Annotated in this window: 52 protein-coding genes (2 of these 52 running past the window's edge); 30 read left to right on the top strand and 22 right to left on the bottom strand. The window is 65.0% G+C overall.

Going from position 1 to position 57406, the window contains the following annotated elements; translation table 11 throughout:
• The 3 genes from BN3266_RS01760 to BN3266_RS01750 all read right to left on the bottom strand — a co-directional run.
• Positions 1–160, bottom strand: partial view of a hypothetical protein gene (locus BN3266_RS01760; protein WP_059003300.1) — the beginning only. The gene continues 575 nt to the left of window position 1, outside the view; only the first 160 of its 735 coding nucleotides appear in the window; its start codon is at positions 158–160; its stop codon lies off the left edge, out of view.
• A 21-nt stretch (positions 161–181) separates the two neighbouring features.
• Positions 182–919 (bottom strand): DUF5058 family protein, encoded by a 738-nt coding sequence (locus BN3266_RS01755; RefSeq protein ID WP_059003298.1) that lies wholly within the window; start codon positions 917–919, stop codon positions 182–184.
• A 70-nt stretch (positions 920–989) separates the two neighbouring features.
• A complete protein-coding gene (locus BN3266_RS01750) occupies positions 990–2420 on the bottom strand; it encodes an amidohydrolase (protein WP_059003296.1) in 1431 nt (476 codons plus the stop codon).
• Positions 2421–2695: 275 nt separating this feature from the next.
• Between BN3266_RS01750 and BN3266_RS01745 the strand changes: the two genes are divergently transcribed.
• The 13 genes from BN3266_RS01745 (at position 2696) to BN3266_RS01685 (ending at position 16480) form a co-directional block, all read left to right on the top strand.
• Positions 2696–3358, top strand: a complete 663-nt coding sequence (locus BN3266_RS01745) for an HAD family hydrolase (RefSeq protein WP_059003294.1) — start codon at positions 2696–2698, stop codon at positions 3356–3358.
• A 59-nt stretch (positions 3359–3417) separates the two neighbouring features.
• On the top strand, positions 3418–4335 hold the full coding sequence (gene prmA, locus BN3266_RS01740; protein WP_059003292.1) for a 50S ribosomal protein L11 methyltransferase: 918 nt from the start codon (positions 3418–3420) through the stop codon (positions 4333–4335).
• Positions 4336–4383: 48 nt separating this feature from the next.
• The gene (locus tag BN3266_RS01735) at positions 4384–5121 is read left to right on the top strand and encodes a 16S rRNA (uracil(1498)-N(3))-methyltransferase (RefSeq protein ID WP_059003290.1); all 738 of its coding nucleotides are present in this window, start codon (positions 4384–4386) and stop codon (positions 5119–5121) included.
• Positions 5122–5594: 473 nt separating this feature from the next.
• Positions 5595–6761 carry a M20 metallopeptidase family protein gene (locus BN3266_RS01730; protein ID WP_075109660.1) on the top strand — a complete coding sequence of 389 codons (1167 nt, stop codon included), beginning with the start codon at positions 5595–5597 and terminating at the stop codon, positions 6759–6761.
• Between the two features lie 62 nt (positions 6762–6823).
• Positions 6824–7990, top strand: coding sequence for a M20 metallopeptidase family protein (locus BN3266_RS01725; RefSeq protein WP_059003286.1), 1167 nt, complete (start codon positions 6824–6826; stop codon positions 7988–7990).
• Between the two features lie 124 nt (positions 7991–8114).
• Positions 8115–9284: a M20 metallopeptidase family protein gene (locus BN3266_RS01720; RefSeq protein ID WP_021660743.1), complete on the top strand. Its 1170-nt coding sequence runs from the start codon at positions 8115–8117 to the stop codon at positions 9282–9284.
• Positions 9285–9475: 191 nt separating this feature from the next.
• Positions 9476–10615, top strand: coding sequence for an AI-2E family transporter (locus BN3266_RS01715; RefSeq protein WP_059003285.1), 1140 nt, complete (start codon positions 9476–9478; stop codon positions 10613–10615).
• Between the two features lie 324 nt (positions 10616–10939).
• A complete protein-coding gene (gene aroF / locus BN3266_RS01710) occupies positions 10940–11956 on the top strand; it encodes a 3-deoxy-7-phosphoheptulonate synthase (RefSeq protein ID WP_059003829.1) in 1017 nt (338 codons plus the stop codon).
• Positions 11953–12816: a prephenate dehydrogenase gene (locus tag BN3266_RS01705; RefSeq protein WP_059003282.1), complete on the top strand. Its 864-nt coding sequence runs from the start codon at positions 11953–11955 to the stop codon at positions 12814–12816. The genes aroF and BN3266_RS01705 overlap by 4 nt, the downstream gene beginning before the upstream one ends.
• Positions 12779–13837: a 3-dehydroquinate synthase gene (gene aroB / locus BN3266_RS01700; RefSeq protein WP_075109638.1), complete on the top strand. Its 1059-nt coding sequence runs from the start codon at positions 12779–12781 to the stop codon at positions 13835–13837. Before BN3266_RS01705 ends, aroB begins: the two co-directional genes overlap by 38 nt.
• A complete protein-coding gene (gene aroA, locus BN3266_RS01695; RefSeq protein WP_059003278.1) occupies positions 13834–15111 on the top strand; it encodes a 3-phosphoshikimate 1-carboxyvinyltransferase in 1278 nt (425 codons plus the stop codon). The genes aroB and aroA overlap by 4 nt, the downstream gene beginning before the upstream one ends.
• Positions 15101–16171 carry a chorismate synthase gene (gene aroC / locus BN3266_RS01690; RefSeq protein WP_059003276.1) on the top strand — a complete coding sequence of 357 codons (1071 nt, stop codon included), beginning with the start codon at positions 15101–15103 and terminating at the stop codon, positions 16169–16171. The genes aroA and aroC overlap by 11 nt, the downstream gene beginning before the upstream one ends.
• Positions 16172–16213: 42 nt before the next feature.
• Positions 16214–16480: a chorismate mutase gene (locus tag BN3266_RS01685; RefSeq protein ID WP_059003275.1), complete on the top strand. Its 267-nt coding sequence runs from the start codon at positions 16214–16216 to the stop codon at positions 16478–16480.
• 4 nt (positions 16481–16484) lie between these two features.
• Here BN3266_RS01685 and BN3266_RS01680 read toward each other — a convergent pair whose 3' ends face one another.
• A complete protein-coding gene (locus BN3266_RS01680; protein WP_059003272.1) occupies positions 16485–16715 on the bottom strand; it encodes a helix-turn-helix domain-containing protein in 231 nt (76 codons plus the stop codon).
• Positions 16716–16891: 176 nt separating this feature from the next.
• Here BN3266_RS01680 and BN3266_RS13065 point away from each other — a divergent pair, with 176 nt between their 5' ends.
• The 3 genes from BN3266_RS13065 (at position 16892) to BN3266_RS01665 (ending at position 18460) form a co-directional block, all read left to right on the top strand.
• Positions 16892–17137 (top strand): helix-turn-helix domain-containing protein, encoded by a 246-nt coding sequence (locus tag BN3266_RS13065; protein WP_021660731.1) that lies wholly within the window; start codon positions 16892–16894, stop codon positions 17135–17137.
• 764 nt (positions 17138–17901) lie between these two features.
• Positions 17902–18084 carry a hypothetical protein gene (locus tag BN3266_RS01670; protein ID WP_059003268.1) on the top strand — a complete coding sequence of 61 codons (183 nt, stop codon included), beginning with the start codon at positions 17902–17904 and terminating at the stop codon, positions 18082–18084.
• A 25-nt stretch (positions 18085–18109) separates the two neighbouring features.
• Positions 18110–18460 (top strand): helix-turn-helix domain-containing protein, encoded by a 351-nt coding sequence (locus tag BN3266_RS01665; RefSeq protein ID WP_059003267.1) that lies wholly within the window; start codon positions 18110–18112, stop codon positions 18458–18460.
• 77 nt (positions 18461–18537) lie between these two features.
• Here BN3266_RS01665 and sfsA read toward each other — a convergent pair whose 3' ends face one another.
• Entirely contained in the window at positions 18538–19236 is a 699-nt protein-coding gene (gene sfsA, locus BN3266_RS01660) for a DNA/RNA nuclease SfsA (RefSeq protein ID WP_059003265.1), read from the bottom strand.
• A gap of 282 nt (positions 19237–19518) precedes the next feature.
• Between sfsA and BN3266_RS01655 the strand changes: the two genes are divergently transcribed.
• The 4 genes from BN3266_RS01655 to BN3266_RS01640 all read left to right on the top strand — a co-directional run bounded on the left by BN3266_RS01655 (position 19519) and on the right by BN3266_RS01640 (position 25236).
• The gene (locus BN3266_RS01655; RefSeq protein WP_044993066.1) at positions 19519–20217 is read left to right on the top strand and encodes a response regulator transcription factor; all 699 of its coding nucleotides are present in this window, start codon (positions 19519–19521) and stop codon (positions 20215–20217) included.
• Positions 20192–22393 (top strand): sensor histidine kinase, encoded by a 2202-nt coding sequence (locus tag BN3266_RS01650; protein ID WP_059003263.1) that lies wholly within the window; start codon positions 20192–20194, stop codon positions 22391–22393. The genes BN3266_RS01655 and BN3266_RS01650 overlap by 26 nt, the downstream gene beginning before the upstream one ends.
• A 219-nt stretch (positions 22394–22612) precedes the next feature.
• A complete protein-coding gene (locus BN3266_RS01645) occupies positions 22613–24346 on the top strand; it encodes a proline--tRNA ligase (RefSeq protein WP_059003261.1) in 1734 nt (577 codons plus the stop codon).
• A 140-nt stretch (positions 24347–24486) separates the two neighbouring features.
• Positions 24487–25236 carry a BtpA/SgcQ family protein gene (locus BN3266_RS01640; RefSeq protein WP_059003259.1) on the top strand — a complete coding sequence of 250 codons (750 nt, stop codon included), beginning with the start codon at positions 24487–24489 and terminating at the stop codon, positions 25234–25236.
• A 97-nt stretch (positions 25237–25333) separates the two neighbouring features.
• On the opposite strand, the gene BN3266_RS01635 is transcribed toward BN3266_RS01640, so the two are convergent.
• The 5 genes from BN3266_RS01635 to BN3266_RS01615 form a co-directional block, all read right to left on the bottom strand.
• Complete coding sequence (locus tag BN3266_RS01635; RefSeq protein WP_059003257.1) at positions 25334–25756, bottom strand: DUF2871 domain-containing protein; 423 nt, start codon at positions 25754–25756, stop codon at positions 25334–25336.
• Between the two features lie 144 nt (positions 25757–25900).
• Positions 25901–26884 carry an ornithine cyclodeaminase family protein gene (locus tag BN3266_RS01630; protein ID WP_059003256.1) on the bottom strand — a complete coding sequence of 328 codons (984 nt, stop codon included), beginning with the start codon at positions 26882–26884 and terminating at the stop codon, positions 25901–25903.
• A 13-nt stretch (positions 26885–26897) separates the two neighbouring features.
• On the bottom strand, positions 26898–27863 hold the full coding sequence (locus BN3266_RS01625) for a nucleoside hydrolase (RefSeq protein ID WP_059003254.1): 966 nt from the start codon (positions 27861–27863) through the stop codon (positions 26898–26900).
• Positions 27864–28997: 1134 nt separating this feature from the next.
• The gene (locus tag BN3266_RS13060; protein ID WP_075109637.1) at positions 28998–29711 is read right to left on the bottom strand and encodes a M24 family metallopeptidase; all 714 of its coding nucleotides are present in this window, start codon (positions 29709–29711) and stop codon (positions 28998–29000) included.
• Positions 29711–30424, bottom strand: coding sequence for a M24 family metallopeptidase (locus BN3266_RS01615; RefSeq protein WP_021660612.1), 714 nt, complete (start codon positions 30422–30424; stop codon positions 29711–29713). The genes BN3266_RS13060 and BN3266_RS01615 overlap by 1 nt, the downstream gene beginning before the upstream one ends.
• A 212-nt stretch (positions 30425–30636) precedes the next feature.
• Between BN3266_RS01615 and BN3266_RS01610 the strand changes: the two genes are divergently transcribed.
• The 3 genes from BN3266_RS01610 to BN3266_RS01600 all read left to right on the top strand — a co-directional run bounded on the left by BN3266_RS01610 (position 30637) and on the right by BN3266_RS01600 (position 34201).
• Positions 30637–31449, top strand: coding sequence for a BtpA/SgcQ family protein (locus BN3266_RS01610; protein WP_059003251.1), 813 nt, complete (start codon positions 30637–30639; stop codon positions 31447–31449).
• A 110-nt stretch (positions 31450–31559) separates the two neighbouring features.
• Positions 31560–32918 carry an MATE family efflux transporter gene (locus BN3266_RS01605; RefSeq protein ID WP_075109636.1) on the top strand — a complete coding sequence of 453 codons (1359 nt, stop codon included), beginning with the start codon at positions 31560–31562 and terminating at the stop codon, positions 32916–32918.
• A gap of 92 nt (positions 32919–33010) precedes the next feature.
• Positions 33011–34201 carry a hypothetical protein gene (locus BN3266_RS01600; protein ID WP_059003249.1) on the top strand — a complete coding sequence of 397 codons (1191 nt, stop codon included), beginning with the start codon at positions 33011–33013 and terminating at the stop codon, positions 34199–34201.
• A 495-nt stretch (positions 34202–34696) separates the two neighbouring features.
• Here BN3266_RS01600 and recQ read toward each other — a convergent pair whose 3' ends face one another.
• The 3 genes from recQ to BN3266_RS01585 form a co-directional block, all read right to left on the bottom strand.
• On the bottom strand, positions 34697–36508 hold the full coding sequence (gene recQ, locus BN3266_RS01595) for a DNA helicase RecQ (RefSeq protein ID WP_059003247.1): 1812 nt from the start codon (positions 36506–36508) through the stop codon (positions 34697–34699).
• A gap of 178 nt (positions 36509–36686) precedes the next feature.
• Positions 36687–38144 carry a polysaccharide deacetylase family protein gene (locus BN3266_RS01590; protein WP_195891590.1) on the bottom strand — a complete coding sequence of 486 codons (1458 nt, stop codon included), beginning with the start codon at positions 38142–38144 and terminating at the stop codon, positions 36687–36689.
• A gap of 219 nt (positions 38145–38363) precedes the next feature.
• The gene (locus BN3266_RS01585) at positions 38364–39824 is read right to left on the bottom strand and encodes an amidohydrolase (protein ID WP_059003244.1); all 1461 of its coding nucleotides are present in this window, start codon (positions 39822–39824) and stop codon (positions 38364–38366) included.
• Positions 39825–39973: 149 nt separating this feature from the next.
• Between BN3266_RS01585 and BN3266_RS01580 the strand changes: the two genes are divergently transcribed.
• The gene (locus tag BN3266_RS01580; RefSeq protein ID WP_059003241.1) at positions 39974–40870 is read left to right on the top strand and encodes a LysR family transcriptional regulator; all 897 of its coding nucleotides are present in this window, start codon (positions 39974–39976) and stop codon (positions 40868–40870) included.
• 64 nt (positions 40871–40934) lie between these two features.
• Here the strand turns inward: BN3266_RS01580 and BN3266_RS01575 are convergent, their stop codons facing one another.
• Together BN3266_RS01575 and BN3266_RS01570 are read right to left on the bottom strand one after the other, a co-directional pair.
• Positions 40935–41141: a DUF896 domain-containing protein gene (locus BN3266_RS01575; protein WP_044993053.1), complete on the bottom strand. Its 207-nt coding sequence runs from the start codon at positions 41139–41141 to the stop codon at positions 40935–40937.
• A gap of 71 nt (positions 41142–41212) precedes the next feature.
• Positions 41213–42436: an MFS transporter gene (locus tag BN3266_RS01570; protein ID WP_059003239.1), complete on the bottom strand. Its 1224-nt coding sequence runs from the start codon at positions 42434–42436 to the stop codon at positions 41213–41215.
• Positions 42437–42567: 131 nt separating this feature from the next.
• On the opposite strand from BN3266_RS01570, the gene BN3266_RS01565 reads away from it, so the two are divergent.
• Both BN3266_RS01565 and BN3266_RS01560 read left to right on the top strand, forming a co-directional pair.
• Positions 42568–43305 (top strand): M48 family metallopeptidase, encoded by a 738-nt coding sequence (locus tag BN3266_RS01565; RefSeq protein WP_059003237.1) that lies wholly within the window; start codon positions 42568–42570, stop codon positions 43303–43305.
• A 270-nt stretch (positions 43306–43575) separates the two neighbouring features.
• Entirely contained in the window at positions 43576–44589 is a 1014-nt protein-coding gene (locus BN3266_RS01560) for a hypothetical protein (protein ID WP_242861698.1), read from the top strand.
• Between the two features lie 58 nt (positions 44590–44647).
• Here the strand turns inward: BN3266_RS01560 and BN3266_RS01555 are convergent, their stop codons facing one another.
• Positions 44648–45601 carry a CPBP family intramembrane glutamic endopeptidase gene (locus BN3266_RS01555; RefSeq protein ID WP_059003233.1) on the bottom strand — a complete coding sequence of 318 codons (954 nt, stop codon included), beginning with the start codon at positions 45599–45601 and terminating at the stop codon, positions 44648–44650.
• A gap of 313 nt (positions 45602–45914) precedes the next feature.
• On the opposite strand from BN3266_RS01555, the gene BN3266_RS01550 reads away from it, so the two are divergent.
• Both BN3266_RS01550 and BN3266_RS01545 read left to right on the top strand, forming a co-directional pair.
• Entirely contained in the window at positions 45915–47333 is a 1419-nt protein-coding gene (locus tag BN3266_RS01550) for an MATE family efflux transporter (RefSeq protein WP_059003231.1), read from the top strand.
• Positions 47334–47502: 169 nt separating this feature from the next.
• Positions 47503–48303, top strand: coding sequence for a nucleoside phosphorylase (locus tag BN3266_RS01545; protein WP_021660595.1), 801 nt, complete (start codon positions 47503–47505; stop codon positions 48301–48303).
• Positions 48304–48456: 153 nt separating this feature from the next.
• Here BN3266_RS01545 and BN3266_RS01540 read toward each other — a convergent pair whose 3' ends face one another.
• Together BN3266_RS01540 and BN3266_RS01535 are read right to left on the bottom strand one after the other, a co-directional pair.
• Positions 48457–49404: a nucleoside hydrolase gene (locus BN3266_RS01540; protein ID WP_059003230.1), complete on the bottom strand. Its 948-nt coding sequence runs from the start codon at positions 49402–49404 to the stop codon at positions 48457–48459.
• A 54-nt stretch (positions 49405–49458) separates the two neighbouring features.
• A complete protein-coding gene (locus tag BN3266_RS01535; RefSeq protein WP_059003228.1) occupies positions 49459–50385 on the bottom strand; it encodes a nucleoside hydrolase in 927 nt (308 codons plus the stop codon).
• A 107-nt stretch (positions 50386–50492) separates the two neighbouring features.
• On the opposite strand from BN3266_RS01535, the gene BN3266_RS01530 reads away from it, so the two are divergent.
• Positions 50493–51314, top strand: coding sequence for a MerR family transcriptional regulator (locus BN3266_RS01530; RefSeq protein WP_059003226.1), 822 nt, complete (start codon positions 50493–50495; stop codon positions 51312–51314).
• Positions 51315–51639: 325 nt separating this feature from the next.
• Here BN3266_RS01530 and BN3266_RS01525 read toward each other — a convergent pair whose 3' ends face one another.
• Genes BN3266_RS01525 through BN3266_RS01515 form a run of 3 tightly spaced genes read right to left on the bottom strand, consistent with a single transcriptional unit; the run spans position 51640 to position 54396 of the window.
• Positions 51640–52293 (bottom strand): HAD family hydrolase, encoded by a 654-nt coding sequence (locus BN3266_RS01525; protein WP_059003224.1) that lies wholly within the window; start codon positions 52291–52293, stop codon positions 51640–51642.
• Between the two features lie 45 nt (positions 52294–52338).
• A complete protein-coding gene (locus tag BN3266_RS01520; RefSeq protein WP_059003222.1) occupies positions 52339–53769 on the bottom strand; it encodes a glycoside hydrolase family 1 protein in 1431 nt (476 codons plus the stop codon).
• 30 nt (positions 53770–53799) lie between these two features.
• On the bottom strand, positions 53800–54396 hold the full coding sequence (locus tag BN3266_RS01515; protein ID WP_059003220.1) for a P-loop nucleotide/nucleoside kinase family protein: 597 nt from the start codon (positions 54394–54396) through the stop codon (positions 53800–53802).
• A gap of 231 nt (positions 54397–54627) precedes the next feature.
• Here BN3266_RS01515 and BN3266_RS01510 point away from each other — a divergent pair, with 231 nt between their 5' ends.
• Entirely contained in the window at positions 54628–56001 is a 1374-nt protein-coding gene (locus tag BN3266_RS01510; protein WP_059003218.1) for a glutamate synthase-related protein, read from the top strand.
• A 59-nt stretch (positions 56002–56060) separates the two neighbouring features.
• On the opposite strand, the gene BN3266_RS01505 is transcribed toward BN3266_RS01510, so the two are convergent.
• Positions 56061–57406: the 3' portion of an alanine/glycine:cation symporter family protein gene (locus BN3266_RS01505; RefSeq protein WP_059003216.1), read on the bottom strand. It continues 97 nt past the right edge of the window; only the last 1346 of its 1443 coding nucleotides appear in the window; the start codon falls outside the window, past its right edge — the gene reads right to left on this strand; it ends in the stop codon at positions 56061–56063.

The raw sequence follows: 57406 nt of genomic DNA, 5'->3' as shown, positions 1-57406 counted from the left end.
CCAGCAGGCCGGTGCCGCTCTGCAAAACCAGGCCGAAGTCCGGGAAGCAGCTGTAGATGGCACAGATGACCAGGGGGATACCCACCATGAAGCCGAGGGCGCCAATACTGCCGAGCCGGCCCAGGCGATGGATGGACTTTATGTATTTCTCGTTGTTCATTGTATAGTCCTCCTTTCCCTATTAAGCGAACATGCCGACCACGTTGGTCCAGAGCACGGAGGAAGCCATGCCCAAAATCAACACGATGGCGAGGTTGAAGTCGTTGAGCCACTTGGCCCCGGTCTTCTTGGCGATAGTCGCGATCAGCAGGCCGATGCCGGCACTGGTGAGCAGGGTCAGGGTGCCGACGAAGTTCCAGCCGGTGGCGGGGTTGTAGACCTGCAGGGGCATCATGACGGACATCATGGCCATCATGAAGCAGCCGGAGAAGACAGCGCCCCAGCCGCCGCTCTTGCGGTTGTAGTCGGCCATGCTGGTGGTGATCTTCTTGGCGGCGATGATGTTGGTGATGATGCCGAACATGATGCCGATGCTCATGACGATCATCACGGCGCCAAAGACGTTGGCGGGCTGCGCACCGGCGCTGGCGAAGTTCAGGCCCATGGCCTGGATGACCATGTCGGCGGCCATCAGCTCATAGGAGACGGCGCCCACGACGGAGAGCCGGAACCAGGCCCAGGGGGTGCCCAGGACGGCGGCCAGGGAAATCAGGCCGATGACGATGGACAGGGAGGGGACGATGGAGAAGGTGCAGGACGAGCTGATGACCTTTTTGATGGTCGTGTTCTCGATGCCCAGCTCCAGGCAGCGCTTGCGGGCCTTCACCATGAAGGCGGCGGCCAGTCCGGCTACGTACAGCAGTCCGGCGATGACCAGAATCCACAGCCAGGTGCTGTTTGACAGTTCTTTGAATGTCATTTGATTCACTCCTCATTTCTGTTTCATTGTGTATCGCAACAGCGCAGTTACCGCTCGCTGTTTGAAACCGTTAGTCCAGATAGGGTTTGACGTCGTCGGGGAAGGGGCAGTTGTACTTGCCGCCGGTCTTTTTCAGGTACTCCTCCTGGGCGGGGACGAGGACGGAGGGGTCCTCAATGACCTTGACGGCGGCCAGCGCCAAAGCTTTGCCGGCCTGCAGCAGCCCCTTGTGGGCCAGGCGGGAGCCGGCCTGCGCCGTCTGCTGCCAGGAGTGCCCGGGGGTGCCCAAACAGGCGGTGGGGGCGGTCATCTGGGCGGTGGGGGTGACATAGCTGACATCGCCCACATCGGTGGAACCCGGCATGGCGATGTTGCCCATGGGCCGGTAGGGGAAGACCTCGCCGCAGATGGCCTGGTCGGCGTATTTCTGCGCCAGTTCCGGGCCGCCCAACATCCCCAGCTGCTGGGCCGAGGCGGCCTTTTCGGCGGGGGTGAGGGTGTCGCGGAAGGACTGGGCCAGGGCTTTGTCCTCCTCGTCAAAGGGGACCTCGCCCACCTCGTTCATGGCCTCGGTCAACAGGGTGGTGAGCACCTCGTTGGGGATGTAGTCGGAGAGACCGTCTTTGATTTGAACGATCGACTCGGTCTCGGTCATCATGGCCGCGCCCTTGGCGATCTTCTCGATGCGGGCAAAGAGCTCTTTGGCCTCGGCAATCTTGGGTGCGCGGATGTAGTAGTGGAGCTTCGCCCGGTCCTGCACCACGTTGGGGGCGGTGCCGCCCACATCGTGGAAGGCGTAGTGGATGCGGGCCTCGGGGCTGACGTGCTCGCGCAAAAATTGCACGCCGATGTTCATCAGTTCGGCGGCGTCGAGGGCGCTGCGGCCCAGCTGGGGCGACGCGGCCGCGTGGGAGGTCCTGCCCACAAAGCTGAAAAAGACGCTGATGTTGGCCAGGGAGCTGATCCCCATGGGGGCAAAGCAGTCGCCGGGGTGCCAGCTGAAGGCGCAGTCGAGGCCGTCAAAGCAGCCCTCTCTGGCCATGAAGGCCTTGCCGCAGCCGAACTCCTCGCCGGGGCAGCCGTAGTAGATGACGGTGCCGCTCTTGCCGGTGGACTGCAGGTAGTCCTTGACGGCGACGGCCGCCGCCAGACTGCCCGCGCCCAAGGCGTTGTGCCCGCAGCCGTGGCCGGGGGCGTCCTTGACCACCTCTTTTTTCGAGGAGCAGCTCGCCTCCTGACTGAGGGAGGGCAGGGCGTCAAACTCGCCCAGGATGCCGATGACCGGCTTGCCGCTGCCGAATGTGCCGGAGAAGGCAGTGGGGATGCCCGCCAGCCCTGTCTCCACCGCGAAGCCCTCCTGCTTCAACACTTCGATGAGGGCAGCCGAGGACTGGAACTCCTTGAAGCCCAGCTCCGGCGTAGACCAGACCTTGTCGCTGACCTGGGTGAAGAGAGCGGCCTTGTCGTCCACCAACTTGCAGATGTCGTCCCGTACCGACATGATTTTGATCGCCTCCTAATCTAATGCGCGGCTGCCAGTCATTGGTGATAATGACGGAAAACAGTAGATTTTTTTGGTAAATGCAACCTATGCTTTCTTTTTCTTGCAGAACAGCGCCTTTATGTTTATGAATTGTAACATAAAATGAACAAACAAGCAATTGTGTTTTAACGATTTATGAATATTGGCCAAAGGGATGTTGCAGAATTTATCTATTTATATTTGCTGGGAAATATGGTAGAATCAACCCATGAAAAGAAGGGGAGGGCGTTGCCATGCGCTATCGCGCGCTGTTACTGGATATGGACGGGACCCTGATCGACTCCTCGGGGGGGATCATCGCCTGTGCCAAAGAGGCCATGGAGGAGCTGGGGATCCCCATCCCCCCGGAGGATACCTTCCACCGCTTTATCGGCCCGCCCCTGAAGGAGTGCTTCCGCATTGTCGCCGGGGTGGAGGACGAGGCGCTGCTGGACCGGGCGGTGGCCAGCTACAAGGCCCATTTTCGGGACGAGCACATCGCCGCCGGCAGGCTCTACCCCGGGTGGGAGACCCTGCTGCCCGCCCTCAAGGCCCAGGGGGTCAAGCTGGGGGTGGCCACCCTCAAATTCGTGGGCTTTGCCCGCAAGACCACCGACCACTTCGGCCTGACCCCCCTCTTCGACGCCATCTGCGGGTCAGTGCCGGAGAAGACCCCCTCCAAAGAGGGGATCATCCGGGAGGCGCTGGCCGAGATGGGGATCGACGAGGCCGACGCCGACGAGGTGCTGATGGTGGGGGACAGCCCCTATGACGAAGAGGGGGCCGCCGCCGTGGGCTGCCGCTTTGCCGCCGCCACCTACGGCTTTGGCTACCTGGGGATGGAGGAGGGCCAGATCGAGGCCGACGCGCTGGTACACAGCGTGGAGGAGCTGGCCGACTACCTGCAAAACAGTTGACCGGGGCGCCCGCAGGCTGTCTGCCGCGGGCGCTCTCTTTGAGAGAGGAGACAGAGAAGATGGACTGGACAGAGATTCAGATAGCCGTCGCCGCCGGGGACGTGGAGGTGGCCTCGGCCATCGCCCACATGGTGGTGCCCTACGGCATCTACATCGAGGACTACTCGGACCTGGAGGAGGTCGCCCCCCAGGTGGCCCACATCGACTTGATCGACGAGGAGCTGCTGGCCCGGGACCGGGAGCACGCGGTCATCCACCTCTATATCCCCGCCGACCAGGCGCCCATGGAGGCCGTCTCCTTTTTGACCGGGCGGCTGGAGGAGGAGGGGATCGGCCACACCCTCTCCACCGGCGAGATCGCCGAGGAGGACTGGGCCTTTGGCTGGAAAAAGTACTACCACCCCCTGCCCATCGGCCAGCGGCTGGTGGTCTGCCCCAGCTGGGAGCACTACGAAAAATCGCCCGGCCAGGTGGTGGTGACCCTGGACCCGGGGATGGCCTTCGGCACCGGCACCCACCACACCACCAAGCTCTGCCTGGAGCGGCTGCAGGAGGTGGTGCGCCCCGGCTGCAGCGTGCTGGACGTGGGCTGCGGCAGCGGGATCCTGGCCATCTCCTCCCTGCTGTGCGGGGCCGGTTCGGCGGTGCTCTGCGACATCGACGAGACGGCGGTCAAGGTGGCCCGCGAGAACGCCGCCCTCAACGGGGTGGCCGAGCGCTGCACCGTGGTGCAGGGGGACCTGGCCACCGGGGTGCAGGGGCGCTTTGACGTGATCTTTGCCAACATTGTGGCCGACATCGTGATCCGGCTGCTGCCGGACGTGAAGCCCCACCTGAACGAGGGCGGGGTGCTGGTGGCCTCGGGAATCGTGGACGTGCGCCGGGACGAGGTGCTGGCGGCCATGGAGCAGGCCGGGTTGACGGTTTTGGACGTGCGGGAGGAAAAGGGCTGGTACGCCATCACCTGCCGGGCCTAAAGGCTGCCCCTGCGGGCGGTGGACAGCTTTGTTAAAGGAGTATGCGGGATGCCCAAGTTTTTTACCGAAGACATCGCCGGGCAGCGGGGAATTTTGCGCGGCGGGGACGTCAAACACCTGACCCGGGTGTTGCGGCTGGGCCCGGGGGACGCGGTGACCCTCTGCGACGGGGCGGGGTTTGACTACGACTGCCAAATCGAGACCGTCGAGGAGGGCCAGGTGGTCTGCACCGTGCTGGAAAAGCGCCCCTGCCCCGCCGAACCCGACCTGGACCTGACCGTTTACATGGCCCTGCCCAAACAGGACAAGATGCAGTTGGTGGTGCAAAAGTGCGTGGAGTTGGGCTGCCGGGAGATCGTGCCGGTGACCAGCGAGTGGTGCGTCTCCCGCCCCGACCCCAAGAGCCTGCAAAACAAGACAGAGCGCTGGCAGAAAATCGCCTGGGAGGCGGCCAAGCAGTGCGGGCGGGGGGTGCTGCCCACCGTCTCGCCCTGTCTGCCCTTTGCGCAGGCGGTGGAGGAACTGGCGAAAAAGGATCTCCCCCTCCTCTTCTACGAGAAGGGCGGCCGCCCCATCGGCGAGCTGCTGGCCCAGGCCCAGGCGGATGGGCCGGTGCGCAGCTGCGGGCTGCTGGTGGGCAGCGAGGGGGGGCTGACCCCCGAGGAGGTGGCCCTGGCCGAGGGCCGCGGGGTGGGCATCGCCTCCCTGGGGCCCCGCATCCTCCGCTGTGAGACCGCCCCTCTGGCGGCGGCGGCCGTGGTGATGTATCTGACGGGGAATCTGTAAACGGCTGTTATATCTAAAATGAAGAGCGCCTGGCGAGTTGGTCTCGCCGGGCGCTCTTCGTTTTGGACCCCTCAGCGCTTGAGGAGGGAGCGCTGCCATTCGACGAAAGAGCCGATGGCCAGGAAGGCCAGGCCGAGGGCGGCGATGAGGGGATAGCGCCACGGCCCCTGCCAGAGGGGGAGGGCGGCCCCCACGCGCAATGGCCAGGGATAAAAGACGTTGCCGTCCTCCCCCCCTTGGGCGCGGACTGCGCCGCGCCGTCTTTTTTTTATGGTAGCATCCTGCTGTGCAAAACTCCATCGACAGGAGCTTTTTTGGGCGTCTGTTACATTTTTAAGCGGATATTTTTGGCGACTATTCGCCAGGATCCGACCCTTTTTGCGCCTTCCTCTCGATTGACGGCCCTCTGTGAAAAGGCTATACTTTGAGAAAAGAGGCGTCCTTTGGGGCGCAGAGGGGGAATTTTGTTGCAAGTGAGAGAACTGGCCCATCAATATGCCGGATATGTCACCGATTTTCGCCGGGAACTGCACGCCCACCCGGAGCTCTCGATGGAGGAGGAGTGGACCTCCGCCCGCATCGCCCGGGAGCTGGAGGGACTTGGCATCCCCCACACCGTGCTGCAAAACCGGGGCATCGTCGCGGTGGTGGACAGCGGCCGCCCGGGGCCCCGGCTGGCCTTTCGGGGGGATTTTGACGCCCTGCCCCTGACCGAGGAGGTGGAGCTGCCCTTTCAGTCCCAGATTGCGGGGAAGATGCACGCCTGCGGGCACGACGCCCACGCCGCCATGGTGCTGGGGGCCGCCCGCATCGCCTGGGAGCAACGCCAGCACCTGTGCGGCACAGCTTATTTCTGCTTTCAGCCCGGAGAGGAGACCGGCGAGGGCGCAGGCCCCATCGTCGCCCACCTAAAGGCCCTGGGCGGGGTGGACCGGGCGGTGAGCCTGCACGTCAACGGCGCCTACCCGGTGGGCAGCCTCTACCTGCAAGACGGGCCGATGTACGCCGGCGCCACCCGCTTCGACATCGAGGTGGAGGGGGTGGGCGGCCACGGCTCCCGCCCCGATTTGGCGTCCGACCCCATCCGCCCGGCCTGCGAGATCCTTCTCAAGGCGGCGGCCATCCCGGTCAACCGGCACGACCCCTTTGCCACCTGCGTGGTGAGCCCCTGCCTGATCCACGCCGGCACCAAAAACAACATCATCCCCGGCAGCGCCTCCATCGGGGGGAACATCCGCTTTTTCCGCTACGGGGACGGGCCCGCCCTGGTGGAGGAGATCCGCCGGCTGGCCGGGCCCACCGCCGCGGCCTACGGCTGCACCGCCCGGGTCACCGGGGGCGAAAAGTGCACCGAGCCGGTCCTCAACGACCCCGCGTCCGCCGCCTGGGGCCGCGCCCTGGCCGCCGACCTGGGCTTTTCGCTGATCCCGGCCCAGGGCCCCTCGGCCGCGTCGGACAACTTCGCGGAGTTCCTCGAGGCCTTCGGTGGCTTCTACGCCATGCTGGGGGCCCGCAGCGAGCTGCCCGGCACCTCCGGCAACGCCCACAACCCCACCTTCTGCATCGACGAGAGGTGCCTGGAAGAGGGGCTGGCCCTCTTTGCCGCCTGCCTGTTTGACCTCCTGGGAGGCAAGGAGTAAAGGAGTAGGGGACAACTTTTTTGCATACAAAAGGTATCAAGAATAAAAAGGAGTGTTTTGAGATGTCTGTCATCAAAGAGCTGAGCGAGAAGTACGAGTCCTATGCCATCGACCTGCGGCGGGAGCTGCACGCCCACCCCGAATTGAGCTTGCAGGAGGAGTGGACCTCCGCCCGCATCGTGGAGGAGCTGGGGAAACTGGGCATCCCCTGTGAAGTGGTGGGTCCCCGCAACGTGGTGGGCCTCATCGACACCGGCCGGGCCGGCAGATCCATCGCCATCCGCGCCGACATCGACGCCCTCCCCCTCACCGAGGAGGTGGAGCTGCCCTTTAAATCCCAGTTTGAGGGAAAGATGCACGCCTGCGGGCACGACGCCCACGCCGCCATGCTGGTGACCATCGGCCGCATCCTCAACGAGACCAAAGAGCAGTTTTCCGGCAAGGTCTACCTCTGCTTCCAGGTGGCCGAGGAGACCGGCTTCGGCGCCGACGACATCGTGGCCTACCTGCAGGAAAAGGGCGGGGTCGACCAGGTGATCGCCACCCACATCGCCGGGGCGGCCCCGGTGGGGACCATCTGGATCCCCGACGGGCCGATGTACGCCGGCAACATGGGCTTTAAGATCGTGGTGCACGGGGTGGGCGGCCACGGCTCTCGCCCCGACGCGGCGGTCGACCCCATCCGCCCGGCCTGCGAGATCCTGCAGGCCATCGCCGCCATCCCGGTCAACCGGCACGACCCCTTCAAGACCCTGGTGGTCAGCCCCTGCACCATCCACGCGGGCACCAAGAACAACATCATCCCCGGCGAGGCCGAGATCGAGGGGAACATCCGCTTCTTCGCCTACGGCGACGGCGACGCCGCGGTGGAGGAGATCCGCCGGATGAGCGAGCACCTGGCCGCCGCCCGGGGCTGCACGGTGGAGGTCACCAGCGAGGCCATGGCCCCCTACCCGGTCATCAACAACAATGAAGCCGCCGCCCGGGGCCGCGCCCTGGCCGCCCAGCAGGGGCTGACGGTGCTGCCCCCCGCCGACCCCCAGGCCGCGTCGGACAACTACGCCAATTTCCTCAACGCCTTCCCCGGCTTTTACACCATGCTGGGCGCCCACAGCGAGATGCCCGGCACCTCCGGCAACCACCACAACCCCACCTTCTGCCTCAACGAGGACTGCATCAAACTGGGCATTGCCTTCATGGCCGAATACGCCTTTGCATTTTTGAAATAGCCCCGGGACAGACGCGCCGTTTCTGTGCGCTGTTCACAGAAAGTTGGTTTGACAGCCCCATTTTTTGCCTCTATAATACAAAGTAGTGAGTCTATTTCACCATCATCAAGGAGGGTATCTTTCCATGACCATTAAAGAACTGATCGCCCAAAATGAGGACTACATCATCGAGATGCGCCGGGAGTTCCACATGCACCCCGAGCTGAGCTACCAGGAGGAGCGCACCTCCCGCCGGATCTGCGAAGAGCTGGAGAAGATGAACATCCAGTACGAGGTCGTCGGCCGCCGCAACGTCATCGGCATCATCAACAAGAACAAGGCGGGCAAGAAGATCGCCATCCGCGCCGACATCGACGCCCTGCCGGTCTGCGAGGAAGTCGACCTGCCCTTCAAGTCCCAGACCCCCGGCGTGATGCACGCCTGTGGCCACGACGGGCACACCGCCATGCTGCTGGGCATCGCCAAGTCCCTGAACGAGCTCAAGGATGAGCTCAACGGTTCGGTCTACCTCTGCTTCCAGGTGGCGGAAGAGGTCGGCGGCGGCGCCGCTGAGGAGTGCGTCGAGTACCTGCAGGCCCACGGCGGCGTGGACCAGGCCATCGGCACCCACCTGATGGGCCAGATGCCCGTCGGTCTCATCGGCATCCCCGACGGGGCGATGATGGCCGGCAACACCGGCTTTAAAATCAAGGTCCACGGCGTGGGCGGCCACGGCTCCCGCCCCGATCTGGCGGTCGACCCCATCCGCCCGGCCTGCGACATCCTGCTGAAGGTGCAGGCCATCCCGGTCAACCGGCACGACCCCTTCTCCACCGTGGTGGTGAGCCCCTGCATGATCAACGCCGGCACCAAGAACAACATCATCCCCAACGACGCCGAGATCGAGGGCAACCTGCGCTTCTTCAAGGCCGGCGAGGACATTGAGGTCATCGACCTGATGCGCAAGATCGCCGAGAACGTGGCCGCCGCCTACGGCTGCACCGCCGAGGTGGAGCGGGTGATCATGGCCCCGCTGCCGGTGGTCAACGACAAGGAGGCCGCCGCCGCTGGCCGCGCCCTGGCCGCCGAGCAGGGGCTGACCGTTCTGCCCCAGGGCGACCCCGCCACCGGCTCGGACGACTACGCCGCCTTTGTCCACGCCTTCAAGGGCTTCTACTGCGTGGTGGGCGCCAAGAGCGATCTGCCCGGCACCTCCGGCAACCACCACAACGCCAACTTCGCCATCGACGAGGCCAGCCTGAAGGTGGGCGCCACCTTTATGGGCGAGTACGCCTACAACTTCCTGACCAAATAGGGTCCCCTCCGTCAGGTTTTGGGGCGCGGCACGCCCGCGTACATAGCTTTTGCGATCCCCGTGCGGTCTCCGGCCGCGCGGGGATTCTTTTTGCCCCCTCCCCCGCATATCCTGCCAGGGGGCCGGGCCTGCATATCCCACCCAAAACTGCCCATCCTCTTGAAAATAAGCGAAAAAAGGAGGGGATAGCAGTGGAGAAACGGCGCGCCTTTTTGGAAAACACCCTCTTTTTCGGCCTGGTGCTGGCCCTCGGCCTGCTGGGGGTGCGCTGGCTGTTGCCCCTGCTCTCCCCCCTGCTGGCGGGCTTTTTTGTGGCCTTTGTCGCCGCCCGGCCCGCCCGCTGGCTGCACCGCCGCTGGCGCCTGCCCCAGCGGGGCTGCCAGACCGCCCTCACCGCCCTGCTCTACCTGGGGCTGGGGGCGGCCATCTGGTATTTTGGGGCGCGGCTGGTGGTCTCGCTGGGGAGCATCTTCTCCTCCCTGCCGGGGTTTTACGCCCAGGAGATAGCCCCCCTGCTGTCCCGGTTCCAGGAGTGGTTGCTGGGCTTTATCGAGGGCTTCTCCCCCGGCGCCCCGGTCTACTGGGAGGACTTTTTCGCCCTGGCGGGGGGCTCCATCGACGCCTGCCTGCAAAAGCTCTCCGCCTGGGCCATGGGGGCGGTGACCCGGCTGGCCGCGGCCCTGCCCGCGGTCTTTCTCTGGTGCTCGGTGGCAGTGATCTCGGGGCTCTTCTTCGCCGCCGACTACCGGGGCATCACCCGCTTTTTTGCCCGCTGCACCCCGCCCCGGCTGGCGCAGGTGCTCTACCTGGTGAAGGACTGCGTCCAGCGCTCGGCCTTACAGATGGCCAAGAGCTACCTGATTTTAATGGCCGTGACCTTTGCCGAACTGGCGGCCGGGTTCTGGCTGCTGGGCATCGCCCACCCGGTCTCGATGGCGCTGCTGGTGGCCTTTGTCGACCTGCTGCCCATCCTGGGCACCGGGGCGGTGCTGGTGCCCTGGGCGGCCTTCCTGCTCCTCTCGGGGAAGACCGGGCTGGGGCTGCAGATGGCCCTTCTCTACGCGGTCATCTCGATGGTGCGCAGCCTGTTGGAGCCCAAGGTGCTGGGCAACCAGGTGGGGCTGCACCCGCTGGTGGCCCTGTCCAGCGCCTACCTGGGCGGGGCGGTGCTGGGGTTTTGGGGCATCTTCCTGGGGCCGCTGGGGGCCATTGTCGCCCAGGATCTGATTGCCCACGGGGTCATCCGCCTGCCTGGCCGGGTGCGGGAGGCGCGCCGCCGCGGCCGGGCCGACCGGGAAGGGCGCGGGGAAAAACCGGCAAAAGGCGGTTGACAAATCCCCGCCGGCGGCGTATATTGGGTACAAAGGCGATGCAGTCGCCCTTTAAAGGAGTAAAGCAACATGGACAACGCGGTCTCCCTCTCTTCGGTCTCCTATTACGGCTACCGCTACCTGGGCTATTTTTATGGCGCGGGCGTTTTGTCGTATGGAAAAGTGAAGAGGGGCCGCGGGTAGAGCGGGTAAAAGAAAACCACAGAGCGATTTTTTTGCCGGTACCTGGGCTTCGCCTCCCAGGTGCCGGCTTTTTTTGCGCCTTTGCCGCAAAGAGGGCCGCCGCGCGGGGAGCGGACCCGGCCGAGAATGGAGGAAAACAGGATGATCGTCATCTGCAAAAAGGGAACCACTCAGGAACAAATCGACCAGTTCACCCACTGGCTGCACGACCAGGGGATGGAGGTGCACCTCTCCCGGGGGACCCGGACCACCCTGCTGGGGCTGGTGGGGGACACCTCGTCCCTCGACGCCGAACAGCTGGCCTCCCTCCCCTTTGTGGAGCGGGTACAGCGCATCTCCGAGCCCTACAAAAAGGCCAACCGAAAGTTCCACCCCGAGGACACGGTGGTGGATGTCAGCGGGCGCAAACTGGGGGGCGGGCACTTCTGCATGATCGCCGGCCCCTGCTCGGTGGAGAGCGCCGAGCAGATCACCGAGGTGGCCCAGGCGGTCAAGGGCGCCGGGGCCTGTGTGCTGCGGGGCGGCGCCTTCAAGCCCCGCACCTCCCCCTACGCCTTTCAGGGGCTGGGGCCGGTGGGGCTGGACCTGCTGCGGGTCGCCCGCCAGAAGACCGGGATGCCCATCGTCAGCGAGGTGATGGACAGGGAGCAGCTGCCCCACTTCGCCGACGTAGACATCATCCAGGTGGGGGCCCGCAACATGCAGAACTTCACCCTGCTGCGGGCCGTGGGGGAGATGGGCAAGCCGGTGCTGCTCAAGCGGGGGCTCTCCTCTACCATCGAGGAGTTTTTGATGAGCGCCGAGTACGTGATGGCCGGCGGCTGCGAGCAGGTGATCCTCTGCGAGCGGGGCATCCGCACCTTTGAGACGGCCACCCGCAACACCCTGGACCTCTCGGCCATCCCCCTGCTCAAGCGGCTCTCCCACCTGCCGGTGGTGGTGGATCCCAGCCACGCCACCGGCATCCCCTGGATGATCGAGCCCATGTCCCGGGCGGCGGTGGCCGCCGGGGCCGACGGGCTGATCATCGAGGTGCACAACGCGCCGGAAAAGGCCCTCTGCGACGGCGCCCAGTCCCTGCGCCCGCAGGAGTTTGCCGACTTGGTGGAGGGGCTGCGGCCCTTTGTGAAACTCTGCGGGAAGGAGTGGGCCAGATGACGGTGGGGATCGTGGGGCTGGGCCTCATCGGCGGCAGCCTGGCCAAGTGCTTTGCCCAGCACGGCCACCGGGTCCTCGCCTGTGACCGGGACGCCGAGACCATGGCCGCCGCCCTGCGCGACGGAGCGGCGCAGGGGGAGCTGACCCCCGCCCGCTTTGGCGGGTGCGAGCTGATTTTGGTTTGCCTTTGGCCGCAAAAAACGGTAGACTATATAGAGGAAAACCGGGCCGCCTTCCCCAAGGGGGGGCTGGTGGTGGACTGCTGCGGGGTCAAGGGGGAGATTTGCCGCCAGGTCTGGCCCATCGCCCGGGAGGAGGGGTTCACCTTTGTGGGGGGCCACCCCATGGCCGGGCGGGAGCTCTCGGGCTACCGGGCCAGCCAGGTCGACCTCTTCCACCGGGCCAGCATGATCCTGACCCCCGGGCCCGGGTGCGGCGAGGCGGAGATCGAAAAGCTGCGGGCCCTCTTTCTCTCCCTGCACTTTCGGCAGGTGGTCCTCTCCACCCCCGAGGAGCACGACCGCATCATCGCCCTGACCTCGCAGCTGTGCCACATCGTCAGTAACTGCTTTGTCAAAAGCCCCACCGCCGGGGACTTCGGCGGCTTTTCGGCGGGCAGCTTTAAGGACCTGACCCGGGTGGCCAAACTCAACGAGGCCATGTGGACCGACCTGTTCTCCCAGAACCGGGCGGCCCTGCTGGCCGAACTGGACATCTTCAGCGACAACCTCGCCCGGTACCGGGCTGCCCTTGCCCAGGGGGACGACAGCGCCCTGGAGGGGCTGCTGCGGGAGGGACGCGAAATAAAGGAGGGCCTGACCCTTGGAAATCATACCAGTCAAAACCGGGAGAGCCTATGAGGTGACGGTGGGCCACGGCTGCGCTGACGCCTTTTACGACCAGTTGGCCGCGCGCCACCAGGGCAAGCGGGCCGCCATTGTCACCGACGAGACGGTGGACGGCCTCTACGGCGAATCGGTGCGTCGGGCGCTGGAGGGGCGGGGCATCCCCTGCTGCAAGTTCGCCTTCCCCGGGGGGGAGCCCCACAAGCGGATGGAGACCGCCCTGGCGATCTGCGAGTTTCTCCACCGTGAGGGCATCACCCGCAGCGACTTTCTGGTGGCCCTGGGAGGCGGCATCCCTGGGGACGTGACCGGCTTTTGCGCCGCCGTCTACCTGCGGGGGGTGGAGTACGTGCAGATCCCCACCACCCTGCTGGCCCAAATCGACTCCTCGGTGGGGGGGAAGACCGCCGTCAACATCGACGGGGGGAAAAACCTGGTGGGCTGTTTCTGGCAGCCCTCGGCGGTGCTCTGCGACACCGCCTTCTTCGACACCCTGCCGGAAGAGACCTTTGCCGACGGGGTGGGGGAGGCCATCAAGTACGGCGCCATCCGCGACGCGCAGCTCTTCGAGCAGATGCGGGGGGACTTTCGCCGCAACCTGCTACCCATCGTCGCCCGCTGCATCGCCATCAAGGCGGCGGTGGTGGAGGCCGACGAGCGGGACACCGGGGAGCGGATGGTCCTCAACTTTGGCCACACCCTGGGTCACGCCATCGAAAAGCACTCGGGCTTTGCCGTCACCCACGGCAAGGCGGTGGCCATCGGGATGCAGATGATGGCCGACGCCTGCGCCCGAAACGGCCTCTGCGCCCCCGAGGTGCCGGCCGCCATCCGCGACTGTCTGCAGCGAAACGGCCTGGACTGGCGCTATGACGCCCCCCTGGAAGAGCTGCTGGCTATTGCCGCCGGGGACAAAAAGCGGGACGGGATGAGCATCTCCCCGGTGCTCATCCGCGCCATCGGCCGCTGTGAGCCGGTGTCGATGGAGTGGGGCGCCTTCGCGCAGTTCATGGCCGCTGGGGGGAGCCGGGCGTGAGGGCGCGGGTCGCCGCCCGGGCCCTGCGGGGGGCCATCACCGCGCCGCCCTCCAAGTCGATGGCCCACCGGCTGCTCCTCTGCGCGGCCCTGGCCGAGGGGGAGACGGTGCTGCGAAACGTCCCCGCCTCCAAGGACGTGCAGGCCACCCTGCGGGGGATCGCCGCCCTGGGGGCCCGGGTGCGGCGGATGGACGGGGGGGCCTACTCCATCCTGGGCATCCCCACCGGGGCGCGGCCCCGACAGGCCGCCATCGACTGCGGGGAGAGCGGCTCCACCCTCCGCTTTTTGGTGCCGGTGGCCGCCGCCCTGGGGGTGGAGACCACCTTTTCGGGGGCCGGGCAGCTGCCCAGCCGTCCCCTCTCCCCCATCCTGCCCTGCCTCGCGGCAGGCGGGGCCGCCTTCCACTACGAAAACACCCTCCCCTTCACCCTGGGCGGGCAGCTGAAACCGGGCCGGTACGAAATCGCCGGGGACGTGTCCAGCCAGTTCATCACCGGGCTGCTCTTCGCCCTGGCCGCCCTGGAGGGGGACAGCGAGATCCTCCTCACCACCCCGCTGCACTCCGGGCCCTACGTGGAGATGACCCTGCAGGCCATGGCCGCCTTCGGGGTGAGGGCCCGGCGCACCCCCCTGGGCTGGTTCATCCCCGGGGGACAGCGGTTTGTCCCCTGCGATACCGCGGTGGAGGGGGACTATTCGGGCGCGGCCTTCTTCCTCTGCGCCGGGGCCATCTCCGGCGACGTGACGGTGGAAGGGCTCTCCCCCCTCTCGCTGCAGGGGGACCGGGCGGTCTGCGACGTGCTGGAGCGCTGGGGCGCCGCCGTGACCCGGGGCAGGGATTTTGTGCGGGTGCAGTCGGCCCCCCTCACCGGCGGCCCGGTGGCGGGGGAGGACATCCCTGACATCCTGCCCATCCTGGCGGTGACCGCCGCCGCCGCCCAGGGGGAGACCGCCTTTACCGGCGCCGCCCGCCTGACCATCAAAGAGTGCGACCGCCTAGCCGCCACCGCCGCCCTCATCAGTGACCTGGGGGGCCGCTGCCGGGGCGAGGGAGACCTGCTCGCGGTGGAGGGCCAGCCCCTGGCCGAAGGGCTGCGGCCCGGCGGGCCGGCCGCCACCCACCGCGACCACCGCATGGCCATGAGCGCGGCCATCGCCGCCCTCTGGTGCGAGGGGCCGGTGGAGCTGGACTGCGCCGAGTGCGTGGAGAAGTCGTACCCCGACTTCTTCCGCGATTACGAGATGTTGGGGGGAAGCGTTCATGTCTTCTAGTTTTGGCAGCCGGTTTCGGGTGACCCTCTTTGGGGAGAGCCACGGCCCGGCCATCGGCGCGGTAATTGAGGGGGTGACCCCCGGCCTGCACCTGGAGGAGGGGTACATCCGCGCCTACTGCGCCCGACGGCTGGCGCGGGGGGCCTACTCCACCGCCCGCCGCGAACCCGACCTGCCCCACATCGTCAGCGGGGCGGTGGACGGGGTGGCCTGCGGCACCCCCCTGACGGTGGTGATCGAAAACACCTCCACCCGCTCGGGCGACTACGGCCCCCAGTCGCAGATCGCCCGGCCGGGCCACGCCGACTACACCGGCCACCTGCGCTACGGCGGCTTTAACGACGTGCGGGGGGGCGGCCACTTCTCGGGGCGGCTGACGGCCCCCCTGGTCTACGCCGGGGCGGTGGCCAGCCTGATGCTGCGGCAGCGGGGCATCGCCATCGGCGCCCACGCGGCGGAGATCGCCGGGGTGGCGGACACCCCCTTTGACCCGGTGTCGGTGGGGCCCCGGGAATTCGACACTCTGCACAGCCGCGACTTTCCGGTGCTCGACCCCGCCGCCGGCGAGGGGATGCAGGCCGCCATTGCCGCCGCCCGGGCCGACTGCGACTCGGTGGGCGGGGTGGTGGAGTGCGCCGTCACCGGGCTGCCCGCCGGGGTGGGCGACCCCTTCTTCGACACCCTGGAGAGCCGGCTGGCCTACCTCCTCTTCGCCATCCCCGCGGTGAAAGGGGTGGAGTTTGGGGCCGGGTTTTCCGCCGCCCGCATGCGGGGGAGCGAGAGCAACGACCCCTTTGTCAGCGAAGGGGGGAAGATCCGCACCAGCCGCAACGCCGCCGGGGGGATCCAGGGGGGCATCTCCAACGGGATGCCGCTCCTCTTTCGGGCGGCCTTCAAGCCCACCCCCTCCATCGCCAAGCCGCAGCAGACGGTCAACTTTGTCACCGGAGAGGCCCTCACCGCCGAGATCCGCGGGCGGCACGACCCCTGCATCGTCCCCCGGGCCGCCGTCTGCGTGGAGGCGGCCGCCGCCATCGCCCTGGCAGACCTGCTGGGCTAAAGGGCTGAGGGCCAAACCAAAACAAACAGGGAGGAACACGCTGTGGAACTGGACAAGCTGCGGGAGGAAATCGACCAAATCGACCGGGAGCTGCTCTCCCTCTTCTGCCGCCGGATGGCGGTGGTGGCCCAGGTGGGGCAGTACAAAAAAGAGCGGGGGCTGCCGGTGCTCAACCAGGGGCGGGAGGATGCCATCCTCGCCCGCGCCCGGGCCCAGGTGCCGCCGGAGATGGGGGACGCGGCCTGCGAACTGCTGTCCACTGCCATCCGCCTGAGCCGGGCCTACCAGGAGGAGATTTTGCGGGGCTAACCCCTCACCGCCCGTCCAGCAATTGGCCGGGCAGGATGTGCAGGGTGTCTGCCATTTTGAAGAGGGTCTCCAGCGACACCCCCTTCAAGGTCGCCGGACCCTCTATCTGGGAGATAAAGTTGGCGCTCTTGCCGATGTACTCTGCAAAGGCCTCCTGGGTGTAGCCCGCCCGCTTGCGGTAATAGGCGAGGTTCTGGCCCAGGGCCTTGAAATTTTCGGGGTATTGGGTTTTCACCTGCGCTCCCTCCCTATCACTGTTCATGTTTTTCACTTTTGCGCCTTTTCGTCCTGTCGCTATACACAGATGGGGCAAAAGCCGGTACTTTTGTTCCCATGGTCACCATACTCAATCTACAAAATATGCTCAATATATTAAATACACTTACAAATTGTTTCATTTAGAAAGGAGGCATGTTTATAATCTCCTATGCCCCTTTTTACAAAACGCTAAATAAGCGCAATTTAAAAGAATATGACTTAATTCATTATTATAAAATCTCCAGCAATACTCTACACCGCATAAAGCAAGGAAAGCCAATTACAACTACGACACTGGATACTCTCTGCTCCATTTTAGCTTGTAATGTATCAGGCATTATAAATTATATTCCCGGCAATGCAAAGGGGACAAATAGCCCCGAAAAAGAGGGGCTGTAAAAAACATTTCGATGTGCGCCATTGAAGTATCCCTGTTTCTATTTTCGAGTAAGCACTTCTGTCCAGACGACTTCCCAACAGGTTCATCTTCCCCACCAACTTTTCTTGAGATAGGTTTGCCCGTTTGCGCAATCTCTTCAAATTGTCAGACAAACTGACATTCTGAATAATCATATTTTTCAAGTTTTTCCCCTCTCACCAGTTGTGACCAATCAGTCGCAAACCTTTCCTTAATGATATAGGGGATTCAATGGTATAATTGAGACCCATAAGTCGCAACTCGAAAATTTAGGGAGGATTTTTTGCAATTGGGGGATGGGGAGACCTTTCGAGAAGTTCGGTATTTTCGAGAGACCCTTAGTGACAGCAAACTGCTTCTCCCCCTCTTGCTGATGCTCTCCCGCGACATTGTTGTTAGGCGGACGGCAAACAGGATATTTCTACAGCTCTTTATGAAGGAATTGGACAGAGAGGATTCTCAAGCACTGGAGGAGCAAATTTTACTCACTATGTTTCAGGAACAGGAGGACTGGAAAAACTTCCAATATTACTTTGAGACAACCCGAGCGAAAGACCCTATTTTATAACTAGGGATACTTCAATTGTACACATTGGAACGCCCCCTCTCCGCCCTGTGAAAACGCCGCGCGTCCTCTCACTGCGGCAGAATGCCAAGCACCGCCAGCCTGTCCGCCACTACCTTCCCCCTGGTCTTTACACCGGCACCCCACTGTGTTATGGTGCCTATATAAAGAGGCGACAACATGGCGACCAAGAGCCTCCGCTGCATGATTTCGGTAGACGAAGAGATGCTCCGAGAACTGGAGGCCTTTCGCTTTGAGCGGCGCTTCCCCACCCACTCGCAGGCCGCGGCGGAGCTGATTCGCCTGGGGTTGGAGGTCGTCAAGCAGGAGAAGATGACCCCAAAGACCCCCAAAGACAGGTAAGAGATACAGTAAAGGAGAAAACGCTGTGAACGATCGCATCCGTCAGTTGCGCAAGGCGCTGGGGCTCAGTCAGCAGGAATTTGCCGCGCGCATTGGGCGCAAGCAGAGCGCCGTCAGCTATCTGGAAAAGAGCGGCTCGACGGTCACCGAGCAGAACATCAAGGCCATCTGCAGCCAGTTCAGCGCCAGCGAAACCTGGCTGCGCACGGGGAGCGGCGGGATGTTTGTGCCGGGTGAAGGGCGGAAGAAAGAGCTCCTTGAAGCGTTTGGGCAGCTCGCCCCCTCCTTGCAGGACTATCTCGTCAAATCTGCCAGAGAGCTGCTAGAGGCGCAGCGCGAGATGTCCGCAGATGGGGAAGGCAGCCCTCTCGAATAGGCTTTTTTGCAGCGATTTAAAAGCAGGAGCGCCGGCGGCCCATTGGCCGCCGGCGCTCTTTTTTTGCTGTCTGTTTTTTATAACCGCACCTCCACCGGCCGGCCCAGCACAAGGCTGTCCTCCGTCACCCGGCAGTCGTAGCAGAGGGGGGTGATCCCGGCCGCGGCGGCCCGGCGGAGGGCCTGCCCAAACTGGGGGTGGGTGCGGTCGTTGGGGGAGAGGAAGCGGGCCGGGGAGAGCTGCGCCACAAAGAGGAGAAAGGCGTCCCACCCCTGGGCATGGGCCCGCTCCAACTCCTCGATGTGCTTGACCCCCCGCTGGGTGGGCGCGTCGGGGAAGTAGAGGCCGCCCCCCTCCTCGAGGGTGACCCCCTTGACCTCCACCAGGGCACGGCGGCCGCCCTTTTCCAAGTAGAAGTCGATGCGGGAGGCGCCAAAGGGGTACTCGGCCCGCACCAGGTCGGGGGACTGGTAGCCGGGCAGGGCGAGGGCCCCCGAGAGGAGGGCCTCCTTCACCACGGCGTTGGGGGCCTGGGAGTCGATGTTGACCAGCATCCCCCCCTTGTAGACCGAGACGAGGGAGAACTGGGTCTTCTGTCCCTCCGCCCGGCCCCGCCGGTCCTGCAAGACGACCTGGGCCCCGGGCAGCAGCAGCTCCCCACAGCGGCCGGTGTTCTTCACGTGGCAGCGCACCCGCTCCCCCGCCAGGTCACACCAGGCCACAAAGCGGTTGGGCCGCTCCAAAAAGGTGGCGCGGCAGACGGTCTCATAGCGCATTCGCTCATCCCCTCTTTCCTGTATTTCCCGCCGGTCGGCAGACTGTGTTTATTGTAACACAAACGGCGGCGCGCCGCCGGGCCGAAGGGGCAAAAAAGCGAAAGAAAATCGTCACTTTTTTGGCGGGGCCCCGGTAAGAAACGGGGTTTACACTACTCCTAAACGCAGGGCGTGTGGTATACTAATGAAAAGCGACCGCGCGGCAAAAGCCGCCGCGGTCACCTCTAAATTGAGAAACACGCCCCCCGGGCGGAGGAGGACAATATGGCAGCGGCAAACAGCATGCAGGATCTGAACGTTCTGGTGGTGGACGACGACCGGGAAATCGTCAACGTCATCGAAATTTACCTGAAAAACGAGGGGCTGAACGTCCTCAAGGCCTACGACGGCATTCAGGCCATTCAGCAGCTGCGGGAAAATGAGATCCACCTGATTTTGATGGACATCATGATGCCCAAACTCGACGGCATCCAGACCACCCTCAAAATCAGGGAGCAAAACCAGATCCCCATCATCCTGGTTTCGGCCAAAGGGGAGGACACCGACAAGATCATCGGCCTGAACCTGGGGGCCGACGACTACATCGTCAAGCCCTTCAACCCCCTGGAACTGGTGGCCCGGGTCAAGAGCCAGCTGCGGCGGTACGTGACCTTCTCGGGCTCGTTCGGCGAGCGGGACGACGTGCTCCAGTGCGACGGACTGGTCATCAACAACACCACCAAAGAGGTGCTGGTGGACGGCGAACCGGTGCGGCTGACCCCCATCGAGTACAAGATCCTCCACCTGTTGATGCAAAACCAAGGGCGGGTCTTCTCCATCGACGAAATCTACGAGAAGGTGTGGAACGAGCCCAGCTTCAACGCCGAGAACACGGTGGCGGTGCACATCCGCCGCATCCGCGAGAAAATTGAGTTCGACCCGAAAAAACCCAAGTATTTAAAGGTGGTGTGGGGACTTGGATACAAGATCGAAAAACTCTGACGCGCGGGGCCGCGCCCTGGCCCTGACCGCCTTTTTGCTGTTCTTCGCCTCGGTCATCAGCCTGACGCTGGCGGGCTTTTCGCTGCTGCAGTACGCTCACTACCACACCCGGGACGGGGGCGACAACTTCTACCAGACCAGCGAATTCACCTATTCCATCAACAGCGTCATCAACCTCTGCAACGAGGGGCTGAGCGGCACCCCCTCCTCCGCTGTGGCGGAAGGGGCGGCGGAGGAATCCTCCAGCCTGATCACCTTCGGCAGCAACGCCAACTACCTGGACTCCCTCTCCTACGGGATGCAGGTCTACGCCAAAAACACCAAGAACGGGGCGGTCTACACCAACACCTCCTACCCCGACCAGGACGCCTTTCTCGCCTCCTGCCGGCAAAACCAGTACGACTTCTGGCTGATTTACGACCGGGGGACCACCACCGCCTATTACCGCCTGGAGGGCAGCGGCGAAGGGCAGCCGCCCCAGCAGGTGGAGTACACCGGCTACTACGGCGAGAGCTACCCCTTTTACTTCAACCCCTCCACCGACGGGGACGGAATGGTACTCATCGCCATCCCCGACATCCGCACCTACTCCAACTCCGGGCTCTCGTCCACGGTGAACTACACCAACTGGCACGACAGTCTGGTCCTCTTTCGGGCCATGCCCCTCTGGATCAGCCTCTCCCTCATCGGGCTGGGGCTCTCGCTGGTGCTCCACCGCGCCCTGCGCCGCTTCGGTCAAGGGGTGGCCCGCCGCATCCGCCGCATCCCCTATGAGTTCAAGTACGTGCTGGGCATCCTCCTGGCGGTCGCCTCCGCGGGCAGCCTGCTGGACGGCTACGCCATCGCCTACTCCTCCATCCTCACCGAGGGCAACCCCTGGATGATGGCCATCCTCTTCTGGCTGTCGGTGCTGGGGCTCTACTGGGATCTCAAGTACAACGGCTTCAAGACCTTTCGGGTCAACATCCCCTCGGTCATCTTCTCCCTGGTGCGGCGCTACAACCTGCAATTCCCCTTTCAGCAAAAAATCCGCCGCCAGTTCCTGACCAGCCTGCTGGTGGCCATCTTCCTGGGGATCTTGGCCTTCCTCTCGGCGGCGCTGGCGCTGATGAGCTCGTCGGGCTTCTTCGTCCTGGTGGGGATGGGGCTGGCGGTGCTGGCCGTGGCCCTGGTGGGCAAACTGATTTTCGACTACTTCAAGATCATCCGCCAGCTGGGCCAGGTCATCGACTACGTGGGCGCCATCTCCCGGGGAGAGTTGGACCAGACCATCTCCCTGGACCCGGAGGACGACCTCTACCCCCTCTTCCACGCGGTGCGGGATATGCAGGAGAACGTGAAGGGGGCCATCGAGACCCGCATCCACAGCGAGAAGATGAAGGTGGATCTGATCACCAACGTCTCCCATGACCTCAAGACCCCCCTGACCTCCATCATCAGCTACACCCAACTGCTGCGCCAGCAGGCCCTCGACCCACCCGAGGCAAACGACTACGTCACCATCATCGACCAGAAGTCCCAGCGGCTCAAGAGCCTGGTGCAGGACATCTTCGACCTCTCCAAGGCCACCAGCGGCAACCTGGAATTGCAGCTGGCCCCCCTGGACATCTGCCAGCTGCTGGAGCAGGCGGTGGGCGAGCTGGAAGAGGTGGTGGAGCGCAGCGGTATCGAGCTGATCCCCGGGCACAGCGAGCGGCCCCTTTACGTGCTCACCGACGGGGTGAAGCTCTACCGGGTCTTTGAAAACTTGATCGTCAACATCACCAAGTACTCCCTCCCCGGCTCCCGGGCCTACATCGACATTGTGGACAGCGAAAAGACGGTGTCGGTCATCTTCAAAAACATCTCCAGCTACCAGATGAACTTCGCCGGGGAGCAGATGAAGGAGCGGTTCGTGCGGGGCGACCTCTCCCGCACCACCGAGGGCAGCGGCCTGGGGCTGGCCATTGCCGACACCTTTGTCGACCGGCTGGGGGGCAAGCTCACCATCCTGGTGGACGGCGACCTCTTCAAGGCCATCGTCACCTTCCCCCAGATCCCCGCCCCCAAAACCGAGCGGGAGCTGGCCGAGCAGATGGAAGCCGCCCTGCCGGAAGCCCCCGAAAAGGCCCTCGAGCCGCCCGCCGACCCCGGACCCGACGAAGGGGGAGCCGACCCCTGCCCGACCAATCCCTGACAGACGTAAAGGCCGCCCCGCCGCGGAAAAGGCGGGGCGGCCTTTTCTTTGGCACAGGGCGGACAAAGCGCCCCAAAAGGGCCTGGCGGCGGCATTTTGGGGTTTGACAGGGGCCTTGGGAAGATGCTACACTTATCTTATCTGTGAGACTGAAAATGGGCGGCCCGGCCGCCCCCTCTTTGGCCGGGCCGGAGAGGGCTAGAAAGGATCGTGCGAAAAATGAAAATGAGTGCACTCATCGGCGAGCGCTACAAGGAGTGGCCCTCGGAGGCGCAGCTCAAGAGCCACGGGCTGCTGATCCGGGGCGGCTACATCCGCCAGGTCGGCGCGGGCATCTACTCCCTGCTGACTCCCGCCAAGCGGGTGGCCGCCAAAATCGAGAAGATCATCCGCCAGGAGATGGACCGCATCGACGGGCAGGAGGTCCTCTTCCCGGTGGTGCTGCCCCGGGAGCTGTGGGACGAGTCGGGCCGCTACGAGAGCGTGGGCAAAGAGCTGCTGCGCTTTACCGACCGCACCGGCCACGGGATGCTTTTGGGGATGACCCACGAGGAGGCGGCCGTCCACCTGGCCCGCACCGAGGGGAAGAGCTACCTGAAATACCCCTTTATGATCTACCAGATCCAGACCAAGTTCCGCGACGAGGCCCGGCCCCGGGGCGGGCTGATCCGGGTGCGGGAGTTCACCATGAAGGACGCCTACTCCTTCCACACCAACTGGGAGGACTTGGAGAAATACTACTACCGCTGTCACGAGGCCTATGAGCGCATCTACAAGCGGGCCGGGCTGGGGCACGTGGTCTCGGTCAAGTCCGACAGCGGGATGATGGGCGGCGCCATCGCCCACGAGTTCATGTTCCTCTGCGACGACGGCGAGGACACCATTGCCATCTGCCCTGAGTGCGGCTACCGCGCCAACATGGAGGTGGCCACCGGGGTGCTGGCCCCGGTGGAGGACCTGGGCGAGTGCAGAGAGCCCGAGCGGGTCCCCACCCCCGGCACCAAGGACATCGAGAGCCTGTGCGACTTTTTGGGCATCCCCCAAAACCGGCTGGTGAAGGCGGTGGTCTTCACCCGGGAGGACACCGGCAAGGCGGTGGTGGTCTTTGTGCGGGGCGACCTGGAGGTCAACGAGGCCAAGGTCCGCCGGCTGCTGGGCACCAACATCGCCCAGCGGGTGGACGAGGACGGCAGCGACCACATCGCCTACGGCTACATCGGGCCCCAGGGCCTGGATGAGGGGATCGAGGTCTGGTTTGACAACTCCCTCAAGGGGATGTACAACGTGGTCTGCGGCGGCAACGAGGTGGACGTCCACGTGAAGAACTGCGACCTGCGCGTCTACCCCGACGAGCGGTTTGCCGACCTGTGCAAGGTCACCGAGGAGATGGTCTGCCCCCAGTGCGGCAAGGCCCACATCACCCTCAAAAACGGCATCGAGGTGGGCAACATCTTCCAGCTGGGCGACAAGTACACCAAGTCCATGGGGATGACCTACGCCGACAAGGACGGCCAGCTCAAGACCCCCATCATGGGCTGCTACGGCATCGGCGTCGGGCGGCTGCTGGCCAGCGTCATCGAGGACGGGGCCGACGACTACGGCCCCGTCTGGCCCATCTCCATCGCCCCCTGGCAGGTGCACATCAACGCCATCAAGCGGGCCGACGAGTCGGTGAAGGAGCAGGCCGACGCCCTGTATGACCAGCTCTGCGGCGCCGGTTTCGAGGTGCTCTACGACGACCGCGACCTCTCGGCCGGGGTGCAGTTCGCCGACGCCGACCTGCTGGGGGTGCCCATCCGGGTGGTGGTGAGCCCCCGCAACCTGAAACAGGGTGTGGTGGAGCTCAAGACCAGGGACAAGTCGATTGCCGAGACGGTGCCGGTAGCTGAGGCCGCCGGCCGGGTCAAGGAGATCGCCGCCATGCTGCAAAAGCGTCTGGACGACCAGCTGTAAAGACCGCCCGACAAAAGCAATAGAAAAACAGCTCCTCCGCCCGGCGCGCCGGGGCGGAGGGATGGTGCGCAGAGGAGCGGCGGCCGGGGGGATCGCCCCGACGCCGCTTTTCTGCCCAACGGACAGAGGAGGCGATCGCCATGCAAAAAAACAGCCGATTTCTCTCCCTCTTTTCGGCGTCAAAGCCGATTTTGGGGATGCTCCACCTGAAGGGGGACACCCCGGAGCAGACGGTGGAGCGGGCCATGCGGGAACTGGATACCCTGCTGGAAAACGGGGTCGACGGGGTGATCGTGGAGGACTACTACGGCACCGCCGACGAGGTGGAGCAGGTGCTCGCCCGCATCGCCGCCGAGCGGCCCCAGGCCGTGCGGGGGGTCAATGTCCTCCACGACCTGGACAGGGCCTTCGCCCTCGCCGGGGCCTACGGAGCCCAGTTCATCCAGTGGGACTCGGTGGCCGGGCACCTGAAACCCGAGGACGAGCCCGCCTTCGCCGAGCACCTGGCCGCCCTGCGGGCGGACAGCAGCGCCTGCCTGCTGGGCGGGGTGCGCTTTAAGTACCAGCCCTACCTCTCCGGCCGGCCGCTGGAGGAGGACATGGAGCTGGCCCTGGATCGCTGCGACGGCATCGTGGTGACCGGGGCGGGCACCGGTTTGGACACCGGGCTGGAAAAAATCCAGGCGTTCGGGCGGCTGATTGCCGGGCGGGTCCCCCTGATCGTGGGGGCCGGGCTGACTGCCGAGACCGCCGCCGCACAGTTGGCCCTGGCCGACGGAGCGATTGTGGGCAGCTATTTCAAAGAGGACCACAATGCCGAAAATGAGCTCTGCCCCGCCCACGTGGCCGACTTCATGGCGGCCGTCCGGCAGGCGCGAAACATCCAATAATTTACTTTAAGTATATACTTAACTGGAAATAACAAAACAGGCGCAAACCGGGTATTTTCCGGCCTGCGCCTGTTCTTTTTTTGCCGTCAAGCCCCTTTTAGCGACGGCGCTGGGCAGCCGCCCGGCGGAGGAGGAGAAAGAGGAGGATAAAGGAGATGCCGGTGAGGATGTGCCCGATACCGGCAATCCCCGAAAGAGCGGCATCAGTCCCGCGGGAGAGGGGGAGGGCCAGCACCTGGACGGTGCCGCGGACAGCCATCATCACAGCGGTGAGGGCGACCCCTGCGTTGTAGAGCAGGTAAAACCGCCCGAAACCGGGCGCCCGGGTGAGCGAGAGGGGCGCATCCAGGGCCGCCAACAGCAGAAAAATCACCATCCCCAGCAAAAACAGGTGGGTGTGGAGCTTGCCCAGGGCGGTGACGCCGGTGAACTGGTTGAACTTGGTGAACTCGCGGAAGTAGACCCCGCCCGCCAGGGCGGCCACCGCGTAAAAAAAGGCGGTGTCGATACACTTTTTCACAAATATTTTCCCCCTTGTAAAGGTTGCCGGGCCGGTGGCGCGGCCAAAAATAGCCCTGTACGGACAGGTGGTCTCTGTACAGGGCTATTCTAAACCTATTTTATCCAATTTGTCAAACGCGCCCCCTCCTCGGGGACAGAGGAATTACCAGCTGGCGAGGGTGCCCAGGTCCTGCTCCTCGGCCAGGCGGTAGACCAGAGCAGCCGCCGCCAAGTCCTCGACGGCGATCCCCACCGATTCAAAGAGGGTGATTTCGCTCTCGTCCCGGCGGCCGGAGAGCTCCCCAGCGAGGACACGGCCGATCTCACCTGCCGCCTCCTCGGGGCTCCAGGCCCCCTCCTGCACGGGGATGACCAGGTCGCCGGTGTCCCGCAGGGCGGCCTCGGTCCAGTCCAAAAAGACCCGGGCCCGGCAGACGGTGGCGGTGTCCACCTCGCGGACATGGGGGGCACAGGCGCCGACGGCGTTGACGTGGGCGCCCGGCTTCAGCCACTCCCCCAGGAGGACCGGTTGGGCCGACTGGGTGACGGTGCAGACGATGTCGGCGGGAACCACCGCCTCCTCCGCCGTTTTGCAGGGAACGGCCTTGACGCCGAAGGCCTGCTCGGCCCAGGCGCAGCAGCTCTCGGTGGCGGCGGGGGCGATGTCCCAGACATAGACCGTCTCAATGGGGCGAACGCTGCAGATGGCCTCGATGTGCAGCCGCCCCAGCCGCCCAGCCCCGAGGATGGCCAGGGCGGACGCATCGGCGCGGGCCAGGGCCTTGGTGGCGGCGGCGCTGGTGGCAGCGGTGCGCACCCCGGTGATCCCCTCGCCGTCGACAACGGCCAAAAGGGCGCCGGTGCCCCCGTCAAAGAGGGGGATGATCCCCTGGCTGGTGCCGTTTTCCTTGGCCTTTTGCCCGGGAAATACAATGACCTTGCTCCCCACCAGGGACTGGGCAGTGAGGGCCGAGCCCATGATGGCGAACATATTGCCCTCGGGCTGGGGGATCATCTGCCGCTGCAGATTGACCGACTGGCCGGCGGAGACCTCTATCAGGGTGCGCTCCATCTCGGCGATACAGTCCTTCATCCCGAGCAGCCGGGCGACCGTCTCCCGGTCGACAAGGCGGGTGCTGGCGTTCATCACGACCCCTCCCCTAGCGGTTCTTGCTCTGCTCGAGGCAGCCCTTGAGCCAGTCCATAAAGCACTTCATATCCACCTCTTCAGCGACCCAGCAGTTGGGGGCGCTGTTTGTCAGGCGGTGGTCCTTCTGCACATAGGTGTGGCCAAAGGTGTACTCGCCGGCACACTCCACGTCCACGTAGTAGTCGTGGCCGGAGACCACCCCGGGCAGCACGGCGGCGGCCAGAGCCAGGGCGTCGTGCATCAGGGTGTCCTCGCCGCCAAACTCGTCCCGGCGCATCCGCATGAAGTCGAGGATGTCGGCCACCAAGACGGCGTCTTTGGTGCCCATCCGGCGGATGATCTCACAGTCCTCGTCGGGGACAGCGGCCTTTTCGGTCACGTCGAGACCGACCATCACCAGGGGGATGCCGGAGCGCAGGACGATGCGGGCCGCCTCGGGGTCGCAGAGGATGTTGAACTCCGCCACGGCAGTGGTGTTGCCGCCGTAAGCCGCGCCGCCCATGAAGGAAATTTTCTTGATGAGCCCCTCCTTGAGCTGAGGGTAGACCATCAGGGCGTGGGCGATGTTGGTCAGGGGGCCGACGGCCACGATCTCCAGTTCGCCGCCACAGGCCTGGGCCTCTTCCCAGATGGTCTCGACGGCGTTTTTCTCGTAGAAGGGCTCACCGCACTCGGGCAGCACCACGTCGCCCATGCCGGTCTGGCCGTGGGTGGGCAGGCCGCCCGCCTCGTCGGCGTCCATCAGGCGGATTTTGTGCAGGTCCCGCAGGATGGGCTGGGGCGCGCCCTTGGCCACCTTTACCGGGAAGCCCAGCATCCGTGCCAGATTGAGGGAATTGGGGGCGGTGTAGCAGAGGTCCACGTTGCCGGAGACGGTGGTGATGGCCCGCAGGTCGATGTCCGGGCTGTTGAGGGCGGCCACCAGGGCGATGGCGTCGTCGGTTCCGGTGTCGCAGTCGATGATGATCTTGTGCATGGGATGTCCTCCTCTTTGTACAATTTGTTTATTTATAAAGGATATTCCAAACTGTTTATTTTGACTTTACCCCACATGGGAGGCAGGTCTCTTTTGGCAACTGTATCTTTCTGCGGCGGCCATTTGGATAAAGGGGGCAGCTGGTGTCTAGTGCCCCTGCTCTCGCGAGGCCGAGCCTCTCTCCCCGCAGGGGGTATAGGGATGCTCATCGGCCCAAATGGACATTTATATCTTTCAGAGAGCAGCATTCCCGTGTTTTGCCTCCCCGACAATACAGATTTCGGCAAGCGCCCCTTTTCCCACAGCCGTCTTGCCGCCCAGATGGTAAGAGTGCCGCAGATACCGAGCTCCTCCCACAGCCACAGGGTCAAACTCCCCGCTTTTTCCGCAGGAAAGATGGGACAGTTTACTGGCCCAATGGGAGTTTGCATTTTCCGGGGGATGGGGACCCCATATCTGTTTTTCCGTCCAGGCAATAGGAGTTGGGGGATGCTGGTTTCCTCCCACAACCACAGCCTCAAACCCGCCTCTGGCGGGTTTGACAACTTCATGGGATGGGGTCCACGCCCGTTTTCCTGCCCGGACAATGAGAGCGTCACAGATACCGGGTCCTTCTCACAGCCGTAGGGTCAAACTCCCCGTTTTTTCCGCAGGAAAGATGGGACAGTTTACCGGCCCAAGGGGAGTTTGAATTTTTCGGAGGATGGGGACCCTGTACCTGTTTTTCTGTCCAGGCAATAGGAGTTGGGGGATGCTGGTTTCCTCCCACAACCGTAGGCCCAAACTCGCCGCTTTTTCCGCAGGAAAAATAGGACAGTTTACTGGCCCAAGGGGAGTTTGCATTTTTCGGGGGATGGGGACCCCATATCTGTTTTTCTGTCCAGGCAATAGGAGTTGAGGGATGCTAGCTTCCGCCCACGACCACAGGCCCAAACCCGCCATCGGCGGGTTTGACAACTTCATGGGATGGGGGCCCACATCTGTTGTTTCATCCGGACAATGAGAACACCGCAGATACCGAGCTCCCCCCACAGCCGTAGGGTTAAACTCCCCGTTTTTTCCGCAGGAAAAATGGGACAGTTTACTGGGCCAAGGGGAGTTTGCATTTTTCGGGGGATGGGGACCCCCGAAAAATTACATCTCCTTCAGCCGCCCGTCGACAAAGTAGTAGATGTTCTCCCGCTTGACACCAAAGGCGCCGCCCTGTTTGCAGATGTGGGGCTCAAAGGTAAAGCACTCGCACTCGGCGTCCTTGAGGGGGGTGGTGTTCCCCTTTTCAATGTAGATGCGGTCTTGCTGAAGGACGTTGATGGAGTGTCCCAGATTGCCCGAGTAGTCGAGATTTTTGCACCCCAGCCCGTCGATGAGGGCGTTGGCGGAGAAATAGAGCTCCTCGAATGTCATCTCGGGGCGGGCCACCTCCAGCAAAAAGCTGTGGAGTTTGAACTCCGCCTCGATGGCCGCCTTGTAGGCGGAGGTCTGCAATTCGCTGAGTTCTCTGACCACCCGGCCGTCCTCCACGAAGATGGTGCGGGCAAAGTCCCCCCAGCAGGTGCCCAGTGTGGGGGCCAGGTCGACGGTGATCACGTCGGTCTCCTGCACCCGGGTGTCGCCGGAGCGGTACTCCCGCCCCCCCTGGGAGACCAGGGTGCGCTCACCCACATGCACCAGCGCCCCCACCCCGTGGTACCAAAAGGAGGTGGAGCCGTTTTGGATGAGGAGGATCTCAGCCTGGCGCTTGATTTGGTCCTCGGTCATGCCGGAAGCGACGTACTGCTCCAGATCCTCCATGGTGCGGCGGGCGATGTTCTGCGCCTCGGTGTAGCACTTGAGCTGTTGGATATTCATTAAAGCACCTCCAATTTGCCGCCTTTGCCAAAGGCGTACATATCCTCTCGCTTAAAGCCGTAACGGCCGGTTGGCCGCCGGATGTGGGGCTCAAAGGTAAAGGCCTCACAGGCGGAGAGGGGTTGATGGCAGTTCTCGTCGATGAAGCGGCGGTTTTTGGCGTCCAGCTCCACCGAGTGGCCCAGGTTGCAGGAGAAGTCGAGGTTTTCAAAGCCCAATCCCCGCAGCTCCTCGCTCATCCGCCAGTAGAGCTCAGCAAAGGTCATGTCGGGGCGGGCGATGCGGCGCAGGGTCCGGTGCAGCTCGATCTCCGCCTCCAGCCCTTCGCGAAAGGCGGGGATGGTCAGCTCCTCCGGCTCGGTGATGGGGCGTCCCTCCTCCAGAAAGACGGTGCGGGCGTAGTCCCCCCAGTAAAAGCTGCGGGAAGGGGCCAGGTCCATCACCACACAGTCGTTGGGCTGCACCGCCAAATCGGTGACCCGGTAGGTGCGGGCGCTGCCCGAGAGGGTGGTGCGGGGGCCCACGTGGACGGTGGCACCGATGCCGTAGCGCCAAAACGAGTCCGAGCCGTACTGGATGAGGAGCATCTCGACCCGGCGCTTGATCTCCCGCTCGGTCATGCCGGGACAGATCTGGCGGGCGACCTCGGCAAAGGCCCTTTTGGCGATCTGCTGCGCCTCGCGGTTGCAGCGCAGGCAATCCACTGTGGACATAGAAAGACCCCTTTCGCAACATTTCTCTTCCCGCCCCGGGCGGGACGCCGGGTTTTTCGGCGGGCAACGACTTCTGCTCTTATAGTAGTACATTTTGCCCCCTCGCCGCAATAGCGGGAAATGGGCATTGCGGCAAATCTCCAAAAATGCTAGAATGAAGGCAGCTTTCTTGGCAATATTTCTCGACCGATCGAGATAGAGGGGTGTTTGGTTTGACAAAAGCGGAATTTGCCCAGATGATGGGCTGTGAAAAAACGGTGATCGGAATGGTGCACCTGCTGCCCCTGCCCGGCTCGCCCCGCTACGGCGGCAGCATGCGCGCCGTCTTTGAGGCGGCCCTGCGGGACCTGAAGGCCCTGGAGGGCGCGGGAGTAAAGGCGGCCATCATCGAAAACTTCGGCGACGTGCCCTACGGCACCGAAAACGAGTTCATCACCCTGGCCTGCATGACCTCGGTGGCCGCCCAGCTGCGGGAGCGCACCACCATGAAACTGGGCATCAACGTGCAGTACAACTGCGCGGTGGAGGAGTGGGGGATGGCCTATGCCTCCGGCTCCAACTTCATTCGGGTCGAGGCCTTTGTGGAGACCCGGGTGGGCACCCACGGCATCACCTATCCGGCCGCCCCGGCCCTGATGCGCGAGAAGGGGCGCTACCCCGCCCCCACACTGCTGTTTTGCGATGTGAACACCAAGCACACCGAGCCCCTGGTGCCGGTGCCCATCGCCGACAGCATCCACGAGGCCATTGAAGAGGGGGCCGACGCCCTCATCGTCACCGGGGTGGTGACCGGCCAGAACCCCACCCTGGAACAGGTGCAGGAATTTGCCGCGGCCGCCGGCGACACCCCGGTCCTGCTGGGCAGCGGGGTCAACGAGAAAAACGCCGCCGAGTTCTTCGCCGTGGCGGACGGGGCCATCATCGGCTCCAGCTTCAAAGAGGAGGGCAACGTCTGGAACCCGGTGGACCCCCAGCGGGTGCAGTCGTTCATGCAGACCCTCACCGAGGCGGGCTACCAGGTATAGCCCCCTCAAAACCGAAACAAACCGAAAAAGCGGCGCTGTGCCCCGGGAGACCGGGGAGCGGCGCCCCTTTTGCGGCCTGGGGCCCTGCGCGGCCGAGAGGAAGGGACCAAATGAGCAGTGTGACCGATATGACCAGGGGGAAGCCCCTGCAGCTGATCTTGCGCTTTACCCTGCCCCTGTTTGTGGGCAACCTGTTTCAGCAGTTGTACAACGTGGTGGACTCCATCGTGGTGGGGCGCTTTGTCAGCAAAGACGCCCTGGCGGCGGTGGGGGCCTCCTTTTCGCTGATGAACTTCATCACCGCCATCCTCATCGGCATCTGCATGGGGTGCGGGGTGGTCTTTTCACAGTACTTCGGGGCGGGGGACATTCCCCGGCTCAAGCGGGCGGTGAGCACCGCCCTGCTCTTTGCCGGGGGGCTGACGGTGGTGCTCACCGCCCTCTCCCTGGCCTTTGCCGGGCCGCTGCTGCGGCTGATCCAGATCCCCGAGGAGATTTTTGAGCTGACCCGGGGCTACATCCTCATCATCTTCGGGGGGCTGCCCTTTGTCTTCCTCTACAACGCGGGGGCCTTTCTGCTGCGCTCGCTTGGCAACTCCAAGGTGCCGCTGTACTTTCTCATCCTCTCCACTGCCCTGAACATCGTCCTGGACCTCCTCTTTGTGGTGGGCTTTGGCATGGGGGTACAGGGGGCGGCCCTGGCGACGGTGGCGGCGCAGGCGGTCTCCTCGGTGTGCTGCATCCTCTACTGCCTCAAAAAACTGACCCTGCTGCGCTATGCCAAGGGGGAGTTCTGCTTTGACCGGGCCATCTTCGGCAAGATCGCCTCTTACGGGGTGCTGACCTCGGTGCAGCAGTCCATCATGAACCTGGGCATCCTGGCGGTGCAGGGGATCGTCAACACCTTCGGCACCAACGTGATCGCCGCCTTTACGGTGGCGGTGAAGATCGAGGCCTTTGCCTATCTGCCGGTGCAGGATTTCGGCAACGCCTTCTCCACCTATGTGGCCCAGAACAAGGGCGGCGGGCGGATGGACCGCATCCGCCAGGGCACCAAGGTCTGCATCGGCACCATCCTCTGCGCCTGTTTTGTCATCTCGCTGGCGGTGGTGGTCTTTGCCCGGCCGCTGATGGGCATCTTCCTCGCCCCGGAAGAGGGGGCGGTCATCGCCACCGGGGTGAACTACCTGCGGGTGGTGGCCCCCTTCTACGCCCTCATCGGCTTTCTCTTCATGCACTACGGCTTCTACCGCGGGCTGGGCGACCTGCCCATGTCCATCCTGCTGACGGTGATTTCGCTGGGGCTGCGGGTGGCGCTGGCGGCCGCCCTCTCGATTCCCTTCGGCCCGGCGGGCATCTGGTGGTCGATCCCCATCGGCTGGCTCTGCGCCGACTTGGTGGGCTTTGCCAAGATGGGCCGCTCCCTGCGGGGGGCCGCCGGGGAAGATTTGCCTAAAAAGGCGGGGTAAACCCTGTGTACTCCACCCCTTGTGCTGGGGGTGGGGGAGCGGGTAATATAAAAATGTATGAGCGAGCAAACACGATTATTTGGAGGTGCACAATGAAAATCGGCGTGTATGACCTGCAGACCGCCAACCTGAACGCTGACCGCCCCGGCCGGGACAGCGACCCCTTTTTCAGCCAACTGGAAAAGGCCCTGGGCCAACCCATCGTCCACTGCCAGCCGGAGGAGCTGGCCGGCTGCGACCTGCCCCTGGTCTTTATCGGCGGGGGCGGCAGCGAGGGGTTCTTCCTCCAGCAACTGCCCAAGTTGGAGGGGCCGATCTTCCTGCTGACCACCGGGGGGAACAACTCCCTGGCGGCCTCGCTGGAGATCCTCTCCTACCTGCAGCGCCACGGCCGCAGCGGCGAGATCCTGCACGGCAGCTGCGAAAAGGTGGCCGCCCGCATCCTGCTGCTGGCCCGGGTGTTCGGGGCCCGGCGCTCCCTGCGGGGGGCCAAGCTGGGGTCGGTGGGCGCCCCCAGCGACTGGCTGATCGCCAGCGGGGTCAACCCCCAGTCGGTCAAGCAGGTGTCGGGGCTGGAGCTGGTGGACATCTCGATGGAGGAGTTCATGCGGGAGATCGACCGGCACGAGTACACCCCCAACGCCTTCACCGAGGAGGCCCTGGCCAAGAAGTACAGCCCCGAAGACACCGAGAAGTCCCTCTGGATCTACGGCGCCCTCAAGCGGCTGTGCGAGAAATACGGCCTGCTGGGGGTGACGGTGCGCTGCTTTGACCTGCTGCCCACCGTCAAGGGCACCAGCTGCCTGGCCCTGGCCATCCTCAACGCCGAGGGGATCTACGCCGGCTGCGAGGGGGATATGACCTCGCTGATCTCCATGGCGGTGATGGGGCAGCTCACCGGCAAACCGGTCTTCATGTGCAACCCCTCCCGCCTGGATGCGGAGGAGAGCGAGATCGTGCTGGCCCACTGCACCCTGCCCATGCAGATGCCCCAGAGCTACACCTTCACCACCCACTTCGAGTCGGGGCTGGGGGTGGCCCTGGACGGGCAGATCGCCCCCGGGCCCTGCACCGTCTTCAAGTGCGCAGGGGACTTCAGCCGCCACTTTGCCGCCGCCGGCACCATTGTGGAAAACCTGCAGGACCCGACCCTCTGTCGCACCCAGATCCGGGTGCGGCTGCCCGGCGGGGTGGACTACTTCACCCGGGAGCCCATCGGCAACCACCACCTGGTCTGCCTGGGCGACGAGACCGAGGCCATCGAGGAGTTCTTCCGCTGGTAAAAGCCAAAAGAGAGACCGCTGTCAGAGAGGGCGCTTCCGCCGCTGCCGGAAGCGCCCTCTCTCTGTCGGTGGGAGAAGGGTCGCATCGACAGGGGGGTGGGCGCTCTTCCCCGCCGAGAATATGTCTCCACATATACGGAACAATTCTTTTTGGGGGAGGCGGTGGACCGGCGAAAGGGGACCCTGCCGGGAACACCAGCAGGGCGGGCGGAGCCACTGGGCCATCTGCCCAAAGCCCCCCTCCTCCGCCCGTGTTGCTCAATCGCTGCTGTTTTGCACCTTCGCGGCCGCCCTTCCCCGCGCCAAAGGGCAGGGCAAACAGAAAATCCTATTTGTAAAGCCATCATCTATTTTAACACTGTGTTGATAACTCGGTGGAAATGGTGAAAAATCGCTTGCCCTTCGCCGTGCGCACCCCTCTTACCAAAAGGGGCCCTGTCGGACGATGCCGGCAGGGCCCCTTTGAATATGATACTCAAAATATACAGGCTGTATTTATTCGCCGCTCTGCTGGAACTCCTGCACCGCATCGAGGAAGGCCTGCCCGTACCGCCCCAGCTTGGATTCGCCCACGCCGGGCACCTCCAACAGCTGGGCGGGGGTGGTGGGCTGAATGGCGCTGATCTGTTTGAGGGTGGCGTCGGTAAAGACCACGTAGGCGGGCACGCTCTGCCGCCGGGCGATCTGGGCCCGCAAGGCACGCAGCTTTTGAAAGAGGGCGGGGTCGTAAAAGTCGTCGGCCGCCGCCCGGCGCTCCACCCGCTTTTGGCGGATGACGACCGGCTCCCCCTCTTCCAGCACCGCCCTGGCCCCCTCCCCCAACCGCAGCAGGGGGTACTGCCCCTCGGTGGTCTGGAGGATATCCTGCTCGCAGAGGGCGGAGATATAGCCCTTGATTTTGACCCCCGAGAGGTGGGAGAGGCTGCCGAAGAGGGGGGTTTCAGCCAGGGAAAAGCGCTGGATGCGGGCGGTCTCGCTCCCCTTCAGCAGTTCGCCGATGACCCCGGCCCCAAAGCGGCCGCGGACGCTGCGCACCGCCTGCAAAATGAGGGAGGCCGCCTCGCTGATGTCCTCCTCGGTGTAATCTCCCAAACAGGAGGAGCAGTTGCCGCAGCGGTCGGGGGCGTGCTCCCCAAAGTAGCGCAGGATGTACTGGCGCAGGCAGCCGGTGGCGGTGCAGTAGCCCTGCATCTGGCGGAGCTTGTCGTACTCCTTCGCCCGCAGTTGCTCGACCTGCTGGGGGGTGAGGTCGGTGTCGGGGTTTTCAAAGCTCTGGTCGATAAAGAAGAGGGCGGTGCGCACGTCCTGCCCGCTGTATAGGAGGATGCACTCGGCCGGGCTGCCGTCCCGCCCGGCGCGGCCCGCCTCCTGGTAGTAGCTCTCCATGTTCTTGGGCATGTTGTAGTGCAGCACGTAGGAGACGTTTGACTTGTCGATCCCCATGCCAAAGGCGTTGGTGGCCACCATCACCCGGCTGCGGTCGTAGAGGAAGTCCTCCTGATTTTGGCGGCGCTCCTCGTCGGAGAGGCCGGCGTGGTAGCGGGTGGCGTCCACCCCGGCGGCCACCAGGGACTGGCAGACCTGTTCCACCGCCTTGCGGGTGGAGCAGTAGACGATGCCGCTCTTCTCCCCGTTCTGGCGGACGTATTGGCGGACATAGTCCATCTTGGACTTGGGGGTCTCCACCCCAAAGTAGAGGTTTTGCCGGTCAAAGCCGGTGGTGATGCAGAGGGGGTCTTGCAGCCCCAAAATTTTCAGCACGTCCCCCCGGACAGCGGCGGTGGCGGTGGCGGTGAAGGCCGCCAGCACCGGGCGGCGGGGCAGGGCCTCGAGAAAGGCGGGGATCTGCAGGTAGCTGGGGCGAAAGTCGTGCCCCCACTGGGAGACGCAGTGCGCCTCGTCCACCGCCACCAGGGAGATGTTGGCCTGCTGCGCAAAGGAGAGGAAGCCCTCGGTCCCCAGCCGCTCAGGGGCCACATAGATGATTTTGTAGACCCCGTCCTTGCAGTTTTGCAGGGCCTTGCGGTACTGGGGAAAGGTGAGGGAGCTGTTGAGGTAGGCCGCCCGCACCCCCATCTGTAAAAGGGCCCCCACCTGGTCCTTCATCAGGGAGATGAGGGGGGAGATGACCAGGGCCACGCCGTCCATGGCCAGGGCGGGGACCTGGTAGCAGATGGATTTTCCCGCCCCGGTGGGCATAATGGCCAGGGCGTCCCGCCCCTCTAAGATGGCGGAGACCACCTCCCCCTGCCCGGGGCGAAAGGAGGGGTAGCCGTAGTACTTTCTGAGGATGTCGTTGGGGTTCATGGGGGCTCCTTCCCGAATGCAGATTGTCCCGTTCCCCCCGGCGCTCCGCTGGGCCAAGGAGGGCAAGGGGGCAACGGCAGAGATAAAGACTCTTTTTAGAGTAGTACAAAAGGCGGCAAAAAACAACCCCTTTCGACCCGCTGCGCGGCGGGACCGAAAGGGGTTTGCGCAAAATCCGTCAGCGGACGGTGCGGGCGCTGAAGTAGACCTTCCCTGCCTCCAGGGGGATGCCCTTTGCCCGGTAGAGCTCCTCCACCGTGACCAGCTGGTAGTCCTTGGCCAGCTCGGCGATCAGGGTGTCGCAGGCGTCGGCGGTGGTGGGGTGGATGTCGTGCATGAGGACGATGTCCCCGTCGCGGACGTTCTGGCGCACCGCCCGGATCACCGCGTCGGCGTTGCGGCTCTTCCAGTCCAGGGTGTCCACCGACCACATGATGAGGGGGTGGGGCACCTTCTCGCGGGTGGTGTCGTCGTAGGCGCCGTAGGGCGGGCGCAGGGCCTTTGGCTGGCCGGGCAAGATCGCGCCGATGGCCTCGTCGGCCCCCTGCACCTGCTGGGCAAACTCCCCCTCGTCGCACTTGGGCAGGGACTTGTGGCTGTAGGTGTGGCTGGCCACCATGTGCCCCTCGGCGTACTCGCGGGCCAGGATGTCGGGGTAGCTGCCGACCCGGTTGCCCAGCACAAAGAAGGTGGCGCGGCCGCCCACCTCCCCCAGCCGGTCGAGGATGCGGCCGGTCACGTCGGGGCGGGGGCCGTCGTCAAAGGTGAGGGCGATCATCGGCTTGTTGGGGTCCACGTAGCGGCCGGTCTTCACCCGCTCCACCAGGGCGGAGGTGCCCATGGGGGAAAGGCTCCCGGCGAGGAACTTGGCGCTCTCCTTTTCGGTGAGCTCGTCCTGGTCCCAGGCGAGGTAGGGCTTGAGCTGGTCGTAGGACAGGTCGACCACCGGAACGCCGTAGGCGCCGGGGAGGAGGAGGTAGCGGGGGAAGTAGAAGCGGACCCCCTGGGCGGTGAGGGCAAAGCGGCTGAAGACCCCCTCCTGGGCAAAGCCCTCCGCCAGAAAGGCCGGGTCCTCCGCCCCCTCGCGGTAGTCCTCGCTCGCGCGCAAAAAGTCGCCCACCAACTGCTCCAGGGCCGGGTGGTAGTCCCCCTGAAAAAAGTCCCCCTCCCCCAGCCGGCGGCCGTCGCGGCTGTCAAAGACCAGGGTCTCCACCCCGGTGGAGGGGTGGGCCATATTGGGCTCGCTCATCTCTATGTGAAAGACCACCGAGACCACCGGCCCGGCCCGGTAGCTCTCGTAGTCCACCGTGAGGACGGCCCGCTCCTGGGGGGAGGGGGCGCGGTAGTCGGCGAGGTCGCTCAAAAAGGTGTCGATGAAGGAGCCGACCGTCTCGGCGATGGCGCTGTCGGCGGCCTCATTACCCAGGTGGGGGTAGTGGACGCTGTAGGCGGTGTTCTCCTGATAATCGATTTTAGAGCGGATCTTTCCCACCTGCCGGGTCTCCTCCCGGACGGCAAAGGGGCCCTGGGCCAACTGCTCGTCGGAGGAGGGCCGGGGGGAGAGGGCGAAGGCCAAAGAGTTCAAGGAGAGGACGAGGGCGGCGAGGAGAAGGGAGATGACACCCAGGCCAACCACCCGTTTGGCCCCCCGATTTTGTCTTTTTTTCACCGATTTGCCGTTCATCCTTCTGCGCCGCCTCCCGTTTCCATTGCGGACTTCATCCGCTTCTCAGGGCCCCATTGTAGCATTCCCCCGATCGGCCCCACAAGTGCGTTTCGCAGATTGTAATAGTTTGTAAACTCTTGTCATTTTTTCTTCATTTATCCGCCAGAAAAAGGGGCTGGCGCCGGGGGATCAGTTCTCGGACTGGGCGCCCCGGACGGCGATGGGCCGCGCCTCCGGCGGGATGGGGAGGTACTGCCGGCCCGCCAACTGGGCGCGGTGCTCCTCCCCCGCGGCTCGCAGGAGGTCGGGGCGCTGCAACAGGTCGATGGCCGAGGCAGCCATCACCTTGGCGGCGTAGAGGGTACCCTTGTGGGCGATGCTGCTCTTCCCCTGGGCGGTGCGCTGCCAGGAGTGTCCCGGCGTGCCGGCGGCCATGGTGGCGGCCATGATCTGGGCGGTGGGGCAGAGCCAGCTCACATCCCCCACGTCGGTGGAGGAGGAGAGAAACGCCTCGCCCCCCACCGCCGGGACCACAAAGTTGTGGATGGGCTCCGCCCGGTGGGCCTCAGCCAGAGCCTTCCCCGCGGGGCCCAGCTGCCCGGCCATGGCCGCCAGGGTGCCGCCGCCCGCGGGCAGGGTGTCGCAGTAGGCCCGGGCAAAGGCCAGCTCCTCCTCGCTGTACAGGGGCAGGGGGACGGCCGCCAGGTTCTCCCCCATCACCCCGGCCAGGGTGTGGTTGGGGATCAGCTCGCTGCAGGCCTTGACGAACCGACATTCCACCTGGGTGCCGGTCATCAGGGCCGCGCCCCGGGCCACGTCGTCCACCCGGGCACGGATCTCCTCCACCTGGCTGCGCTGGGGGGCGCGGATGAGGTAGAGCGCCTCGGCATAGGCCTGCACCACGTTGGGGGAATAGCCGCCGGTGTCGGTGACGGCGTAGTGGACGCGGGCCTCGGGAATGATGTGCTCGCGCAAAAACTGAACGCCGGTGTTGAGGAGGGTGACGGCGTCGAGGGCGCTGCGCCCCAGGTAGGGGGCGCTGGCGGCGTGGGAACTGCGGCCGGTGAAGCGGTAGAGCACCTCGCAGTTGGCCAGACAGCGGGCGGAGGTGGCGGCGTTGAGCTCGCCCGGATGCCAGCAGAGGGCGCAGTCTAGCCCGTCAAAGGCGCCGTCCCGCGCCATGAAGGCCTTGCCCGCCCCCGCCTCCTCCCCCGGGCAGCCGAAGTAGACGACCTTTCCGGGCGCGCCGGTGGCGACGAGATACTCCTTCACCGCCAGGGCCGCCCCGAGGGAGCCGACCCCCAGCAGGTTGTGCCCGCAGCCGTGGCCGGGACCGCCGGGGACGAGGGGGTCGGGGGCAAGGGCCCCGGCGCGCTGGCTCATCCCCGAGAGGGCGTCGTACTCGCCCAGGATGCCGATGGTCGGCCCGCCCGTCCCAAAGGCGGCGGAGAAGGCGGTCTCCAGCCCCCCCAGCCCCCAGGTGAGGGCAAAACCGGCCTCCTCCAGCGCCGCGGCCAGGGTGCGGGCGGCAAAGTGCTCTTCAAACGAAGTTTCAGGCCGGTCCCAGATGGCGTCGCCCAGGGCGGCCAGTTGGGGGGCGCGGCGGTCAAGGGCGTCCAGGGCCCGCTGCTTTTGCTGTGCCAGATCCATCTCTCTTCTTCCTTTCTGTCTGGTCCTTTCCCTCGGGGGGAAAAGTGTGGTAGGATGGGTGTAGAAAGAGTATAGCACCGCCGCGGCCGGGCGGGGCATACGGATGTTTTATCCCCCCATTGGGGGCGGACCGGCAGAGGAGGGGTCTCATGAATACACAACAGCTCGCCATTGCGGCGGCGGTGGCCAAAAACCGCTCCATCTCCAAGGCGGCGCGGGAGCTCTATCTCTCGCAGCCCCACGTCAGCCAGCAGATCCGCGCCCTGGAAGAGGAGGTGGGATTTGCCGTCTTTGTCCGCAGCAACCGGGGCATCGCCGTGACCGCCCGGGGGGAGGAGCTGCTGCGCCGGGGGCAGGTGATCTTGGAGGAGGAGGCGGCCATCGCCGCCCTGGCCGAGGGGGAGGAGCCCTGCCGGCTGTCGGTGATGGCCCCGGCCAGCCTGCGCGTCGAGCGGGCCTTTGCCCGGCTGTGCGAGGAGTGCCGGGAGCGGCGCCCCCTCCTGCTGCAACTGAGGCGGGGCGGGTGGAGCGAGGCGGTGGAGCAGCTGGGCCGGGGCGCCGTGGACATGGCGGTGGTCCTCTGCCCCCCGGGGGACGACATCGGGGAACAGGCCGCCCTGCTGGAGCGGCGGCAGATCGCCCGCACCCCTTTGGGAAGACAGCCCTTTGCCCTGACCGCAGCCCGGGAGCACCCCCTGGCGGAGGGGTCGCTGGACCCCGAACGGCTGCTGGGGTACCCCTGTATCCTCTACGGCGGCCTGGGTCAGTTGGAGGGGTACTTCCCCGCCGACTACCGCCGCTGCCTGACGGCCGCCCGCCGCATCGAGGTGGAGGACCGGGAGGTGCGGCTGCGGCTGGCCGCCGGACAGGTGGGGTACCTGGCGGGGATCCCCCTGCACCCCAGCCAGTTGGAGGGGTACCGCCTGGTGAGCCGGGAACTGCCGGGGGCCGGCTGCGAGATGGCCCTGCTCTGCCGGCGGGAGCGGGCGCAGGACCCGGTGGCCCGGCGCTTTGCCCAGCTGGTGCGCGGGGAGATGGGCCATTAGGCCGCAGAGGACAAAAAGAGGGGGCGCTGTCGTAAGACAGCGCCCCCTCTCGGGTGGTGCGGCTTTACTCGCCCTTCTTTTTCAAAGGGGTCTGGTTTCCCTGGGCGTCCACCAGGACGACCCGGTCGAGCTGGCTGCGCAGGTTTTCGCGGCAGTAGGCCAGGTACTCCTGGCGCAGGGCCTGGCGCTCGGCGCTCTCCTCCTCGGTGAGGGGGCGCTCTTTGGCCAGGTGGGCCAACTCGTTGATCCGCTGGATTTTTTCTCTCTCCATCTTGGGGCGGGCTCCTTTCCCGGCCCGGGGCGGGCCTTCACTGGTCATTGTAGCGCCAGCGGCCCCCGTTTTCAAGTCCCCGCGGGGCGCTCGCCGGGATCGGACACCGGCTTCTGGCGCAGGCTGAATCCCACCAGGCAGAGCCCTGCCGCCGCCAGGGCGGTGTAGACGACAAACATGATCCGCAGACTGGCGTAGGCCAGAAAGAGGCTGGCTAGGGCGTTGCCCACAATGCCGCAGACAGCCACCTGCACCGCCGCCGAGAGGGCGATGGCCGAGGAGCGCAGCCGCTGAGGGGTGACCGAGGCGGTGTAGCGGATGAGGGCGGGGTTGTAGAGCCCCAGGGCCGCCGCCTCCAACAGCTGCATGTAGATGGCCACCTGCAGGGAGCCTGCCAGGGCGAAGGAGAGGCTGCGCCCCACCACCAGCACGCAGGCGAAGAAGAGCACCTTCTTATTGGAAAACCGCTTCTCCAGCTTGGGGTAGAGGAGCATGAAGGGGAAGACCCCCACCGACATCATGGTGACGGCCATCCCCTGGTCGCCGGCCGTCCCCCCGAACTGGCCGATGAGCATGGGCAGGTAGGTGACCACCGCCCGGTTGCCGATGTTGAGCAGGAGCAGCCCCCCCAGCAGCAGGGCGAAGGCCCGGTTTTTGAGGAGCGCCTTGCCCGCCTGCCAAAAGGTGTAGTGTCCCTCCCCCTGTCGCTGGCCGGCGCGGTTTTTGCAGGGCACCGAGGCAAAGAGACAGGCCGCCACCAGGGCCGGGGCCATAAAGGCCGCGTGCAGCCAGAAGATGGTCCCCTCCCCCCAGGCGGAGATGGCCCTGCCCACCAAAAAGCCGGCCACCGCGCAGGTAAAGGCCCCAATCCCCCGGGCCACGCTGTAGACGATGCGGGCGTTCTTCTCGGCCGCCTGGGTGGTCCAGGAGTCCAGCAGGGTCACCAGGGACTGGTCGAAAAAGGCCAGCGCCAGCACCGCCGCTGCCGCCAGGGGGAACGACGAGGTGGCCGGGGGCACCAGGAACCCCACCGGGATGGCCCCGCCCATGAGGGCGAGGACGATCCACTTGATGGGGACCTTGCTGTCGGCCAGGTAGCCCAAGAGGGGCTGCGCCACCAGGCTGACCGCCGCCATCAGCGAGTAGATGACGCCCACCTGGGCGTCGGTGATGGAGCGGCTCTTCAAAAAGACCGCCATAAAAGAGAAGGAGGCGGTGTAGGCCATATAGTAAAAGCCGTAGGCCGCGCCGATCGCCCAGGGCCCGCCCCTCCCCCGCTGCCGCTGCTTGTTCACCTGTACCGCCCCTTTCCCGCCGGTTTCTCTGATTCCATATTGTGTCAAACCGGCTTTTGCTATACAATAGACCCAGTCTGTTTTTGCCGCGGCCCGCAGAGGCCGCCAAATGGGAAAGGGGGGAGCCGCCGATGGAGCGCAGCCTGGAGACCGAGAGCGGGATCCTCCGCTACCGCTGTGAGCGCAAGCGGGTCAAAAATATCAACGTGCGCATCGACCGGGAGGGGCAGGTGCTGGTCTCCTACCCGGCGGGCTGCCCCCTGTCGACGGTGGAGGCGTTTTTGCGCCAGAAGTCCCGCTGGATCGCCCGCGCCCAGGAGCGGATGGCCCGCCGCGCCGTTCAGGCCCAGCAGCCCCGGCACGTGCAGACCGGCGAGCGGGTGGAACTGCTGGGCAAGCCCTACACCCTGCGCATCTGCCAGGCCCTGCCCCCGGTGGCGAGCGAGCCCGATGGGCCCGGCCTCGCCTGGGAGGGCATCCTCTTTTTAAAGGTGGAGGATCCCGAGCGGGAGGAGAGCCGCAAGGCCGCCTTCGCCCGCTTTGTGGACTGTTGCAGCGCCCGGGTCTTTGCCGATGCCAACGACCAGGTGGCCCCCCTCTTTGCCCCCCTGGGGGTGTCCCGGGCCGAGGTGCGGGGGCGGCGGATGACCGCCCGCTGGGGCACCTGCCACACCCAAAAAGGGCAGATCACCCTCAACAAATTCCTCCTCCACCTGCCCCGCCAATGCCTCTGTGGGGTGCTGGTGCACGAGTACGCCCACTTTCTCTACCCCGACCACGGGGAGCGATTTTGGGCCCTGGTCCGCCACCTCGACCCCCAAAACCCCCAGACCGAGGCGCTGCTGCGGGGCTACTCGCCCCACTTCTAGGGGCACTTCCCCTTGTCAAAACGTTTGCGCAAATTGCACAAATCCCCTGCTCCCACCCCGGCCAAAGCGCTGAAAATGGGGAGGAGCGGTTGTGCTGGAAAAAAAGACGTGTTACCATACCGTTGACACAGTGCGACTGCGCGCTGCCCATCTGGCCCCCTGCCGGGCAATTTTACGGGCGCCGCCGCGCGGTGCGAAGAGGGATTGACCGGCGCCAGAGGCGCCTTTTTTTGCGCCCACCGCACCGATTTTGAAACGGAGGGAACCCCTATGCCTGTAAAAGCCTACGATATGCTCGCCCACACCCTGACGCGCGCCGGCATCCCCGGCCCCAAGGCCCTGCAAGCCCTGCGCCACTACGTGGTGGCGGGGGAGGTGGACCGCGCCTGCGACGTGGCCTTTGACATGTACCGCACCAGTGAGGACTGGGAGGGCCGCATCTGGGACGAGCTGATGCAGATCGCCCTGCAAGAGGTGGGGCTGGCCGACCCCTACGCGGTGGAGCAGGTGCACAGCCTGCGCAAGATCAAAGAGACCACCGAGATCTACAATCCCGCCGGCGGCGGGATGCACTGCCTCTGCTTTGTGCAGGCCATCCGCTATCTCTGCGCCTGCGGGCGGGACGACTCGCTGGAGGCGGTGACCAGAGAGATCCGCGGCACCCTGGACGGGGGCGCGCAGCCGGTGATCCCCGACTTTTGCTATGACCACCACACCCGCCTGGGGGTGGAGTGGGGCCGCACCCCGCTGGACTTTCTCGACCCCGACGGCGGTTCCAAGGTGGTGCCCGCCCTGGAGGGGGTGGCCGAGCCCTACATCGCCCGTCTGCGGGAGATCCTGACCCCCGAATACGGCCACGGCGAGAAATTCAAGGCCCCCGGCTACATCGCCTGGGAGCACTTCAATGCCCGCAGCGGGGTCTCCGCCGACCTGATCCTGGCCGCCTTCCAAAAGTGCATCCGCCGGGCCATGGAGCGCGAGGCCCTGATGGTGGCCTGCGACGGCTTCCTCTCCGGACGGGACTTCGAGAGCTACTTCTTCAACCGGATGGTCATCATGTCCATCGAGGACATCGGCATGGGCGACCCCAACTGCCACCGGCTAATGGCCGCCTACCGGGACAGCCGCACCTACTTCCCCGACGACCCGGACACCCGGCTGATGTACCTGTTGCAGGGGGTGCGCTACCTCTGCTCCTGCAAGAAAGAGCGCGCCACCGAACTGATCAAGGGGATCATGGTCAAGGAATTTGCCGCCGGCAAGGTGCCGGAGATGCCGGAATAGCGATAAGAGCGATAAAAAAGGGGGGACGCCTGTCGGGCGTCCCCCATTTTCTCTTTTTTCACGGCAGGGTGGAGAGGATGAAATTCAGCAGGTAGTAGCCCAGGGCCAGCCAGATCGCCGGGCTGCGCAGAAGGGCGGGCCACCGCCACTCCCGCGGGATGGCGGGGTCGTTTGGGGGGAGGGCGGCCTCCCGGCAGAAGAGCTTGCCGCCGTAGAGGACGGCCGCCACCGCCGCCGACCCGGCCGTGACCAGCAGGTAGAGGAGGGCCCAGCCCCCTTCCAGCAGGGGGAGGGCCAGGGCCACGGCGTTGTTGAGCAGGTGGAGAGCGGCGGTGTAGAGGGGGGTGCCAGTCTGATCGGCCAGATACCCCAGATAGAGCCCAATGACAAAGGCGGGCAGCCCCTGGGGCAGGTTGCCGTGGGCCAGGGCGAAGAGGAGGGCGGAGACGACAATGGCAAAGCGGCGGCCGCAGGGGGCGAGGGCCCGCAGCAACACCCCGCGAAAGGCGTACTCCTCCACCAGGGGGGCCGCCGCCACCGCCGTCAACAGCAAAAAGAGGGCGGGTGCGCCCCCGGTGAGGGAGAAGTCGGGGCTGACAGGGGCCAGCCCCCACCCCCGAAGCAGTCCTGCCAGGGCCTCGGCCGCGGCGGTGGCGAGGGTGTTGAGCCCCAAGAGCACCAGACAATGCCCCCCAAAGCGCCGCCACGACCCCGCCGGCATCTGGGTCCGCCGCCAGATGGGGGCCAGCCCCAACTGCCGGCGCAGCCACCAAAAGGGCAGCGCCCCCGACAGGAAGGCCGAGAGCAGCCCAGCCGCCCCCTGCCAGGCGGGACTGGGGTCGCCAGGGGCCGCGTTCCCCCCCAGGAGGGAGGTGATCTCCCAGCCGAGGAGGGAGAAAAACCCCAGCGCCAGGGGGAAGAGGGCATAGCCCAACAGCGCCGCCCCCACCAGTTGGTAGCGGCGGCGGGCCCCCTCGCACAGCAGCCGGGCGCGCTCTCCCCTTCTCTCCACGGCGGTCGTCCCCTCTCTCCCCCTGTAAAGGGGGGTGATTTTTTGTACAGATAGATACAATCATTGTACCAGTTTTTGGAGAAATCACAAGTCTGGGGTTTTGCCGTTGACAGGGTTTGTCCAACTTGGTATCATGAAGAAGAACGCAAAAAGCAACGCAATTTCCGCCCGCAGAGGGCGGCGCGATTGCAGACGGTATGGTGGCGGGCATCTGGCGCAGCTGCGCCCGGGCGCCCGCCCCCTTTTTGCCAAACGCCCCTTTGGGGAGGGGCGGTCTGCGCGCCGCCAGGCGGAAAAAAGAGGAGGATGTGAAATGGCAGAAGCGATTGCCCGGCCCAAAAAACGGCATACCGACATGACCAAGGGGCCGATTGCCAAAACCCTGTTTTTCTTTACCCTGCCCATGTTCCTGGGCAACCTGTTCCAGCAGCTGTACAACATGGTCGACTCCATCGTGGTGGGCAACTTCGTGGGCCCCAGCGCCCTGGGGGCCGTGGGCTGCACCTTCCCCATCGTCTTTGTAGCCATCGCGGTGGCCAGCGGTTTGGGGATGGGCTGTTCGGTGGTCACCAGCCAGTACCTGGGGGCCAAGGACTACGGCTCGGTGCGGATGTCGGTGACCACCTCGCTGATCTTCAACCTGGTGGTCTCCATCGCCCTCTCGATTTTGGGGATGGCCGCCTCGGGGACGGTGCTCAAGTGGATGCGCACCTCCCCCGAGACCATCGACATGGCCACCGAGTACCTGTTCATCTACTTTCTCGGCCTGACCTTCATGTTCATGTACAACACCATCGCCGGCACCTTTCGGGCGCTGGGGGACTCCAAGACCCCGCTGTACTACCTGATCCTCTCCTCCTTCCTGAACATCGGGCTGGACCTGCTCTTCGTCATCCAGTTCGGGATGGGGGTCGCCGGGGTGGCCTGGGCCACCATGATCGCCCAGGGCGTCTGCGCGGTCTTCTCCTTCATCCACCTGATGAACCGGCTGGGGCAGTTTGAAAAGCGGGCGGACCACCGGGTGTTCAGCACCGAGATGCTGCGCACCATCGTGCGGCTGGCCATCCCCTCGATGCTGCAGCAGCTCTCGGTCTCCATCAGCTCGGTCCTCTGCCAGACGGTGATCAACGGCTTTGGGCCGATGCTGGTGAGTGGCTACACCGCCGCCAACAAGATCGAGTCCATCGCCGGCATGCCCATCATGAACTTGGGGATGGCCGTCTCCACCTTTGTGGCGCAGAACATCGGCGCCGGGAAGATGGAGCGGGTGAAAAAGGGCTTCAAGAGCGCCCTCATCATGGTGCTGATCTTTGCCGCCGCCTCCTGCGTGCTGCTGCTCCTCTTTGGACCCAACCTAGTGGGCATCTTCGTCAACCGGGAGGTGGAGGGCGCCGCCGAGGTCATCAACTGGGGCACCTACCACCTGGTGCACATGGCCTTCATCCTCTTCATCCAGGGGCTGATGTTCACCGGCGAGGGGATGCTCAAGGGCGCCGGGGACATGAACCTGCTGGTCTTTTGCACCCTCACGGGGATGGTACTGCGCACCATCTGCGTCTTCGCCCTGGCCCCCAAGGTGGGCTTTGCCGCCATCTGGTTCTCCATCGGCCTGGGTTCCCTCACCGAGGTGATCATCGCCTTCTGGCGGTATTTCCAGGGCGGCTGGAAGGAGAAGGCCATCGTCTCCGACAGCGGGGACGAGGCCCCCGAAGAGGCGGGCGCCGAGGCCTAGACAGCCCGGCAAATTCTCCCTGCAAAAATAAAAAGTCTCTCTTTTCGTCTTTACAAACGCCCCTTCTCCGGCTATGATGGAGGTGGAGAAAACGCTTGCGAAGATGGCGTCTCACTTTGTAAAACGGGCGGGCGACCGCCTGGAATAAAACGTCTAGGAGGAAGATTCAATGTCTCTTCAATACCACCTGAAAATCAAAGAGGGAGATGTGGCCCCTTACGTGCTGCTGCCCGGCGACCCCAAGCGGGTGCCCATCGTCGCCAGCTACTGGGATGAGGCCCACTTCGTGGCCGACAACCGGGAGCACGTGACCTACACCGGCGTCTACAAGGGCGTTCCCATCTCCTGCACCAGCACCGGTATGGGCTGCCCCTCCACCGCCATCGCCATGGAAGAGCTGGCCCGCTGCGGGGTGAAAAACTTCATCCGCATCGGCACCTGCGGCACCTTCCAGGACTACGTGAAGAAGGGCGACATGCAGATCTTTGACTCTGCCTGCCGCTACGACGGAACTTCCTACCACTACGCCCCCGGCCCCTTCCCCGCCGTGGCCGACCACGACACCGTCGAGGCCGCCGTCCAGGCCGCCAAGGAGCTGGGCCTGCCCTACCACGTGGGCACCACCCGCACCCAGGACACCTTCTACGCCAACTACCCGAAGCCGGGCAGCGCCTTTAACGGCTTCTGGCAGTCCCGCTGGGAGAACTTCTACCCCGACTTGAAGAGACTCAACGTCATGGGCGGCGAGATGGAGACCAGCATCGTGCTGGTGCTCACCCGCATCTGGGGGCTGCGCGGCGGCGCCATGGCCGTGACCCTGGACAACATCATCGACTCCCAGGAGGACGAGGGCGAGTACGAGCCCGAGCAGGCCCTCGACCACAGCGAGGACAACATCAAGACCCTGTCCCTGATGGGCTGCGAGACCATTAAAAAGCTCTACGAGATGGACCAGGCCGCCGGCAAATAGGCCACCGGCCAGACTGCCACCTGTAAAGGGGGGCGCGACGATTGCTGTCGCGCCCCCCTTTTTGTCCCTTTTTCGGCAAATGCGAGAGGGGGGCGGGGCCCATCGGCCCCGCCCCCCTTGATATGGAAGAGGTGATCGTATATTTGAAGGGCGCTAGAAGGCGCCTTCAAAGCTCTTTTGCACCAGCTGGACGAAGAGGTCGCGGTCGGCCCGCAGCCCCACCTGGACGTTGGCCGCCCGGCCGGTGGTGCCCTCCCAGTCGACCACCGTCTGGCCCCGGTGCTCGCCGGGGGTCAGGCAGATGTCCACATAGTAGGGGCTGGTGTGCAGCAGTTCGGGGTAGGCCAGGCAGCCCACCGCCAGGGCGTCGTGGACGACGCAGTTCTCGCCGAAGCGGGCGTTGGAGGCGGCGTATCCCTCCAGCCCGTCGCAGAGGACCTGGGAGAGGGGGTCCCGGTGGGTTTGACGCAGCTGCGCCCGCTCCCCGTCGGTGAGGTAACAGTCTCTGGTGCAATCCAACCCGCACATGATGATGGGGGCCCCGCAGGCAAAGACGGTGGCGGCCGCCTCGGGATCGTTGTAGATGTTGACCTCGGAATAGGGGGTGACGTTCCCCCCCTTGGCCGCGCCCCCCATGAGGGAGATCACCCGGATCTTGGGGAGCAGGTCGGGGCGGGCGGTGACCAGGCGGGCCAGGTTGGTGAGGGGGCCCACCGGCACCAGGGCCACCGGCTCCTCACTTTTTTCCAGCAAGTCGGCTAGAAAGGCCACCGGGTCGTCGCTGTCGGGGGCGGTGGCGAGGGATGGCGGGGGAACGGCGTTCCCCATCCCCTCCTTGCCGTGGAAGATGTGCTCGCTGTCCTCGGGCTCGGGGTGATCGGGCTGGCAGAGAGGGGAGGCTGCCCCCTTGCAGACCGGCACCTCCAGGGCCAATAGCTCCTTGAGCCAGAGGGTGTTGCGCAGGGTGTAGTGCAGGGGGCGGTTGCCGAAAGAGGCCACCAGCCCCAGCAGTTTGATGGATCGGCAGCGGGCGGCCAGGGTGATGGCGACGGCGTCGTCCACCCCGGTGTCCACATCCAAAATAACGGGGATCGGTTTCATTGTTTCACATTCCTTTCCGGCGGCTGTTTGCCGCAAAACAGGCGGTGCGCCTGTCTAGAGGGCGCCCCTGACCGCGGCCGAGACCAGCTGCCAAAAGCGCTGGGGGTCGGCGGCGACCCCCACCTGCACGTTGGCGGGACGGCCCAGCCGGTCCTCCCAGTCGACCACCGTCTGGCCCCGGTGCTCGCCGGGGGTCAGGCAGATGTCCACGTAGTGCTCTTCCGTCCGCAGCACCCCCTCGTCGATGAGGCAGGCCACGGCCAGGGGGTCGTGGAGCAGCTCGTCGATGGAGAGGTAGAAGGCCCCGCTGTCGCAGAGGACCTGGGCCAGTTCCCCTTCGCTCTCGGCGCGCAGCTCCTCGATCATGGCGGCGGTGACCACACAGTCCCGGGTGCAGTCGAGGCCGCACATGACGATGGGCGCCCCGCAGCCGAAGACGGTGGCGGCCGCCTCCGGGTCGCTGGAGATGTTGGCCTCGACAAAGGGGGTGACGTTGCCGCCCCGGCCCGCGCCCCCCATGAGGGAGATCACCCGGATCTTGGGGATGAGGTCGGGGCGGGCCACCACAAAGCGGGCCACATCGGTGAGGGGGCCCACCGGGATGAGGGCCACCGGCTCCCCACTCCTCTCCAAAATACCGGTCAAAAAGGCCACCGCGTCCTCGCCGGCGGGGGCGGCGGCAAGGGTGTCGGGGGCCACCACCGGGCCCAGCCCCCGGTCGCCGTGGCAGTTGACGACCCCCTCTTCCGGCACCCAGTCGGGCTCGCAGAAGGCGTGGGCCGACCCCTTGCAGACCGGCACCTGCACCCCCAGCAACTGGGTGAGCCAGAGGGTGTTTTGCAGGGTATTTTCCAGTTTGCTGTTGCCAAACGAGGCCACCAGCCCCAGCAGGTCGATCTGCGGGCTGCGGGCCGCCAGAGCGATGGCAAAGGCGTCGTCCACCCCGGTGTCCACCAGCAAAACGGCGGGAATCGATTTCATCGAGCATCCTCCTTTTTCTTTTCCTGAATGTATGATAAACTATATAGGAACTATACAGTCAACCGATTTTTCATGTGTTTTTTGCACAAAGAAAAGAGAGAAATTTTATGGAAAAAAGCAGGCGTTCCCTCTTTACCGTCAGCCAGTTCGCCCAGATGTGCGGGGTCTCCCGCCAAACTTTGATCTACTACGACAGGGAGGGCATCTTCTCCCCCCAGGTGGTGGGCGAAAACGGCTACCGCTACTACTCCCACCTGCAGTACGACGAGCTGGAGACCATCCTCACCATGCGGGACCTGGGGACGCCCCTGGCAGAGATCCGCAGCCGCCTGCTGGAGGGGGAGGAGGGCGGTCTCCTCCCCCTGCTGGAAGAGGAGGAGCGCCACCTGAACCGGGAGATCGAGCGGCTGGAGTACCTGCGGGAATCGGTGCGGCGGAAGCGGCAGCTTGCCCTCCTGGCCCAGAGCCACCCGCCCTTCTCCCCCTGGGTGGAGCGGCGGGGACCCCGCCATTTTCTGCTGGAGCCCTTTTCCGCCCCCATCACCCCGGCCAGCTACGCCCAGACTGCCGCCCTCCTCTCCCGCTACTGCCGGGCCCACCAGTACGGGCAGGGCAACTCGTCGGGGGCCGGGGTCTCGCGGGAGCGGCTGGCAGCGGGGGACTATTTCAGCGCCAGCTACTACGCCATGGAGCACCCCGCCCCCACCGGCGACGAGAAGGAGCACCTGGAACCGGCAGGCCGCTGGGCCATCATCCACCACCGGGGGTACTACGACTCGGCCTGGGAGAGCTACGGCCTGCTGCTGTCCTACATCGCCCGGGAGGGGCTGCAAATCGCCAGCGGCAGCTACGAGTCGCGGCTGCTGTCGGCGGACTCGACCAGGGATCCCGAGCACTATCTGACCCGCATCGAAATCCGGGTGGAGTGAAGGACCTCTGCCGACCAAACCCGCCCGCATGGGCCCGAAAAGGGACCCATGCAGCCTTTGCGCCGCGCGGACCATCGGATTTTTAAGAGGGCACTGCACCCGCTGACACCGGCAGCCCGGCAAGACGGGAGCGCGGTTGGCACCGCCCCACCCCAGCGAATTGCCTTCCTTTGCGCCCTCGGCCCCCTTCCCTTTATGAAACCGTATGCCAAGGCCATTTGTCTCCCCCGGCAAAACCGGAGAGGGGGGGCGCGAACACTGCAAAGAGAGAGAGCCGACGGTCAAGGGACCGTCGGCTCTCTCTTTATTTTTTGGCAAAGGGCAGCTATTTCCCCAAACTGTCGATCAGGGCGGGCAGCTGGGCGAGGGTGGCGATGACCGGCGCCCCAGAGGCCCGCAGTGCCGCGGAGCTCTGGTGACCGCCCTCCACCAGGACGCAGTCGCAGCCCAGGGCGCGGGCCACCTCCAGGTCGTGAAGGGTGTCCCCCACGGCCACCAACTGACCGGGCGAAAAGCCGCTCTGGGCCAGCCAACCCTTCGCCAGGCCGCGCTTGCCGTGGGCCAGGTCGTGCTCCACCCCGAGGATGTCCGAAAAGCGGGAGGCGATGGAGAAGGGGGCCATCTGGTGGGCCAGACTCCGCCGCCCGGAGGCGGAGATCAGCACCTGGCAGAGCCCCCGCTCCTCTAAGGCGGCCAGCGCCTCCTCCGCCCCCGGGCAGAGGGCGCAGGTGGGGCAGGCGGCCTCGTAGCGGCGGATGTAGTCGGCCGCCACCGCCTCGTAGGGTTCGGCGGAAAAGTCGAACCCCAGCCGCTGGTAGTAGTCCCGCACCGGAAAGGTGAACACCTGCAGGTAGGCCTCCCGGCTGGGGATTGGGGGGAGCCCCCGCTCCGCCAACAGCTCATTTTCCACCTGGATACAGACGTCCAGGTCGTCAAAGAGGGTGCCGTTCCAGTCCCAGATGACACAGCGCTTGGGCACAGCCGTCCCCTCCTCTCTCGGTCCCGCCGCCAGGGGCGGGGGCATTTAGTCCAGGTCGGCGCCGTTGGTGGCGATGACCTTTTGGTACCAGTAGTAGCTGTCTTTCTTGATGCGCTCGCAGCTGCCGCCCTCCTCGTCCCGGTCCACGTAGACAAAGCCGTAGCGTTTTTTGTAGCCGTTGGAGGTGGAGAGCAGGTCCATGAACGACCAGGGGTTGTAGGCCAGCACCTCCACGCCGTAGTGCATGGCCCGCTGAATGGCCTGGATGTGGGCGCGCAGGTAGTCGATGCGGTAGCTGTCGTGCACCTTTTTGTCGTCGGTGAGGGCGTCGTAGGCGCCCATCCCGTTTTCGGTGATCATCAGAGGTTTGCCGTAGCGGGCGTAGATATCGCGGAGGATGAACTCCAGGCCGATGGGGTCGATGGCCCAGTCCCAATCGGTGGTGTCACAGGCGGGGTTGCGGACGATCTGGAAGAAGTCGGGCTCGGTCTCGTAGGACTCGATCTCCCCCTTCTTGCCGGTCCAGTTGACCCCCTGCTCGGTGCGCTCGGTGGCGTCGCCGGCGCTGCGGGCGCAGTCGCTGGAATAGTAGTTGAAGGCCAGGAAGTCGGAGTACCCCTCTTTAAAGAGGTCCAGGTCCCCCTCCTCGATCACCGGGGCCATGTTGTGCTCCTCCAAGTAGATCATAGAGGCCTTGCTGTACTCCCCTTTGAAGTAGACGTCCAGGTAGAAGAGGGTGCGGAAGTCCACCGCGTTGAGCATCCCCAGCGCGTCCTCGGGCTTGGAGGTCAGGGCGTAGATGGGGGCGGTGTTGATGGCCGCGCCCACCATGCCGCCGGGGACCAGCTCGTGCACCAGCTTGCAGGCGGTGGCGTGGGCCAGGTTGAGGTGGTGGTTGATCTGGTAGCGGATCTGGGGGTCGTCCAGATACTTCTCGGGGATCAGGCACTTCTGGGTCCAGAACTGAACGATGATGCTCTGCTCGTTGATGGTGGTCCAGTACTTGACCTTGTCCTTGAATTCGTTGATGATGAAGCGGGCGTAGTGGGCAAAGTCCTTCACGCTCTCCCTGCTGATCCAGCCGTCGTACTTTTCGACCAGGGCCAGGGGCATATCGTAGTGGTAGAGGGTGGGGATGGGGGTGATGCCGTTTGCCAGCAGTTCATCGATGAGGTCGTGGTAAAACTGCACCCCTTTGGGGTTGGGGTCCCCACTGCCCTGGGGGAAGACCCGCGACCAGGAGATGGAGAAGCGGTAGGAGGTCATCCCCAGCTCCTTCATCAGGGCCACGTCCTCCTTAAAGCGGTGGTAGTGATCGCTGGCCAGGGAGGCGTCGGCCACGCCGGGGCGGCGGTTGATGACGTCCTGCTGGGAGAGGGCCTTGCCGTCTTCCTCGGCGGCGCCCTCCACCTGGTAGGCGCTGGTGGAAGCCCCCCACATGAAGTCCTTGGGGAAGGGTCGGTAGTTGATTGCCATTGGTCTGGTTCCTCCTTTTTCTCTGTGCGGTTATTGCAGGCAGGCCCGAAGCTCTGCCAGCACGGACGGGAAGTCGACTTTGGAAAAGTCGGTGGTGTCCACCGTGACCACCGGGCCCAGGTGGAACTTCTCCACCTCCCAGCTCTTCACCATGGCTTCAAACTCGTCCCAGTCCTCCAAGATGGTGGCGGGGTCGCTCTCGCCGGGGAGGAGGGGGTAGTGGTCGTCGATGGCGTGGGCCGGGTGGCGGTCGGGGGCATGGTTGCGGGCGCAGAGCCGGTCGAAGATGACCCGCAGGTCGCCGGTGAGGTAGAGGGTGACGCAGCGGCAGCCGAACTCGCCGGCCAGCTTCTCCACGTCGGGGAGATCGCAGGCCTTGAAGTTGCTCTCGATCATGGCGTCGCCCCCGGCCTTCAGGCAGCGGTGGGCGTCGTAGTAGAGGATCTCGGTGCTGGCGCGGTCCAGCTGCTCCTTGCCCTGGGGGGACTGAAAGCCCACCACGTCAAAGAGGATCTCCTTCATCTTGTCCTTGCAAAAGAGGGGGACGCCCAGCTCCTCTTGCAGGTACTCGGAAAGGGTGGTCTTGCCGGTTCCGGGCAGCCCGGCGACAATGTAGAGGGTGCTCATTTCTGCCTATTTCCTCCTGTCCTGTTTTCCGATGGGGTCTTACCGGTTCTATGATAGCACGGAAAAACGCCGGGGCGCAATCGGCCTTTGCAAAAAAAGGGGACAACCGCTCAATCAGCGCGTTCTGCCCAAAAAGAAGGGGTGCTTTTCGCCCTTCTCCACAAGGTGCGGCCGGCGCCCTGGCGCTTTGGGCGGGGGCGGGGTACAATGGACAAAAGGAGGGATGTCCCCATGGCCAAATACCGGTGTTCCGTCTGCGGATATATCTATGACGAGGGAGAGGAGGGCCGCCCCTTTGCCCAGCTGGAGGAGGGGTGGCGCTGTCCCCGCTGCACCGCCCCCAAGGCGCTGTTTGAGCGGGTGGAGGACCCGCCCCCGCCGGCGGGCGAGGAGGAGGGGGAGGCGCCGGGGAGCCCCGACGCCGATCCCCACCTGGCGGAAATCGACCGCCTGGCCCGCACCGGGGTGAGCGAGACGGCGGCCATGGCCACCACCCTGCCCCTGCCCCGGTGGGAGGACATCCTCTTTCTGGGCGGGCAGTTGGCGCGGCTGCCCCTGCTCGACGAGGAGCCGGTGGCGACCGAGACGGTGATCGGGCGGCACGCCCAAAAGCCGATGGTCCTCTCCATGCCCCTCTACATCTCCCACATGTCCTTCGGCGCTCTGTCGCGGGAGGCCAAGGTCGCCCTGGCCAAGGGGGCCACTGCCGCCGGCACCGCCGCCTGCTCGGGGGAGGGGGGCATCCTGCCCGAGGAGCAGGCGGCCGCCGCCACCTACCTCTACGAGTATCCCCCCAACGGGTACAGCGCCACCGACGAGAACCTGCGCCGGGCCGCCGCCATCGAAATCAAGATCGGCCAGGGGACCAAGCCGGGGATGGGGGGCCACCTGCCGGGGGAGAAGGTGACCGCCGAGATCGCCGCCCTGCGGGGCAAGCCCGTGGGGGAGGACATCCACAGCCCCTCCCGCTTCCCCGGCATCGAGAGCCCCGGCGACCTGCGGGCCCTGGTGAGCCAGCTGCGCGACCGCTCGCAGGGGCGGCCCATCGGGGTGAAGATCGCCGCCGGCCACCTGGAGGAGGACCTGGCCTTCCTCGCCCAGTCGGGGGCGGATTTCATCACCATTGACGGCCGGGGCGGGGCCACCGGCGCCAGCCCCCGCTTTCTGCGGGACAGCACCAGCCTGCCCACCATCTACGCCCTGCACCGGGCCCGCCGGTTCCTGGACAGCCACCGGCTGGAGATGGAGCTGGTGATCACCGGGGGGCTGCGGACCGGCCCCGACTTTGCCAAGGCCCTGGCCATGGGGGCCGACGCGGTGGCCATCGCCTCCTCGGCGCTGATGGCCCTGGGGTGCCGCCAATACCGCATCTGCGGCAGCGGCCGCTGCCCCATGGGGATCGCCACCCAGGACCCCGTCCTCCGCAAGCGGCTGGATGGGGAGGAGGGCGCCCGGCGGGTGGAGCGGTTTTTGCGGGGCAGCTGCGAGGAGATCAAGACCTTCTGCCGCATCTGCGGCCACCGCCGGGTGGACGAGCTGTCGGTCGACGACCTCTGCACCCTGGACGAGGAGATCGCCCGCCACGCAGGAATCCGCCACGCCTAAAATCAAAAAGAGAGGGGCCGCTCGCGGTGAGCGGCCCCTCTCTTTTTTTGCAAAGCGGGTTATTGTGGGGTGCCATCCTCCCAGCAGTCGGCGCCGGTGATGCCGATCTGGGCGGGGCGAAAGACCGGGTCCCTTCCCTCCCTCTTCTGGCGGGTGTAGTCCCGCTCGGCCAGGGAGACGGTCTTTGACAGGGCGAAGAGGGAGACGATGTTGACGATTGCCATCAGCCCCATGAGGACGTCGGCCAGGTCCCAGACGGTGGCGAAGTCGGCCTGGGCGCCGAAGAAGACGGCGGCCACCGCCACCCAGCGAAAGGCGGTGAGGAGGGTTTTGTTGTCCCGGATGAAGAGGAGGTTCCCCTCCGCATAGCAGTAGTTGCCCACAATGGAGCTAAAGGCAAAGGCCAGCACCGAAAAGGCGATGAAGCCGACGCCCCACTGCCCCACCTGGCTGCCCACCGCCGCCTGCACGAAGGGGAGGGCGTTGAGGCTCTCCGACCCCTGCACCCCGGAGAAGAGGAGGATGAAGGCGGTGGTGGTGCAGATGAGCAGGGTGTCGATAAAGACGCTGAGGACCTGCACCGTGCCCTGTTTCACCGGGTGGGAGACCTCCGCCGTGGCGGCGGCATTGGGGGCGCTGCCCATCCCCGCCTCGTTGGAGAAGAGCCCCCGCTTGATGCCGATGACGATGGCCGAGCCGGCAAACCCGCCGGCAATGGCCCGCAGGTCAAAGGCCTGGGAGAGGATGAGGGAGAGGACCTGGGGCAGCTTTTGGATGTTCAGGCCGATGATGACAAATCCCAGCGCCATGTAGATGATGGCCATCACCGGGACGATGAAGGAGGTGATGAAGCCGATGCGCTGGGTGCCGCCGAAGATGACCAGGGCGGTGCCCGCCGCCAGCACCAGGCCGATGATGGCCGGTGCGTAGGGGGCCAGCGAGGCCCCGAAGTAGGGGGCGAAGGCCGAGGTGATGGTGTAGGATTGCAGCCCGTTGAAGCCAAAGGCAAAGCAGGCGATGAGGAGGACGGCAAACAGGACCCCCAGCCAGCGCCTGCCCAGGGCCTTTTGGATATAGTAGGCCGGGCCGCCCCGGTACTCGCCGCCCCGCCGCACCTTGTAGATCTGGGCGAGGGTGCTCTCGGCAAAGGCGGAGGCGGCCCCCACCAGGGCCATGACCCACATCCAGAAGACGGCCCCCGCGCCCCCCAGGGCGATGGCGGTGGCCACCCCGGCGATGTTGCCGGTGCCCACCCGGGAGGCGGTGGAGATCATCAGCGCCTGAAAGGAGGAGACCGACCCCTTCTCCCGGCGCTCGGTCATGGAGCGGATGGCGTCGGGCAGCAGCCGAAACTGGGCGAACCGGGTGCGAAAGGTGAAGTAGAGCCCGGCGATGACCAGCAAAA

Source organism: Bittarella massiliensis (ex Durand et al. 2017), assembly GCF_001486165.1.
Lineage (GTDB): Bacteria > Bacillota > Clostridia > Oscillospirales > Ruminococcaceae > Bittarella > Bittarella massiliensis.
Note: the sequence above shows the minus strand (reverse complement) of the source record. Positions and strands in the feature narration are given on the sequence as shown.

Coding starts and splice junctions, on each gene's coding strand:
- BN3266_RS01520 (WP_059003222.1), bottom strand. CDS start 53,769: ATGGCAATCAACTACCGACCCTTCCCCAAGGACTTCATGTGGGGGGCT.
- BN3266_RS01585 (WP_059003244.1), bottom strand. CDS start 39,824: ATGGATCTGGCACAGCAAAAGCAGCGGGCCCTGGACGCCCTTGACCGC.
- BN3266_RS01645 (WP_059003261.1), top strand. CDS start 22,613: ATGAAAATGAGTGCACTCATCGGCGAGCGCTACAAGGAGTGGCCCTCG.
- BN3266_RS13060 (WP_075109637.1), bottom strand. CDS start 29,711: ATGAATATCCAACAGCTCAAGTGCTACACCGAGGCGCAGAACATCGCC.
- BN3266_RS01745 (WP_059003294.1), top strand. CDS start 2,696: ATGCGCTATCGCGCGCTGTTACTGGATATGGACGGGACCCTGATCGAC.
- prmA (WP_059003292.1), top strand. CDS start 3,418: ATGGACTGGACAGAGATTCAGATAGCCGTCGCCGCCGGGGACGTGGAG.
- aroF (WP_059003829.1), top strand. CDS start 10,940: ATGATCGTCATCTGCAAAAAGGGAACCACTCAGGAACAAATCGACCAG.
- BN3266_RS01735 (WP_059003290.1), top strand. CDS start 4,384: ATGCCCAAGTTTTTTACCGAAGACATCGCCGGGCAGCGGGGAATTTTG.
- BN3266_RS01670 (WP_059003268.1), top strand. CDS start 17,902: ATGGCGACCAAGAGCCTCCGCTGCATGATTTCGGTAGACGAAGAGATG.
- BN3266_RS01565 (WP_059003237.1), top strand. CDS start 42,568: ATGGAGCGCAGCCTGGAGACCGAGAGCGGGATCCTCCGCTACCGCTGT.
- BN3266_RS01535 (WP_059003228.1), bottom strand. CDS start 50,385: ATGAAATCGATTCCCGCCGTTTTGCTGGTGGACACCGGGGTGGACGAC.
- BN3266_RS01550 (WP_059003231.1), top strand. CDS start 45,915: ATGGCAGAAGCGATTGCCCGGCCCAAAAAACGGCATACCGACATGACC.
- BN3266_RS01630 (WP_059003256.1), bottom strand. CDS start 26,884: ATGAACGCCAGCACCCGCCTTGTCGACCGGGAGACGGTCGCCCGGCTG.
- BN3266_RS01640 (WP_059003259.1), top strand. CDS start 24,487: ATGCAAAAAAACAGCCGATTTCTCTCCCTCTTTTCGGCGTCAAAGCCG.
- BN3266_RS01530 (WP_059003226.1), top strand. CDS start 50,493: ATGGAAAAAAGCAGGCGTTCCCTCTTTACCGTCAGCCAGTTCGCCCAG.
- recQ (WP_059003247.1), bottom strand. CDS start 36,508: ATGAACCCCAACGACATCCTCAGAAAGTACTACGGCTACCCCTCCTTT.
- BN3266_RS01510 (WP_059003218.1), top strand. CDS start 54,628: ATGGCCAAATACCGGTGTTCCGTCTGCGGATATATCTATGACGAGGGA.
- BN3266_RS01600 (WP_059003249.1), top strand. CDS start 33,011: ATGAAAATCGGCGTGTATGACCTGCAGACCGCCAACCTGAACGCTGAC.
- BN3266_RS01545 (WP_021660595.1), top strand. CDS start 47,503: ATGTCTCTTCAATACCACCTGAAAATCAAAGAGGGAGATGTGGCCCCT.
- BN3266_RS01615 (WP_021660612.1), bottom strand. CDS start 30,424: ATGTCCACAGTGGATTGCCTGCGCTGCAACCGCGAGGCGCAGCAGATC.
- aroC (WP_059003276.1), top strand. CDS start 15,101: ATGTCTTCTAGTTTTGGCAGCCGGTTTCGGGTGACCCTCTTTGGGGAG.
- BN3266_RS01580 (WP_059003241.1), top strand. CDS start 39,974: ATGAATACACAACAGCTCGCCATTGCGGCGGCGGTGGCCAAAAACCGC.
- BN3266_RS01625 (WP_059003254.1), bottom strand. CDS start 27,863: ATGCACAAGATCATCATCGACTGCGACACCGGAACCGACGACGCCATC.
- BN3266_RS01720 (WP_021660743.1), top strand. CDS start 8,115: ATGACCATTAAAGAACTGATCGCCCAAAATGAGGACTACATCATCGAG.
- BN3266_RS13065 (WP_021660731.1), top strand. CDS start 16,892: ATGTTTATAATCTCCTATGCCCCTTTTTACAAAACGCTAAATAAGCGC.
- BN3266_RS01750 (WP_059003296.1), bottom strand. CDS start 2,420: ATGTCGGTACGGGACGACATCTGCAAGTTGGTGGACGACAAGGCCGCT.
- BN3266_RS01705 (WP_059003282.1), top strand. CDS start 11,953: ATGACGGTGGGGATCGTGGGGCTGGGCCTCATCGGCGGCAGCCTGGCC.
- BN3266_RS01540 (WP_059003230.1), bottom strand. CDS start 49,404: ATGAAACCGATCCCCGTTATTTTGGATGTGGACACCGGGGTGGACGAC.
- BN3266_RS01725 (WP_059003286.1), top strand. CDS start 6,824: ATGTCTGTCATCAAAGAGCTGAGCGAGAAGTACGAGTCCTATGCCATC.
- BN3266_RS01575 (WP_044993053.1), bottom strand. CDS start 41,141: ATGGAGAGAGAAAAAATCCAGCGGATCAACGAGTTGGCCCACCTGGCC.
- BN3266_RS01515 (WP_059003220.1), bottom strand. CDS start 54,396: ATGAGCACCCTCTACATTGTCGCCGGGCTGCCCGGAACCGGCAAGACC.
- BN3266_RS01755 (WP_059003298.1), bottom strand. CDS start 919: ATGACATTCAAAGAACTGTCAAACAGCACCTGGCTGTGGATTCTGGTC.
- sfsA (WP_059003265.1), bottom strand. CDS start 19,236: ATGCGCTATGAGACCGTCTGCCGCGCCACCTTTTTGGAGCGGCCCAAC.
- BN3266_RS01655 (WP_044993066.1), top strand. CDS start 19,519: ATGCAGGATCTGAACGTTCTGGTGGTGGACGACGACCGGGAAATCGTC.
- BN3266_RS01605 (WP_075109636.1), top strand. CDS start 31,560: ATGAGCAGTGTGACCGATATGACCAGGGGGAAGCCCCTGCAGCTGATC.
- BN3266_RS01560 (WP_242861698.1), top strand. CDS start 43,576: ATGCCTGTAAAAGCCTACGATATGCTCGCCCACACCCTGACGCGCGCC.